38 protein-coding genes and 1 pseudogene are annotated in these 46,628 nt (G+C 43.5%); 24 read left to right on the top strand and 15 right to left on the bottom strand.

Annotated features, from left to right (window positions below; genetic code table 11):
* Window positions 1-91: 91 nt before the first annotated feature.
* From AACT52_RS15620 to AACT52_RS15605, 4 genes and pseudogenes are all read left to right on the top strand, one after another.
* Window positions 92-888: pseudogene (locus tag AACT52_RS15620) on the top strand (IS5 family transposase).
* A gap of 3 nt (window positions 889-891) precedes the next feature.
* On the top strand, window positions 892-1,158 hold the full coding sequence (locus AACT52_RS15615; protein WP_233153962.1) for a UbiA family prenyltransferase: 267 nt from the start codon (window positions 892-894) through the stop codon (window positions 1,156-1,158).
* A 122-nt stretch (window positions 1,159-1,280) separates the two neighbouring features.
* Window positions 1,281-1,619, top strand: a complete 339-nt coding sequence (locus tag AACT52_RS15610) for an SMR family transporter (RefSeq protein WP_073632019.1) — start codon at window positions 1,281-1,283, stop codon at window positions 1,617-1,619.
* Between the two features lie 179 nt (window positions 1,620-1,798).
* Entirely contained in the window at window positions 1,799-2,332 is a 534-nt protein-coding gene (locus AACT52_RS15605) for a hypothetical protein (protein ID WP_073632017.1), read from the top strand.
* Between the two features lie 674 nt (window positions 2,333-3,006).
* Here AACT52_RS15605 and AACT52_RS15600 read toward each other — a convergent pair.
* Together AACT52_RS15600 and AACT52_RS15595 are read right to left on the bottom strand one after the other, a co-directional pair.
* Window positions 3,007-4,812 carry an aspartate kinase gene (locus AACT52_RS15600; protein ID WP_073632015.1) on the bottom strand — a complete coding sequence of 602 codons (1,806 nt, stop codon included), beginning with the start codon at window positions 4,810-4,812 and terminating at the stop codon, window positions 3,007-3,009.
* 32 nt (window positions 4,813-4,844) lie between these two features.
* Window positions 4,845-5,789, bottom strand: coding sequence for a lysylphosphatidylglycerol synthase domain-containing protein (locus AACT52_RS15595; RefSeq protein ID WP_073632014.1), 945 nt, complete (start codon window positions 5,787-5,789; stop codon window positions 4,845-4,847).
* Between the two features lie 97 nt (window positions 5,790-5,886).
* On the opposite strand from AACT52_RS15595, the gene AACT52_RS15590 reads away from it, so the two are divergent.
* The 7 genes from AACT52_RS15590 (at window position 5,887) to AACT52_RS15560 (ending at window position 16,141) form a co-directional block, all read left to right on the top strand.
* Complete coding sequence (locus AACT52_RS15590; RefSeq protein WP_233153961.1) at window positions 5,887-6,792, top strand: alpha/beta fold hydrolase; 906 nt, start codon at window positions 5,887-5,889, stop codon at window positions 6,790-6,792.
* Window positions 6,793-6,872: 80 nt separating this feature from the next.
* Window positions 6,873-7,832: an alpha/beta hydrolase gene (locus AACT52_RS15585; RefSeq protein WP_073632011.1), complete on the top strand. Its 960-nt coding sequence runs from the start codon at window positions 6,873-6,875 to the stop codon at window positions 7,830-7,832.
* Window positions 7,829-8,737, top strand: a complete 909-nt coding sequence (locus AACT52_RS15580) for an alpha/beta hydrolase (protein WP_073632009.1) — start codon at window positions 7,829-7,831, stop codon at window positions 8,735-8,737. The genes AACT52_RS15585 and AACT52_RS15580 overlap by 4 nt, the downstream gene beginning before the upstream one ends.
* 142 nt (window positions 8,738-8,879) lie before the next feature.
* Window positions 8,880-10,544 carry a phosphatidylglycerol lysyltransferase domain-containing protein gene (locus AACT52_RS15575; RefSeq protein WP_073632007.1) on the top strand — a complete coding sequence of 555 codons (1,665 nt, stop codon included), beginning with the start codon at window positions 8,880-8,882 and terminating at the stop codon, window positions 10,542-10,544.
* Between the two features lie 731 nt (window positions 10,545-11,275).
* Complete coding sequence (locus AACT52_RS15570) at window positions 11,276-13,837, top strand: vWA domain-containing protein (protein WP_073632005.1); 2,562 nt, start codon at window positions 11,276-11,278, stop codon at window positions 13,835-13,837.
* 270 nt (window positions 13,838-14,107) lie between these two features.
* Window positions 14,108-14,383 (top strand): DUF485 domain-containing protein, encoded by a 276-nt coding sequence (locus AACT52_RS15565; RefSeq protein ID WP_073632003.1) that lies wholly within the window; start codon window positions 14,108-14,110, stop codon window positions 14,381-14,383.
* A gap of 57 nt (window positions 14,384-14,440) precedes the next feature.
* Window positions 14,441-16,141, top strand: coding sequence for a sodium:solute symporter family transporter (locus tag AACT52_RS15560; protein ID WP_233153960.1), 1,701 nt, complete (start codon window positions 14,441-14,443; stop codon window positions 16,139-16,141).
* Window positions 16,142-16,344: 203 nt separating this feature from the next.
* On the opposite strand, the gene AACT52_RS15555 is transcribed toward AACT52_RS15560, so the two are convergent.
* On the bottom strand, window positions 16,345-17,205 hold the full coding sequence (locus AACT52_RS15555) for a formylglycine-generating enzyme family protein (protein ID WP_073632001.1): 861 nt from the start codon (window positions 17,203-17,205) through the stop codon (window positions 16,345-16,347).
* Between the two features lie 218 nt (window positions 17,206-17,423).
* Between AACT52_RS15555 and AACT52_RS15550 the strand changes: the two genes are divergently transcribed.
* Window positions 17,424-18,128 (top strand): Uma2 family endonuclease, encoded by a 705-nt coding sequence (locus tag AACT52_RS15550; protein WP_073631999.1) that lies wholly within the window; start codon window positions 17,424-17,426, stop codon window positions 18,126-18,128.
* Between the two features lie 231 nt (window positions 18,129-18,359).
* Here AACT52_RS15550 and AACT52_RS15545 read toward each other — a convergent pair whose 3' ends face one another.
* From AACT52_RS15545 to AACT52_RS15525, 5 genes are all read right to left on the bottom strand, one after another.
* Window positions 18,360-21,236, bottom strand: a complete 2,877-nt coding sequence (locus tag AACT52_RS15545; protein ID WP_073631997.1) for a formylglycine-generating enzyme family protein — start codon at window positions 21,234-21,236, stop codon at window positions 18,360-18,362.
* A gap of 495 nt (window positions 21,237-21,731) precedes the next feature.
* Window positions 21,732-22,763 (bottom strand): AAA family ATPase, encoded by a 1,032-nt coding sequence (locus tag AACT52_RS15540; RefSeq protein WP_073631995.1) that lies wholly within the window; start codon window positions 22,761-22,763, stop codon window positions 21,732-21,734.
* 3 nt (window positions 22,764-22,766) lie between these two features.
* A complete protein-coding gene (locus tag AACT52_RS15535; RefSeq protein WP_073631993.1) occupies window positions 22,767-24,104 on the bottom strand; it encodes a VMAP-C domain-containing protein in 1,338 nt (445 codons plus the stop codon).
* A complete protein-coding gene (locus AACT52_RS15530; RefSeq protein ID WP_073631991.1) occupies window positions 24,091-24,984 on the bottom strand; it encodes a trypsin-like peptidase domain-containing protein in 894 nt (297 codons plus the stop codon). The genes AACT52_RS15535 and AACT52_RS15530 overlap by 14 nt, the downstream gene beginning before the upstream one ends.
* A gap of 12 nt (window positions 24,985-24,996) precedes the next feature.
* Entirely contained in the window at window positions 24,997-25,320 is a 324-nt protein-coding gene (locus tag AACT52_RS15525) for a CU044_2847 family protein (RefSeq protein ID WP_073631989.1), read from the bottom strand.
* Window positions 25,321-25,462: 142 nt separating this feature from the next.
* On the opposite strand from AACT52_RS15525, the gene AACT52_RS41380 reads away from it, so the two are divergent.
* The 6 genes from AACT52_RS41380 to AACT52_RS15495 all read left to right on the top strand — a co-directional run bounded on the left by AACT52_RS41380 (window position 25,463) and on the right by AACT52_RS15495 (window position 33,226).
* Entirely contained in the window at window positions 25,463-25,585 is a 123-nt protein-coding gene (locus AACT52_RS41380; RefSeq protein WP_198940930.1) for a hypothetical protein, read from the top strand.
* 460 nt (window positions 25,586-26,045) lie between these two features.
* The gene (rppA, locus tag AACT52_RS15515) at window positions 26,046-26,735 is read left to right on the top strand and encodes a two-component system response regulator RppA (RefSeq protein ID WP_073631987.1); all 690 of its coding nucleotides are present in this window, start codon (window positions 26,046-26,048) and stop codon (window positions 26,733-26,735) included.
* A gap of 28 nt (window positions 26,736-26,763) precedes the next feature.
* On the top strand, window positions 26,764-28,113 hold the full coding sequence (gene rppB / locus AACT52_RS15510; RefSeq protein ID WP_073631985.1) for a two-component system sensor histidine kinase RppB: 1,350 nt from the start codon (window positions 26,764-26,766) through the stop codon (window positions 28,111-28,113).
* A gap of 115 nt (window positions 28,114-28,228) precedes the next feature.
* Complete coding sequence (locus AACT52_RS15505) at window positions 28,229-30,820, top strand: chloride channel protein (RefSeq protein ID WP_073631984.1); 2,592 nt, start codon at window positions 28,229-28,231, stop codon at window positions 30,818-30,820.
* Between the two features lie 729 nt (window positions 30,821-31,549).
* Entirely contained in the window at window positions 31,550-31,801 is a 252-nt protein-coding gene (locus AACT52_RS15500; RefSeq protein ID WP_073632100.1) for a hypothetical protein, read from the top strand.
* 57 nt (window positions 31,802-31,858) lie between these two features.
* Window positions 31,859-33,226 carry an NAD(P)/FAD-dependent oxidoreductase gene (locus AACT52_RS15495; RefSeq protein WP_073632098.1) on the top strand — a complete coding sequence of 456 codons (1,368 nt, stop codon included), beginning with the start codon at window positions 31,859-31,861 and terminating at the stop codon, window positions 33,224-33,226.
* A gap of 24 nt (window positions 33,227-33,250) precedes the next feature.
* Here AACT52_RS15495 and AACT52_RS15490 read toward each other — a convergent pair whose 3' ends face one another.
* Complete coding sequence (locus tag AACT52_RS15490) at window positions 33,251-35,095, bottom strand: glycoside hydrolase family 15 protein (protein ID WP_073631983.1); 1,845 nt, start codon at window positions 35,093-35,095, stop codon at window positions 33,251-33,253.
* Window positions 35,096-35,606: 511 nt separating this feature from the next.
* On the opposite strand from AACT52_RS15490, the gene AACT52_RS15485 reads away from it, so the two are divergent.
* From AACT52_RS15485 to AACT52_RS15460, 6 genes are read left to right on the top strand one after another with little or no spacing between them, the layout of a single operon-like run.
* Window positions 35,607-35,783, top strand: coding sequence for a hypothetical protein (locus AACT52_RS15485; RefSeq protein WP_158054653.1), 177 nt, complete (start codon window positions 35,607-35,609; stop codon window positions 35,781-35,783).
* 24 nt (window positions 35,784-35,807) lie between these two features.
* Window positions 35,808-36,302, top strand: coding sequence for a DUF2231 domain-containing protein (locus tag AACT52_RS15480; RefSeq protein WP_073631982.1), 495 nt, complete (start codon window positions 35,808-35,810; stop codon window positions 36,300-36,302).
* Window positions 36,299-36,904 (top strand): DUF2231 domain-containing protein, encoded by a 606-nt coding sequence (locus tag AACT52_RS15475; protein WP_073631980.1) that lies wholly within the window; start codon window positions 36,299-36,301, stop codon window positions 36,902-36,904. Before AACT52_RS15480 ends, AACT52_RS15475 begins: the two co-directional genes overlap by 4 nt.
* Window positions 36,905-36,929: 25 nt before the next feature.
* Window positions 36,930-37,733 (top strand): cytochrome c oxidase subunit II, encoded by an 804-nt coding sequence (locus AACT52_RS15470; protein WP_073631978.1) that lies wholly within the window; start codon window positions 36,930-36,932, stop codon window positions 37,731-37,733.
* A 31-nt stretch (window positions 37,734-37,764) separates the two neighbouring features.
* Window positions 37,765-39,435, top strand: a complete 1,671-nt coding sequence (ctaD, locus tag AACT52_RS15465; RefSeq protein ID WP_073631977.1) for a cytochrome c oxidase subunit I — start codon at window positions 37,765-37,767, stop codon at window positions 39,433-39,435.
* Between the two features lie 25 nt (window positions 39,436-39,460).
* On the top strand, window positions 39,461-40,138 hold the full coding sequence (locus AACT52_RS15460; RefSeq protein ID WP_073631975.1) for a cytochrome c oxidase subunit 3: 678 nt from the start codon (window positions 39,461-39,463) through the stop codon (window positions 40,136-40,138).
* A gap of 360 nt (window positions 40,139-40,498) precedes the next feature.
* Here AACT52_RS15460 and AACT52_RS15455 read toward each other — a convergent pair whose 3' ends face one another.
* From AACT52_RS15455 to AACT52_RS15430, 6 genes are all read right to left on the bottom strand, one after another.
* A complete protein-coding gene (locus AACT52_RS15455) occupies window positions 40,499-41,131 on the bottom strand; it encodes a hypothetical protein (RefSeq protein ID WP_073631973.1) in 633 nt (210 codons plus the stop codon).
* A gap of 21 nt (window positions 41,132-41,152) precedes the next feature.
* Window positions 41,153-41,413, bottom strand: coding sequence for a hypothetical protein (locus tag AACT52_RS15450; protein WP_445263924.1), 261 nt, complete (start codon window positions 41,411-41,413; stop codon window positions 41,153-41,155).
* Between the two features lie 55 nt (window positions 41,414-41,468).
* Window positions 41,469-43,091 (bottom strand): alkaline phosphatase family protein, encoded by a 1,623-nt coding sequence (locus AACT52_RS15445; RefSeq protein ID WP_233153957.1) that lies wholly within the window; start codon window positions 43,089-43,091, stop codon window positions 41,469-41,471.
* Between the two features lie 63 nt (window positions 43,092-43,154).
* Window positions 43,155-45,206, bottom strand: a complete 2,052-nt coding sequence (locus tag AACT52_RS15440; RefSeq protein ID WP_073631971.1) for an alkaline phosphatase family protein — start codon at window positions 45,204-45,206, stop codon at window positions 43,155-43,157.
* Window positions 45,207-45,825: 619 nt separating this feature from the next.
* Window positions 45,826-45,990: a hypothetical protein gene (locus AACT52_RS15435; protein WP_233153956.1), complete on the bottom strand. Its 165-nt coding sequence runs from the start codon at window positions 45,988-45,990 to the stop codon at window positions 45,826-45,828.
* Window positions 45,975-46,415 carry a VOC family protein gene (locus AACT52_RS15430; protein ID WP_073631969.1) on the bottom strand — a complete coding sequence of 147 codons (441 nt, stop codon included), beginning with the start codon at window positions 46,413-46,415 and terminating at the stop codon, window positions 45,975-45,977. The genes AACT52_RS15435 and AACT52_RS15430 overlap by 16 nt, the downstream gene beginning before the upstream one ends.
* Window positions 46,416-46,628: the final 213 nt, after the last annotated feature.

Below are 46,628 nucleotides of genomic sequence, written 5' to 3'. Positions count from 1 at the left end.
TAAGAGGATGTTTGAAAAGTCGGGAATATCGTAAAAAAGCTCTCTGAGTATACGCGCTCGTATAGATACTAAACAGCACCGAGAGAGTGGTATGAGTAAAGCTTACCCCAGCAACCTAACCCTGGCACAATATAAATTGATGAGTGACCTAATTCCGGAAGCGAAACCGGGTGGTCGAAAGCGTGAAGTTGATATGTGGGAGGTTCGATGGCGCGATTTTCTACATTTTGGTAGAAGGAGTCAGATGGCGATCGCTACCAGGAGATTTTCCTGCCTGGCAAACGGTCTATACATACTTTCGCAATTGGCGTAAAGACGCGACTTGGCTAAAAATCCACGATAGTCGTAAGAGTTTGGGTTCGCATATTTGCATCAACGTCAACCAAGTCCATCCGAGGCAATCATTGACAGTCAAAGTGTTAAAAGCGCAGCAATGGTGAGCCAGTCAGTTGGTTTTGATGCAGGTAAAAAGTGAAAAGGACGTAAGCGATTTATGACCGTCGATACCTTGGGATTGGTTTTGAGGGTTTTAGTTACCGCAGCCAATGTTGGTGAACGAGAAGGAGGAAAACAAGTTCGCGCATCCGGTCAAACAGTCCAATCAAAAGGTATCTCGTTTGACTACTATCTGGGTAGATGGTGGCAATGATTACGAACCTTTCATGCAGTGGGTGATGAATTTTTGCCGTTGGATTGTACAGGTTGTGTTGCGCTCGCAAGAGGCTAAAGGTTTTGTCTTGCTCAAAAAACGTTGGGTTGTAGAGCGAACTTATGGGAAAGCTGATGGGATGTCGCCGATTAGTTCGGGACTATGAGCTATTACCTGAAACATCGGAGACTTTTATTTATCTTGCCATGATCCGTATTATGGTAAGGCGGTTAGCATAAGTTTTGACTTATAAAAACTTTTCAAACAAGCTCTTAGGCAGTCTACTAGCATTTACATTATTTTGTTGTGCATCAAGTGGTTTTTACTTAATCAATGACATAGCAGATGTTGAATCTGACCGTCAGCATCCTATCAAATGTAAGCGACCAATTGCCGCCGGATTAGTCAAAATCCCTGTTGCAACAGGGATGGCAGTGGCTTTATTAGGTAGCGCTCTGACTATTGGATGGTTGCGATCGCCCCAGTTGGGTGCTGCCATCACTGCATAATCCAGATGAAGGAGAATTGTGGAACTTTGATCCTACTGTTGGTTATAAAACTTTTTTCTAATTGGTCATTTTCTCAAAAGAACACTAAGTTATTCAAATTATAAAGTGAATAAATTTTTATCATGAGCAACCAGCTAGTTTTTAGTTTACTGATTTTAATTACAGTGGGGTTAAATACATTGGCTCAAACTCTATTGAAACTAGGATCTGGTCAAACTCTTTTGAATATCTATTTGCTGGGAGGTATTTGTAGCTACGGCTTGAGTATGATTTTTTATGTAGTCGTTTTAGGGAAATTGAATTTATCTGTTGCCTATCCATTAGTTATAGGATTAACTATTGTAGTTACAACGATTGCAGCGTCAGTGATTTTGCAGGAAAAAGTCTCAATTCCCCAATGGTGGGGAGTAGGGTTAGTTGTGAGTGGCATTTGGGCGATTGCTTTTGGCAAACACTCTTAATTATTTGATAATTAATTTACAGCATTTTAAAAATGATTTGTAACAATTTTTGCCTCCATTAAAAAATTATTTTTAATGGTATTTCAGGATAAAAGGTCATTTTTTATTGACCTCATTATGTCAATGACAGTGACAAGGGCTATAGTTTCGAGCCAAGGGTTATGAGAGGTATAAATTCTATGGTAAGAGATAAGATAAGTAATTCACTCCTAATTATAGGAACAGCTATTTTCGTATTAGCTTTCCTAATTGTTTTTTTAAGCTCAATATTTTTCATTTGTAACTACACTATTTCAACCTCTATTTTTATAATCAGCTTTCTAGCCTCTATAGCATACTGCTTAATCTTATCAAGGATATTGCTTCCCCAATCAAGCTTTCGTCATAGGTTATGGATTGTAACGCTTTTTATTCTTACGATGCTGATATCAATCTGGATATCAAGTGCTTTCTATGATCTCTCTTGGGATGGTCAGGTATATCATCAAAAAGCTGTTTATCACCTTGCAAATAACTGGAATCCATTTAAGGCAAAAGTTGGTGACATTTGGGTAGATCACTACGCCAAAGGTCCTTGGATATATGCTGCCTCTATTTATAAGTTAATTGGACAGATTGAAGTTGGGAAAACTTTTAACATCGCCTTTATATGTTCATATGCTTTGAATCATAATGTGAGAAAAATTTTGAACCACAAATTAGAAAAAAGTTAACGAAAATTCAGGCTTATGAGGCAATCACAAAATAAAACTTTGAATCAAATCATGAGTGAGAGTTAAAATTTTGAATCATAACTAGAGAATGAGTTGAAAAAACACATTTGGACAAAACTTGTACAAAAAATCTCTGAAAAAATTGCTCTAACTTAAACTTTCAATTCAAAATATGGTTCAAATACCCATGTTATGGTTCAAAACTTTTGTTTTAGTAGATATCTGAGTAAAAATCAAATATTTCATTGTCCAAGCGATCGCTCTGTTGTTAGGCGATCGCCTACTCAAATCGAAGCTGAATAATAATGATAATCAAGCCGAAGGATTGATACGAACGTTGCTCGTATCAGTCTTTTTATCCCCTACACGATAATTATTATTAGTAAAAAACTCGAATACTAAAAGTGAACTATAAACTGGATACTCATTTTTGAAGCATATCATGAGTTAAAATCTCATTTTTTGTTTCAAATCACACTGTCGCCGCTTAACTTAGTACATGATTCCATAAGTTCATAGCGAAAACTTGAACGAAGACTCTGTGTACCTTTGCGTTTACCGAGCGCGCACCTCAGCGTTTAAAAACGTTACGAATTTCTCGTTTTCTCGTTCCCATGCTCAGCATGGGAACGAGAGAGCTTGAAGATGTTGTCCGGCTTGACTTTGAGTGATTATTAAGCAGGCACTTGAATACTTTGGCTTCCTGCCAACCCAAATGCTGTGTGAATCGCTTGCAATGCCTTAACACCTTCCTCTTGCGCCACAACACAGCTAATTTTGATTTCCGAAGTGGCAATCATTTGGATATTAATTTGATGATGTGCTAGCGCTTCAAACATTGTAGCCGCAATGCCTGGCTGTCCTACCATGCCTGCTCCTACAACACTCACTTTGGCGATCGCACTATCCAAGACGACTTCACCCCATCCATATTCTGCGGCTACTTGCTGGAGCATTTTTTGCGCTGCTTGTGCATCCATCCTGGCAACGGTGAAGGCAATATCTCGTCTGGGAACGCCATTGATCACATGACAGCGCTGGGACTGAATAATCATGTCTACGCTGATGTTGTGTTCTGCCAACAGTCCAAACAGCTTCGCCGCCGTTCCTGGACGATCTTGTACTTGGCGAATTGCTAGACGCGCCTGGTTTATATCTAGGGCGACACCCCTGACAGGGGATGAGGGGGATGAGCGGGGTGATTTGTCTGCCCCGACTTCCCCGACTTCAAAGGCGGTGTGGAGGGCTGCTACGGCGCGATCGCAATCTGCGTTGTCAATTACGCAGCTGACTTTAACTTCGCTGGTGGAAATCATTTGGATGTTGACGCCAGCTTCTGCGAGGGTGGTGAACATCTTTGCCGCAACACCGGGACGCCCGATCATTCCCGCACCTGCAATACTGACTTTGGCGACATTTTCCTGTATCATCACTTCAGCTTCTTCAGTTTCAGCAGCTTTGTGAGAGCGCAGAACAGGAGCAATGGCTGCCGCTACGGCTTCCGCTCGTTTTAAAATAGGTGTCATCACGGTAAAGGCAATGTCATTTGTATTACCTTCGTGTATTGACTGAATAATTAAATCTACGTCCACATCCTGAACGGCAATTTCTCCAAATAACCGTGCTGCAACGCCTGGTTTATCTGGCACACGCAACATGGATATTTTTGCTTGATCGGTGTCAAATTCTACATCATCAACGGGACGGGCAATTTCCAAATTGACAAGTGAACGGGGACGTGGTGTCGGTGAAATCACCCAAGTTCCAGGATCATCTGTCCAACTAGAGCGTACTACTAGGGGAACGCCATAGTTGCGGGCAATTTCCACAGCACGGGGATGCAAGACTTTTGCCCCCAAGCTGGCGAGTTCCAGCATTTCATCGCTGGTGATTTCATCTATCAGCTGTGCTTCTGGAACCAAACGGGGATCTGTCGTTAAAATCCCTGGCACATCGGTATAAATTTCACAAAAATCGGCTCGCAATGCTGCTGCTAAAGCCACGGCTGAGGTGTCTGAACCGCCACGTCCTAAGGTAGTAATTTCCAATTCCTCAGTTCTGGTAATACCCTGGAACCCAGCCACAACAATAACTTTGTTTTGATTAAGATGTCGCTTGACCCGCTCTGTTTCGATATGTAAAATTCGCGCTCGAGTGTGTGCCGCTTCGGTAACAATTCCTACTTGTGCCCCTGTCAGAGAAATTGCTGGCTGTCCAAGTTCTTGCAAAGCCATACTTACTAAGGCAATGGTGACTTGTTCACCGGTGGAAAGCAACATATCCATTTCCCGGCTGTTGGGATTGGTTGAAATTTCGTATGCTAGCTTAACGAGTCCATCGGTGGTTTTACCCATTGCGGAAACCACAACGACAACAGAGTTTCCTGCTTTGACAGTTTTGCACACGCGCTGTGCAACAGCTTGAATACGTTCTACTGAACCGACAGATGTACCACCGTATTTCTGAACTATGAGCGGCATAAGCTTAATGTAGTCAATCGTCCCTGGGAAATCTATTTGTTCATTATATTTCTTGCACCGTATCTAATTTCATAGAATCCCAGTAAACTTGCTGCAACGAGCAACGCCAATAAGTCGTAAATTGCTCTGTAAGCTAGGGTTGCGCCTAAAATTGCTACAGGAGAAAATTTGGTCTTGAGAAAATGCAAAACGACAATCTCAAAGACTCCTAACCCAGCAGGGACGTTACTGACGACGCCTGCAAACATCGCTAATGAGTAGATTCTCAACACATCCAGAAAAGATACAGATGGATTGGCGGGAAGCAAGAAATAGAGAACTGCTGCAGCTATCATCCAGTCCAAGCTAGAGACGACTACTTGAGCAAAAGATATCTTGAAAGAAGGAAAACGAAACTCTTGCCCACGAATAACTAACGGTTGTTTAATGAAAATACTTCCCAATAAATAGGAAACAACCACCAGCAGGAAAATAACGCCGATAGAACGTGTGCTTGTAAAAGGCAAATGTGTTTGGGTGGGAATTTGTAAGGGATTGAAGAGAAATATCACCCCAGATACAGCAAACACTCCCAACCAAAAAGTGAAATTGGCAAAAGCAATGATTTGGGCGATCGCTAGTGCTGGTACTCCCCAACTAGAGTAATAACGATAACGAATAGCACTGCCAGTCAGCAGGGCAAAACCTATAGTGTTGCCTAATACAGAGCTAACAAACCCAGTAAAAGCAACTTTGTTAAAAGCTAGAGAACGACCAATATACTTAAAACCGAGGATATCATACCATATCATCACCAGATAGCCTAAGCCAGACAACCAAATTGACAAACTCAAGCGACTTTTAGGAATTGTGGCGAGCGATCGCAACACATCATGGTAATTATACTCACGCAGTTCGTTGCTAATCGCCCACACGGAAAGTACCAGAAGCAGCAAGCCAAACAACGAACTGAAGTTGAGTCGGAGTTTTTCAAGCATAGTGCAAAGGGAGAATCGGGAGATTATGGCTCATAACTAAACATTGGTAAAATTTCCATTGAGTTGACACAGAATTGACACATCCCTAGCGTAAGCTATGAATTGCAATGTACAGACGTGTCATGGCACGTCTCTACAACTCATGACTCATGACTCTTTTCAAGATGCCTTAGCTGGTTCGACAATTCACCTGCGACGAGGGGTAAATTTACAAGTTTGCCACAGTTCGGGGAAAACTCCAGCGATCGTTTTTCTCCACGGGGGAACGGGGAACCGCTTTAATTTTCGTTCTCAGTATGAGTTTGTTCAAAGCCAAGGTTGGGAAGTTCTGGTGTATGATTTGGCAGGACACGGACAGTCTAGTCCTTACCCTCGTTATTCCCTAGGGCGGCATCGTCGAGATTTACAGCGATTATTGTATCAGTTCGGTATTGAGTCGCCAGTGCTGTGTTGCCACAGTTATGGAGTTCCTCTTGGGTTAGAGTTTAGCCAGTACAACTGTGTGAGTGGCTTGATTTTAATTGCCGGTGGAACTCATGACTTAGCGCCTTGGTGGGAAATTCCGCTGATGAAGTTTATGGCTTGGGGTGGGAGGTATTTATATTCTTTACCTGGTATACAAGCAATATCAAACTTCTTTTCGACTTCTTACCGCCACAGTGTCATAAAACGGTTTTTTGCGGAAAACCCGACACCAACAGATTTCCACTCCTACAAAGCCTTAGAAATTTTCTGGGACTATAACTTTTTTGCGCGTCACCCTGCGCCGAAAAATTTACACATCCCTGCTTTGGTGATTACCGCAGGTCTTGACCCAATGTATACACGCCAGATGGGGGATGACTTAGTTAGACATTTAGTCAACGGGACTCATCTACATTTTGCCAATGCGGGACATCTTGTAATGGCAGAGTGTGCGGATTTAGTCAATGATGCTATATTTCAATACCTTATTGGGATCAATACACAAACGCCTTCATCCTTGCAAACCAAAACCTTGTAAACATTAACTAAACAATACACTTTGTCATCATTTCATTTGGATTTTATCCAATATTGAACTGTTATCAACCGATATTCTTCATGAACTGCTTTAACTCTAAAATGGTGGTACTGGTTTCGGTGCTTACTTTATGTAGCTGTAATTACTTGAAAAAGGCACAAGCGCAGGTACCACAACAGATGCCTCTGCCAACCCTAGCTTCTGTGTTACCGCCACAACCAAGTGTTAGAGACTTATCCACCCCCCAAACTTATAAAATTGAAACCTACAATAGCGAAGTTATGCAGGGAAGTCGCAGTTACGGCGTTGCTTTACCTCCTGGCTATAACCAAAACCCAAATCAACGCTATCCAGTTATCTTTCTCCTCCACGGTGGACACGGAAATGCTGATCATTGGTTTGCAAAAGGAGATGCTTTAACAATCCTGCAACAACTTTATGCAACAGGCAAGTTGCCACCTAGTATTGTCATCACACCAGATGGTAATGACAAACGTGGATCTAGCCCCTACTGGGACCCCGATTATATTGATGGTCCTAATGGTAAAGTTTCCACAGCGATTGGCGATGAACTGGTAAAAGTTGTCAAAGCCCGCTACCGTACACTCCCCAATCCTGCTTTTTGGGCGATCGGTGGACAATCTTCTGGAGGTTGGGGTGCAATGAATGTGGGATTGCATTACTTAAATCGTTTCGCGATTTTATTTAGTCATAGCGGTTACTTTCAGGATAAGAGTGGACCGCAAAATAGTCCTATCACTTATATCAAGACCATTCCGCCTCAAGCTAAAAAACGCTTACGGGTCTACCTAGATACGGGTTTAGCAGATACTGAAATAGGACTTGACGAAGCCAAAAAATTTAGTCAAGTCCTCACTACAGAGAAAATTTATAATATGTTTTATCAGTTTCCGGGAGGTCACACTTGGAACTACTGGCACGAACATCTGGCAGATTCGCTAACATTTGTAGGCAGGCAATTTAAAATCTCAGCGATGATTGCACACACTACAGATAATTTGGGTTTTGATAAGCCATGAAATTATCTAAAGTCTTAATTGGGGTTGCAGGTACGGTGGCAATTCTGACTGCAACAGGGTACTGGTATGTATTTATCTTGGGTGCGCCGCAGCTAGATCCACCTCAAGAACAAACGAATACTGAGTTAAAGTTTCAACTAAAAACTTTTAACAGTCAAGCAATGGGTACACAACGGCAATATGGCGTCATTTTGCCTCCAGGGTATGACAAAAATCTCCAACAGCGCTATCCTGTTATATTTTTACTACATGGCGGTCATGATGATGCCCGTGCTTATGTTGATAAATATGCAGTTTTCAACGTACTGCATGAACTATATAAAAGTAAAAAGCTACCACCGTCTATCGTAATTACACCAGATGGAAATGATCAGCGAGGTTCGAGTCCTTTGTTCGACCCTGATTATTATGATGGATCTCATGGTAAAGTGGGGACGTTGATAGGTTCGGAGTTAGTACAGCTCGTCAAGTCACGCTACCGCACGTTAGAAAGCCCAAAGTTTTGGGCGTTGGGTGGTCTGTCTTCTGGGGGATGGGGCGCGTTTAATATTGGTTTACGGTATCCTCAAAACTTTAACATCTTGTTTAGCCATAGCGGGTATTTTACGGATGACAGCGGTCCGCAAAATAGCCCTCAAAAGATTGTACAACAGTTACCAGTTCAAGATAGAAAGCAATTGCGTGTATATCTTGATGCTGGGAAAAGCGATCGCAATTTACTAGCTTCCACTCAAACATTCCACGAAACCTTAAACAAATTAGGTATAGAAAATGTGTTTTATGCCTTTCCTGGAGGACATGGTTTGTCTGGTCCAGATGTCGGCTGGAATTACTTTCACAAACATCTCAAAGATTCGCTATCCTTTGTTGGAGAACAGTTTAAAAAAGGAAGGGTTAGTAGATAGTAGATAGTGGTTAGTAGGTAGTGGTTAATGGTTAACAACTCCCAACTAACAACTAACAACTAACCACTAACCACTAACAAATGTAGAGACGCTTTCATTCAGCGCGTCTCTACAACCAACAAGCAACAACTAATCATGACTAATGAATACTGAATTAAGAACTCGGATTGGACTTTGGAGTGCAGCTTTCCTTACAGGTTTAGTCGGAGTGGTAAACTTGGTGTCAGCAGTGACACCTAACCTGCATGAGCGAAATCACTGGTTAAAGCAATTTTTGCCGTTTGATATTCGCGCTAGCGGTCATATATTTGCTGCGCTGACTGGCTTTGTGTTGCTAACACTTGCGGCGAACTTGTTGCGTCGGAAACGACTTGCTTGGTTGCTTACTATTACTTTACTGATTATTTCTATTCTCAGCCACTTGATCAAGGGACTGGACTTTGAAGAAAGTCTTTTGTCTGGTGTCCTGCTGATGCAATTACTCTTGATGCGTGATGTGTTCACAGCAAAATCAGATCCTCCTTCGATCGCACAGGGAGTGCGGGTGTTAATTGCTGCTTTGCTGTTTACTTTGGCATACGGGACAATTGGATTTTACTTGTTAGATGGCAAATTTTCGGAAAATTTTAATTGGGGTGAAGCCGTAGCTCAAACTTTCGCTATGTTCTTTACAGAAGATAATGCCGGACTACGACCAAAGAGCCGATTTGGAGACTATTTCGCCAATTCTATCTATATTATTGCAGCAAGTACGATTGCTTATGCAGTGTTCATGCTGTTAAGACCAGTTTTTCAACGTAATTCTGCTACCCTCAAAGAACGGCAGCAAGCAAGAGATATTGTAGAAAAGTATGGACGCTCTTCTTTAGCAGCATTTACATTGCTAAGTGATAAAAGTTACTTTTTTAGTCCTTCTGGTCGCAGTGTGATTGCTTATGTCCCTAGAGGACGGGGTGCGATCGCCCTAGGTGATCCCATTGGACCTATTGAAGACCGGGAAGAAGCCCTTGTAAGTTTTCAGCAGTTTTGCCAACGCAACGACTGGTATCCGGCATTCTACCAAATTTTACCAGATGACATTGACCTCTACAAGTCACGGGGCTTTCAGGTAGTTAAGATTGGGGAAGAAGCGATCGTTGACCTCAAAGCCTTTACCTTACAAGGAAAAGCGGGTAAAAACCTCAGAACAGCAGTTAATCGCATGACTAAGCTGGGGTACGAAGTCAAATTTTACCAACCACCAATCTCTAATGACTTGTTACGCCAACTTAAAAGTGTGAGTGATGAATGGTTGCAATTGGTGCAAGGTTCAGAAAAGAAGTTTTCTCTAGGTTGGTTTGACGAAGCATACCTGCGGGAGTGCGAAATTGTTACAGTGCAGTCCTCCCACGGTGACATCATAGCCTTTGCCAATATTTTGTCAGAATACCAACTCAATGAAGTGACTAACGACATGATGCGACACCGAAAGTCTATCGAAAATGGAACGATGGACTTTTTATTTATTTCCATGTTCCAGTACTACAAAGAACGGGGCTACGATGGTTTTAACATTGGTCTTTCTGCCCTTGCTGGAGTAGGTGAGAACCAAGAATCACAACGCTTAGAGAAAGTCTTGCGCTATCTTTACAAGCATTTAGAACGGTTCTACAATTTTCAAGGCTTGCACGCGTACAAAGACAAGTTTCACCCGCGTTGGGAATCACGATATCTGGTTTATCCCAATTTAACGGCTTTACCCGACGTAGTTGTGGCATTGGTTCGTGCTGATTCAGGCGATCGCCTTTTAGATTATTTCAAAGGGTGAAACCTCAATCAAGTTCCTAGTCAGGGCTTTAGTCTTTATTTTATCGGAAAGCGCCTTTGCAACCCTTGAAGCCGCTTGTTTGGCGTGTAAGTCTTGCAGACAGGTTCCCCCAACAAAGCAGCGTGTCTGCAAGACATAACTTTTCCAATACGCAAATATGCAACGCCGTAATTTTACAGTGAGAAGGAACTCTCATATCATGTCCGGCTAATTAGTTATGATTCCCACGTTAATTGCACCCCACCCCTTTATCCCCTCCCCGCTTGCGGGGAGGGGAGGTAAAGCGCAGCTTTACCGGGGTGGGGTTCTTAGGGTAATGATAAGTAATCAACCGAACCTGATATGATTCCCACGTTAATTGCACCCCACCCCTTTATCCCCTCCCCGCAAGCGGGGAGGGGAGGTAAAGCGCAGCTTTACCGGGGTGGGGTTCTTAGGGTAATGATAAGTATTTAACCGGACTTGATATCACCTGATCACCTTGCCTACTTGAACTATATTTAGTACAAATATACTATAATAGAAATGCCACCTTACAGCGGTTTTCTGTAGGGTGTCTCATCATAAGAATCAGCGTTGTAAGCAAGAAGCTGACATACCTTTTTTGCATGGCATTTTGCGTGTTTCCCCTCAAATTTTAAGGTTTGTAAGAAGGTTTTCTTGCCGAGGGTGACGCAACAAAAAACCATGAATTAACATGATGGTTAAACTTAATTAAACTAGGTGTAAATATGGCAAGAAAAGCTAGGAAAAATAACGTTGTCCAGTCTCAAAATATCAACAGTAAATTTACTAATAATACTAGAACAAAATTCACCCTTTATAACTTTGCTGGAAAAGAAAAAGCTTACTATTTAGTAGATAGAGTAAATTTAGAAATAAAGCCGGGTGATATTTCACAAAAAGCAGTAGCACATAGTATTATTATCATCGACCGTTCTGGCTCAATGTCTTGTGATATCCAGGCATTGAAAGAAACTTTGATTAAGCTTTTAACTCTTGATGAATACATCAACTACCAGCTAGTCATCACTTTAATATCCTATTCTTCTAAAGGCGATGTAACGTGTCACTTCCAGCGAATTCCCATTCAAGAAGTGATGAAACCAAGTTCTCCCTACGTAGAAGAAATTAAACGAATTCAGGCTACTTATCTAACTTGCATATCTCAAGCAATGCAGATGGCAAAATCTCTGATTCAAGAGGGAGAACTTACCGCCATAACTTTGCACAGTGACGGCTATGCAAATGATACCAGCCCTAGGGCAGAAGCAAAAGCTTTAGAGGCGATTTGTGAAGAACTCAAAAGCATGGATGTTTTTGTCAACACCATCGCTTATTCTAACGCTTCTGACTTTAAGCTGCTTTCCAAAATTGCCAACACTGTCTCTGGTTTGTGCATTCAAGCTGGCGATGTGAGAGAAGTTTATGATGCTATTTACAGCACTGCAAAATTGTTAGGTGGTTCAGTGGCACCAGCAATAGAAGAACCTTTAGCTGCTGATTATACCTATCAAGTTTTACTTTCAACAAGTGCGAAGAAAATTAATGGTACAGCAGGAACATTAAAAATATTTGGTTTGAAGCCGGATGATAAATTTATCATTTACAAATATAAGCAAATCACTAAAGAAGCTTATGAGCAATTAAATGTACCTGTAGCTCAAAATGATGAGTCTGTGTATGCATTTGCCAAAGCAAATTTGGTAGAAGGAAATTTGAATACTGCCAAGTATGCTATTGCTAGTACCTTTGATGCCACTTTAACAGAAAGACACGCCAAAGCGCTGACAAATGAGCAAGTCGCAGATTTTGCACAAGACATTGACATTGCACTGTTCTATCCCAATATCTTGCGAGAGCATGAAATCCTAGATAAGGTTAAGGTGAACGAGAGCATTTCTCTGCTAGAACTCATCAAAATATTGGAAGAACATAACAATAGCATCATTCTTAACATCCAGCACTTGCAGAACAATTATCAAAGAAAAGGAATAAAAAGAGTTAAAGGTTGCAGGGATGGAAATGGCAACTTGATTAAACCTTGGCTAAAAACAGAATATATAGATAAAGGTGGCTATGTTGGCATGGGTTCGTTTGAGATTAACCACAACACCGCCACTATCAATATGCTTATCACCCGTAAAGTGAAACTTGTCAAAGCTGATGAGGACAAAACCCCAATCATTGAGGTTGCTGGTTTGCTGGTGAATGACTTGGCTACCTTTAATAATTACACCATTGTTAGTGATGGCGAAGTCAATGTGAAGTCACTCAAAGTCAAAATCAGCAGTAAAAAAGCCTTTGATGTACTTAAGGCAAAAGGTGTATTGGAAAAAGATGGTTCGCCAGCAGAGGAATTTGACTTCCGTAGTGAATATACTATCAAGCTAGAACATTTACCTCTTGTGCCTTTTGATGGACAGTATAGCAACATTGATGGTTTGTTTTCTGAACTAGGAGAAATCAAAGTTCTCTCTAGTATTATTTCTGCTCATCTGAAAGAAGAGTCAGATATCTTCTTAGCAGAACAGTTGGAAGAGTTGAAGAAGCATTATATCTCAAAAAACCTTTACATAAACTTTCCAACAACGAACGAATACAACGACATCAAGGAAGCGCTAATAAACGGTACTCTTGATTCAAGAGTTAGCTATAAAATCGACATTGGCAGCAAAGATATACTTAACCTCAGCAAGTTACATTCAGCGAATAAATTCCTTGATAGGATGTATCAGCTTTATGACAAAGAAACTGGGGAAATTTTCCAGAAACCTTCTTTTGATCTGGCGTTCAATGAAAATATTGCCTTCAGACATAAACAATTGTCATCCCGTACAAAAATCACAAAAGTGGATGACTTCATGAAACCAATTTTTGATGATTTTCTTGGTTTGGCAAAGAACGGTAAAGTTACAGCTATTCTTGAAGAAGTTGGGGCTGAAAGTCTCGTACGGGTGTTGCAAGATAAGTCGAATGGCGAACCTGTCAGCAAAGAAGAAATGGTTGACGCTTTGACAGCGGCGAATAGCAAATTGGTGGCGTATGTAGAGAGAATTTACCGCGATAAAATTTGTCCTTTGGTGTTCTATATTGGTTCTACTGGACTTTTGCCAGATGAGATGGACGCCGTAGCATCTACTGCGGAGGAACTTGCTGCAAAATACCTAAACTTGCAGTTTTCTAAAGATGAGATAGAAGGGACGTTTTTTGAGGTAGGTGAGAGTATTATCAGTGTGTATGGGAAGACTGAGTATTACACCAAGAAGGTTGTCATTGGAGTAGAGGAGTAGGGGACAGCGAACAGGTGAACAACAAGATTCCCGACTTCGTAAAAGTTATCGGGAATCTGAGCCAATGGATTTATGCGCGATGCGCAGGCACTTTCACACAAATCAAATAGCATTGCTATAGGTCATGGATACAATCTCTTGAGCTTAATATTTTTTAGTATTTTTTATCACTACAAATCTAAATACAATTACTAAGAAATTTTAAATTTTTTTTGTTGTATGGAAATTCAGTGAGAAAATCAGACCTATTCTTTTCAATTAAAGCAATACATGGATAATCGTACAAAGGCTATCCAAGCTCTGGCGGCTGAACGCTGGCGGGTAGCGCTGATACTTAGTGGAGCCATGATGTTGATCTACTTTGGCTTCATTGTGCTGATTGCGTTTAATAAACCACTATTGGGTTCACTGGTACTTCCAGGACTTAGCCTCGGTATTTTACTAGGAGCGCTGGTGATTATCTCTGCCTGGATATTAATTTTTATCTACGTGCGTTGGGCAAATAAAAATTATGACGATAAAATCGCCAAACTTACACGCAGATAAAAAGGATTGGTTAGTGGTTAGTAGAACAACCAAAAACTATCAACTATCAACTATCAAATGTACAGACGCGCCATGGCACGTCTCTACAACTATCAAATGTACAGACGCGCCATGGCGCGTCTCTACAACTATCAACCAACAACTCCCCAAGCCAAAATCCAAAATCCAAAATCTAAAACCGATATGAATAGTTTATGGTGTTATCTGCCACTGGCTGAAGCCGATATTACCAATCTCGGTCACTTCAATCCACTGGCAATATTTTTCTTCTTGGTGTTTGTCAGCGGTTCCTTAGGCATTACCTACTGGGCGGCAAAGCGTACCAAAAACACATCTCACTTCTACACCGCTGGCGGTAATGTCAGCGGTTTTCAAAATGGGCTTGCCTTAGCTGGGGACTTCATGAGCGCTGCTAGCTTTTTAGGCATTGCTGGACTAGTTGCACTCAATGGTTTTGACGGTCTTATTTATTCTATCGGCTTCTTGGTGGGCTGGCCGATCGTCATGTTCTTGATTGCAGAACCATTGCGGAATTTGGGCAAGTACACCTTTGCCGATGTGGTTGCTTATCGTTTGCAACAAGTTCCAGTGCGAATAGCAGCTGCTATTGGTACGCTGGCAGTTATTAGTTTTTACTTAATTGCCCAGATGGTGGGCGCTGGCGAACTGATCAAGCTGCTGTTTGGGTTTGATTATGAATTAGCCGTTGTCATTGTCGGTTGCGTGATGATGGCTTATGTGATTTTTGGCGGGATGATTGCCACAACTTGGGTACAAATTATTAAGGCTGTTCTGTTGTTAGGTGGAACTGTCTTGCTAGCAATTTTGGTGTTGGCAAAATTTGGGTTCAACCCCATAACACTATTTGCCGCCGCATCTACGAAATATGGAGCAGGTGTATTAGCTCCTGGTAAACAAGTTTCTGATCCCTGGGATGCTATCTCTTTGGGGATGTCACTGATGTTCGGTACTGCGGGATTACCCCACATCTTGATGCGGTTCTACACAGTACCCGACGCTAAGGCAGCTCGAACCTCAGTCACGTACGCCACTGCTTTTATTGGCATTTTTTACCTGCTTACCTTCATTCTTGGCTTTGGGGCGATGGTGCTTGTAGGTCAAGATGGGATCAAGAAAATTGGAACTGGTGGTAACATGGCAGCGCCAATGTTAGCCGAATTCTTAGGGGGTGATGCCTTCTTGGGCTTTATTGCCGCTGTTTCCTTTGCGACGATTTTGGCGGTTGTCGCGGGGTTGACGCTTTCAGGTGCAGCAGCATTGTCTCACGATTTGTGGGTGAATGTCGTGCGCTCTGGTCATGCTGACGAGACAGAACAGCTGAGGGTAGCTCGCATTGCAACAGTGCTGCTTAGTGCTTTGGCGATGCTGCTGGGTATTTTGTTTAAGGGGCAAAACGTTGCCTATATGGTGGGTTTAGCATTTGCGATCGCCGCCAGTGCCAATTTTCCCGCGTTGCTGCTATCGATGCTGTGGCGACGCTTCACCACCTACGGTGCGGTAGCAAGTATGGTGGTGGGTACGCTCTCCTCTCTCATATTGATTTACTTCTCACCTACTATTCAAGTGACTATCCTCAAGCATGCTTCCGCACCCTTCCCGTTGAAAAATCCAGGGTTAATCAGTATTCCCTTGGCGTTTGTAGTGGGTATTGTTGTTTCGCTAATAGCTAGCGAACAGCAAGCACAAGACAAATTTGCAGAAGTTGAAAACCGCATCCATATGGGTATCAACGGTTGATTTCAGGTAATCTCATTTTTGATGCAATATTTGACAACCCCCTCAGCAAGGGGGTATGAAACTCTAACTTACAGCAATTTTCAGGTAATTAGACTACAATCGTAGGGGCGCAAGGCATTGCGCCCTTACAAACGTGTGCTTCATTTATATGAAAACTGCTGTAATTTCTGGACAAAGCTAGCCATACCTTAAAGTATAAAGGCTTACTGCATCCACGCCGCAGCACACACAACGCGAAAACCGAGGTCGTTGTACCTGTTGCCCGCAACGAAGATGCTGCGATACGCCGAACGGCAGAATTCAGGATTGTTGTTCCAAGAACCACCGCGCAGCAGGCGCTTATCATTATCAATATCATCTAGCCATGCACTTCCGTCTGTGGGTGCTCCTTCATAGTTTTCGTGCCAATGGTCAGCACACCATTCCCATACCTGACCATGCATATCATATAGCCCAAAGGCATTCGCTACACCAAAGCTACCCACAGGTGTTGTTTCCTCCCGGTAAATCCCTTTGGAACCTTGACCATAGGAACCTGACCATTTATATTCTTCGTTATCTGTACCTCGATAATTTGCTAAATCAGTTGTGATTGTCTCACCAAAGTGAAATGGAGTGGTAGTTCCAGCACGACAAGCGTATTCCCATTCAGCTTCACTCGGAAGTCGGTAGGGTCTTTTGGTGTGTGAGGAGAGGCGATCTTCTACGAAGCGGCTAAGCCGAACGCAGAACTCAACAGCATCATGCCAAGAAACTTGCTCAACGGGGCGATTTTCTCCTTTAAATTCAGATGGATCAGCGTCGAGTTTCCCGTTAACTTGCGGGAGAGACGCTACTGCCTTCCATTGTGCTTGAGTGACAGGATACTTACCCATGCAAAAAGGTCTAATGGTTACTTCATGCTGAGGGCTTTCCGATTCACGGCGCTCAAGTTCATCTTCTGGCGAACCCATGAGAAAACTACCCCCAGGAATCAACACCATCTCTAGCTCAACTCCATCGCCCAAGTCTTCTATAAAATATTGTGCTGTCCGCGCTGAACGGTTAATGACTATTTTTGCCATTGATTCTTACAAAGGTTTTCTGTAAGGTGGGCATTGCTCACCAAGTTCTAAAGTGTGTATTATATTTTACAGGCAATGCCCCGAAGTTCCCTACGGCGGGAAACCCGCCTGCAGGACTTCTCTCCACCCTACGATTTGTGGTCTCATTATAGAATCAGCGCTGTCAGTCTGCTTTGAATTCTATAATAAAAGAACTCAACGCTAACGAGACAAGGGTTATGCTTCCATCCGATCTCAAAATTGCGTTACCAAGCACTGACGAACTTCCTTGCTGTGACGATATTCCTGTGGATAACGAGGATCAGAATTTTTTGCCCAATGTTTTACTGTTTTTGTTGAATTCAATTTGGGCAAATCGCATGGATTGGTTCTTTGGTGTGGATATGGCAGTGTATCATACGACTGGGGTCAATCCGAGAGTACCTGTCGTGCCAGATGCTTTTTTGAGTTTGGGAGTGGAACGGAAAAAAGGTGGTAAGTCTCGCAAAAGTTACGCCGTCTGGGAAGAAAATGATGTTGTCCCAATACTCACATTAGAAATGGTATCCCATACGCCAGGGGGTGAATACGACGAGAAGCTGGCTATTTATACAAAACTTGGTGTTTTATACTACGTGATTTACAATCCGGAGTTTTGGCGACGCGACCAACATCAACCTTTTGAAGTGTATAAGTTGATAAATGGAAACTATCAGTTGCAGATAAGTGAACCATTATGGATGCCAGAGATAGGATTGGGTATTGGGCGACATCAAACTGTGATTGCTGGTATTCAACAGGAGTTCTTATCCTGGTACGATCAGCAGGGAAACCGCTATTTGACAGATGCAGAACAGGTACAGCAGGAGCGGGAGCGAGCTAAAGAATTAGCGCAGTATTTACGTTCTCTGGGCGTAGATCCAGATAATCTTCCTGGCAAATAAAATTCAGACCGCAGCTCTAATATTTTGTTTGTGATGATTGAGCTATTCCCAAAATATGATATTATTATTGAGGCATCGCACTCATTCACCAAAAAAACTTTGCGCCTTGGTATCCTAGCAGTTTACTGAGAAACTTTGTGAGCTAATACTTTCTCTAAAAAAAATCGCCTCGCTCCGCTCGCAAGGAAAAAGAAAAAAGGGTAAAGGGCAAAAGAACAAAAGTATAAAGGCCTACTGAGTCCTCCCGAACGCGCAGACAACACGAAAACCAATAGAGCCGTTGTGGAGGTCGCGGTCGTTGCTGCTGGCGCGAAACGCGGAACGGCAGATCATAGGAAGGCTGCTCCAGGAACCGCCCCGCAGTATGCAAGAATCATTATCAGTATCATCTAGCCACGCGCTTCCGTCCATGGGTGCTCCTTCATAGTTACTATGCCAATGGTCAGCACACCATTCCCACACATTCCCGTGCATATCGTATAGCCCAAAGGCATTCGCTACACCAAAGCTGCCTACAGGCGTTGTTTCTCCACGATAAACCCCTTTGATACCAGCACCGTAGGTATAGTCAGCCTTATAGTTTGCCAACTCAGATGTTATCGTTTCACCAAAGTGAAATGGAGTCGTCGTACCCGCACGACAAGCATACTCCCACTCGGCTTCACTCGGCAGACGGTAGGGTTTCCCAGTGTATTTAGACAGGCGATCGCAAAACTCCATAGCATCATACCATGAAACTCGTTCAACTGGGCGATTTTCTCCTTTAAAACGAGATGGCTCAGGGTTAAGTTCGCGATTGACTTGAGGGAGAGAGGCTACTGCTTGCCACTGTGCCTGCGTCACTGGATATTTGCCTAGGAAGAAAGGTTTAATCGTTACTGTATGCTGAGGGCTTTCACGGCTTCTCCGCTCAGGTTCATCTTCTGGCGAACCCATCAAAAAGCTTCCAGAAGGAATGGCTACCATCTTTAGCTGCACTCCATTCCCTAAATCTTCGATAAACTCCTGAGCTTGCTGACGATGACGATGAATGGTTAAATGACGACGAGCAGCCCATCGCTGGAGAACATTTTGCAGATTTTTTTTGGTAACTTTTTCACCAAGCACTTCTGATAAAACTTCCCATAGCTTGAGAGCTAGATTGCTCAGATGACGTGCAGAGTATTTTGTTGATTCTGAAATTTTCTCATAGGTTTGATTGGCTAATGTTCCCTGTAGTATCAACCGTTCAATATCATTGAGATGTTTTCCTGTTTTCGTAAAAACCATCTCATCCACAATTTCGGGAAAACTACCTGTACTGATTTGAGCAGATTTATTAACCTCTATAAGTGCGACTTCAAATTCAAAAGGTTGCAGGTTGATACCTAGAGGAGTTTCTGTTTCCGCTTCGATAGTGATGGTTGCGACTTCAAATTCAAAGGTTAATATTTTAGGAGGATTATTAGATTCTTCGGAAAACTCAGGAATAACTTGAGATGTTCGTTCTAATTGTTCTGCTAAAGCAGCATAGTCTTCACCTAGTTGACGCAACACCTGCATAGCAATCTTGGCAAAAGGGATAACCTCTTGTCTTGTACTGATATCCCAGTTGGGGTTAGGAGCCAGTAATGCTGCAAAACTCTTGATTTGTAACCCCGCCTTACGAGCTATGTATTGGGAAACCGCTTCCAGCACAGCATCAATTTCTGTAATCCTTACAGAACTCAGCAAAATTTCCCGAACTCCATCTACAAATTTATATTGCCAGCGTTCTGGTTGACTCGGTTTATGACTCTGAACAAATTGCAGCAATCCACTCATAAAAATCTCTGCTAAGTGAATTTGTCTGGATTCTGGCAACAGTTCTTGCTGAATGAGATGAATGACAGGCAAACTTACAGGTGCAGCCGCCATGAAGCCTGCTAATTTTCTGGCTAGAGGGGAAGCTGTAGCATGAAACCGTTTAACTAATAAGTCCGGCTTTGTTGGTTGCTGAGGAGTCGGAGACGGAGATTTTGGGACAAGTTCTTTCCAATTTTGCTCAAATAGAACACCTAGCGTCTGGACGCTACCTGCTCCCGCAACGACTTGTGCCCACTCTGTTAAAGACTCAGGTTCTAGCGTCACCACAGGAAACTTCAACGCCATTGTCGGTTTTTCTTCCTGCCAAATGGGTAGCCCACTTTCAATCAGTTGTGAATTGAGGACACCAGGAGCCAGCGCACCCAATTGCACTACGGTTCCTAATCCCAACACCGTCCGCTCCCACAGCTGCTCTGGCAACAATTGCAGTACTGCAACCGGAACGTGATTTCCCCAAAGCTCTAAGAGTTTGTGTATTTCCCCTTGCCACCACAACGGTGAAATACAGTCGCTCATTAGCAATATCAATCGTCTACCTGTGGCATCCAATAGCTCTTTTGGACTACGGGAGAGTTGTTTTGTTTGTACTTTTTGCGGCTTTTTTTGCTGAAACGGAAAAAGCTGGGGTGTTCCATCTGTTTTCGTCTGTAAACTCCAAGTGTATACGTTGCGAAATGCCCCGTGTCGCTCCATTAATTTTTGGAATTCTGCAATTGTTTCTTGCCAAACAACTGTTGTGCGGGTTTCTTCCACTACCAGCACCAACTCCAACCAGCGTTCCCGTGCGGGTTGCAAAACAGGCGACCAAACCTGATATTCTGCAATTTGTCGAGCTGTACCTTCTTCATCCAAAACCGATTCTGTTCGGGATGGGACTTTTCGCATGAGTGGACGAAGCGCTCTGGCTAAAGCCAATGAATTTCGTAGAGCAGATGTAGCTGGAGCTTTAAAGGGAAGTCCTTCTGGCGTCGGTGATGATTTGTCAGACGAACTAGATTCAGGGAGTGTATCAGACGAGTAAGCAGAAACGGCAGGTTGCTCTCTAGAGGGAGTAAGGGATGAAGGTGGGGTTTGTGCAACGTTTGCTGAAGTAGATGATATCGGTGTAGGGGGTTGAATAGGTTGTTCAGATGCTTGCTCAGTTTGAACAGACTCAGGTGCAGCTTGTTTTATCTGGTTTGCTAACCAGAGGACATCGGCAATTTCTTCCGCATTCAGTTCCAGCCCTGTCTGTTCCAGACGGGCAATGAGTTGCCCAATCATCTAAAAATCTTCGGGAGTGTGGAAACCTTGATCCTAAAGACCAAGGAGGAAACACGACTCGGCTAATTTATTAGCCGTCAAATGCCTTTAGATACCATTACCGCCTTGGGGTTACTCGATACCGTGTAGTCTTGCAATCTACTTTCGTTCGGGCAATTACGAACTGATATCTTTCGCCCCAACGGGTTCGCCAGTTCCCTGCGGAGGGAAACCCTCCTTCAGGACTGGACTCACCTGTACGCATAATGCTTTGCTCCGTAGAGCCTCCCAATAGGGGTTAAGTTAGCTTCGACAATGTTATTAGTCGGCATATCCAGAAGACACTGGCTTAACCCATACACCTGTTTAATCTTCTGGTTCTAGAGCCTGGAACTAGCTACGCATTCCAGGGTAGGAACTTCAGCACTTGCCAATAACGTAGTACACGAAGTACTGAGTCTGGTAAGCTAGGGCTTCAACATTTGCTGAAGCCCCTGGATTCAATCCAGGGGTTGCTTACAAGTCCTCTGAGCTATCCAAATACTTTAATATAAACTTGTCAATAAAATCATCTCTATTCTTGCCTATTGGGAAATGTTCCCTTGTGACCAAGTAAATTGCATTTAGCAGTTGATCGGTTGCCAACTCTCCTTTGTCGCGTTTCTTCAAAAAATCAGCGATCAAACTATCTGCTTGTTTGAGTAGATTATCCGCTTGTTTGGCAATTTCTTGCTTTTTACCTTCTTTTTTGCTCAGATGTGCTGTAATAATACGCTCTAACTCATCCCGGTTAGGTTCTCTAATATTCAATCGCAGACAACGACGCAAAAATGGCGGTGGAAAATCTCTTTCGCCGTTACTAGTTAAAATCACAAACGGAAAGGCTTGACAACGAACCCGTCCCTTGCGAATTTTTACTTTCACATCTTCGTAAGTTGTTTCTGTTTCATCAGTATATGCTGTCTGCACTTCCACTTCATCCAATTTGCCAACAATCCGCCTGAGTTCTGGAATTTCAAACTCCCCTTCTTCAAATATGTGCAGCAAGTCATTAGGTAAATCGATATCGCTTTTGTCAATTTCATCAATCAGCAATATTCGGGGCTTTTCGGAGGGAAGTAGAGCTGTTCCCAATGGACCTAAGTCAATATACTTACCAATTTCTTGCAGATTATCTTGAACTGCGCCTTTTGCATCCTGCAACCGCCCGATCGCATCGTAGCGATAAAGCCCATCCTTAAGTGTAGTGCGAGTTGTAATCGACCAGTGTAGCACTTCTCCCAACTTCAGTTCATGGGCAACTGCGTAAGCTAGGGATGTTTTACCAGTTCCTGGTTTACCAGTCAATAATAAAGGTCGTCGTAAATATAAAGCTGCATTAACTAACTCAATTTCTTCAGGACGTGCTTGGAATGTCTCACCCCGTCTTTGCTTTTGACTAGCACCGCCGTCAGTATCGCTGCTGAAATTTCGCCAACTTGGTGGTTCTGGAAGTTTCCACTCATCATGTTGCTTTCCATCTCCCTTAAAGATTTTCCAATCATTCATAAATTAGGACACAGATTGTGGTAATGAATAAAAGTATTCTGCATCAGGAGTCAGACGCTCAGGGTCTTCCCAGACTAAGGAAAGATGATGTCCTATATGGTCATCTTTATCTTGTGGTGCGTCAAGACGCTTTTCTTTAACCTTTTCAGGAAGTTCCTGAATGCAACAGTCTAGTAACGAATTTTTAACAACAGCTTGAAGTTTTATCTCTTTTCTAAGACAGAGAGCAATAGGGGTAGCAGTAATTAGAAGGAGCGAAAAAAATTTTTCATGACTAGTTGGCTCTGGGACTTTAATGAAAATAAGACCGATTGCTTTATCTAGTTTTTTGCGAAGGACTTCTAAAGTATAGTTTTTTGACACTAATTCTTGTCTACATTGACAATTGTATGCCTGTTTCAATTTTTGCCATTTGTCATACCAAAGTCCCTTATATGGATAATTTTTTTCGAGCCGCTCATTTGCACGCACAAACACTCTATATTTTTTACCGATGGTTTCTGCGTAGTTAAACTCCTTTTTTATAAAAGAATCAACTTCATGATTAAGTAGTTGACTTGGCAGAAAAAACTCCACAGTTAAGTTTCTAAGAACATATGAGCTACTTTGATTTAATAATGATTCCACAATTTGTGGTATTTCCGCAAGCGTAAAAGTCTTAGTTGATGATTTAGACACATCGAGTGTTTGAAATCCATCATAGTTTTGTGGTTTGTAACAACGAATATCAGGAATTAGCCAAGCAGAGATATAGAACCTATCTATTTTTTTTGTTTTGGGTTTAACTCTAATGACTAGATATGAATTGGCATCTTGAATGTCTGAATTATTATCTTTTTGAATATCTTCTCGTAGCTGATTAAAATCTTTAATGTTATTTTCTCCCCATTTTTGCAGTTCATCACGTAAAGCTTTAGGAATATTAAAATCAAGAACTAAATGTGCTACAAACCGAGCAATAGGAGCAAATTGTGGATTATTTCCTCGAATATCTTGTAAAATTTCCAGGATACCTTCTACAGTATCGGGCTGTTGACTAAAACCTTCAGGACAGCAAGCTTGATAAGCTCTGTTAATATAGGTGATGGTTGAATCTACATAGGGTTCCAGAATTTGAAGTAGAGGATGTGCAGTGACTTTAGTTTGCGAGATACTCTTTAGCTTTTGCTCAATTGTATTCATCTCCTGCTCGATTTCTTCAATCTGTCGTTGCAAGTTATTCCGACTCTGAGCGTTTTCCGTGCGGTTCAACTGAGCGAAAACGTCAGTTAAGTCCTTCTCAAGCTTCGATAACCTTTCTTCATACAACTTTTTGATAAGTGGTTGATTAATTTCTCCCATGTCCTAATTCATTAAGCTGTGCTTCAACCTTTTTCATATCCTGCTCGATCGCTTCAAGCTGTCGTTGCAAGTTATTGCGAGTCTGCGCGTTTTCAGTGTAATTCAATTGGTTATACACAGCTTCAAAGTCACTTTCCAGAATTTCCAGCCGTTTGTTCAATTCTTTGGCTTTAATTGCTTGCACCCGACTCAAGGGTTGAGGAGGAGTTGTTGCTTGTTGCTGAACACCTTGACTTAGCAAGCTCCAAGTTTGGACTAGCACTTTTGTCGGAATCATAAATGCCGCTTTCACACCTTCTCGCTTTCTCTCTGCGGCGATCGCCATTCCTGCAACTCCCTGTAATGAATCATCCCAGACTGGTGCGCCACTGAACCCAGGTTCGACTTGATAGCCAGGAACTTGAATAGCTTCCATCTGTATCCATTCGGTAGCCTGTGCATCCCGTAGTTCACCTGTAGCCCATACACCAACATCATGTCCTTGGGGAAAGCCAAATATCCGAAACGAATGTCCCCAGTAGTCTGATGAAGTGACGAGTTGTACACCACTTACCCCCGTTGGTGGAGCATCTTCTAAGTGTAATCCAGCAATATCTTCTCCTACTTGCGGTGGATTGACAGGTTGCCAAAACACAACTTTTGCTTTGACTTTTTGTCCAGGCGCAATCAGGGGAAAGTCAAGCTCTATGGTTTCAGTTGGCGGTTCTTGTGTGTTGCGGGAAATGCCCAAAGCTTCTGTAACGACATGAGCACAAGTCACGATATGGCGATTGTCAACCAGAAAACCAGCACCGACAACTGTTGTTATTCCATTGGTGTGAGTTCGGTAAATACGAGCGATCGCTGTTCTAAACGTCTGGAAGTAACTTTCGGTTGACATGGAAGCTGTACCCTACTGTTTACTCCACTTCACCGTAATCTCAAAATTAACTTCTCCACCAACCGAGGTTAAAATAGCTCCTGCCTCAGCGCTAAGCTTGACACCAAACTTAACTTCCATTTCTTCAGGGCTTAAGTCTCTAAGCTTGGTAGTAAGACTTGCAATAACTGGCTTAATTCTATCTATAGCATCTTCAAAAGTCTGTTTTGCTTCAGCAACCATGCGCCCAGATGGAAGAGCAACCCTCCCAACCGCTGTATTCTCTGGTTCTTCTACTTCCACTAAAAACTTGCTGCCATCTTCTAAAGAAAACTCGACTAATTGCTTTTCTACCATATAGTCTTCCTCGAAAATAACAAAAAACGACTATCGTTTTTAAACATTTGTTGTTAGCTTACTATAGTTTTATGGCTTTACCAACCCGAGAATTGCAACTGCCATTTGGATCGCCGGCATTCAGCTGTCCAACACCACAGACGTGTTGTCATCGCGTCTGGGACTGGGTGAAGCGCTTGGGGGGTTAATTCTGTTGGCGATCGCCAGCAGCCTGCCCGAAATTGCCATTACTACCAGCGCTGCCCTACAGCACAACCAGCAGTAGCAGCAGTATTCTTGCTCGCTGTAATATGGCACCAGCCACAAGCCAAAACGTTCAAGCACAACAAGCACCAGCAGCGACTCCCACGCAAAATTGAACAAAACCAGGTTACTACCCCTTCATCAACAAATCTTTTCTGTACAATTTATCTGTGACAATCATATGCGGTAGGCTGATTTTAGCCAGAAAAACAAAAAAACAAGTAATTTGAGATTTATTTTGCAAAAATCTCAAATTGCTAGTTCTCGCATTCGTGTAGGAATTGAAAATAGCAATAACTTCACGCTTTTGGAGGAAACAGCATTTGTGTCGCAAGAGCTATAAAAATTTCATGCTAATTTCATTATTTATGGTGTTGAGTTAGCATTTATATCCAAAGTTACATAAAATTTTCATCATAATTTCACTTTTCAAGTCAAGTTTATTTATAGAGGGTTTTTAGTAATAGAAAAAACGGAATGATATGCGATTGCTATTAGTTGAAGATGAGCCAGATTTAGGCGCTGCAATTAAACAAGTCTTGAACCATGAAGCGTATGTAGTAGACTGGTTTCTCGATGGCACTCAAGCTTGGGAATATCTGCAAAGCAAGTGGACTGAGTACACACTGGCGATTGTTGATTGGATGCTGCCAGGAGTGTCAGGATTAGACTTATGTAGATGGCTACGTCAGCAAAACAATCCTTTACCTGTGTTGATGCTAACCGCTAAAGACCGACTGGAAGAAAAGATTATTGGACTTGATGCTGGCGCAGATGACTATCTCATCAAGCCTTTTGACATGGGAGAACTGCTGGCAAGGTTACGGGCATTACGACGGCGTTCTCCTCAACTCCAACCCCGTCATTTCCAGGTAGGGTGTCTCACTCTAAACTACAGCACTCATCAAGTCATTCGTCAATACCCCACTGGAAACAAGCAAATCAACTCGTTAACTATTAAAGAATTCCAATTGCTGGAATACCTGATGAAGCATCATAACCAAATTGTCACCCGCGACCAAATCATCAATCAGCTTTGGGAAATTGGTGTAGAACCAGTTAGCAATGTGGTAGCTGCACAAATTCGTTTACTTAGACGTAAACTTGGAGAAGTAGAGAGCGAATCTTTGATTGAAACCATCTATGGTGTGGGCTATCGCCTCAAGGCTTAAAATCCAAATTTTTTCATTTTTCTAATACATGGAAGGCAATGAACTCTTCCGCTTAACTCGCTTGCGACTAGCGGCTTGGTACGCGCTTGTTATGGGCTGCATTATGGGAGCATCTGGTCTGGGAGTCTATCATGTGGTTGCCCATGCCTATCGTGAAACTATAGACAAGGGGCTGGAGTCAGTAGCAAACGCGTTGCATAACAGTATTGAACCTGCTTTGCAACAACCCAAAAACTTACAACAACTTGCCAAGCAACTTTCTTTAGAACTGTGTGTAACTCAGGCAGATTGCTTGACTCAAACAGGAGTCATTAAAAACCAGATTGCACAGGCAGCTGGCACAGTTAACTACTATATGCGGTTGTTAAATCGGTCAGGACAACCTATAGCGTTAGCGGGTATACATCTTGAGGAATTACCGCTAACCTCACCAACAAAGCATTGGCAAATGCCCCAAGACCGTTCGGGCATTCACTATCATCAAATAACTTTACCACTGTATACCCAGAATCAGGTTTCCGGTTACATACAAGTAGGGCGAAGTCTCAAAGACCTAGACGAGCATTTGGCAGCTTTGAGATTAACTTTGTTGTTGGGATGCCCAATTATCATGATATTCATCGCCATTTGCAGTTGGTGGTTAGCAGGTTTAGCAATGCAGCCTGTGTATCGCTCATATAAACAAATGGAACAGTTCACCGCTGATGCAGCTCATGAGTTTCGCACACCTTTAGCGGCGATGCACTCCACCATTGATGCTGCTTTTAGATTACACGGACAAGCAGGCTCAGAGTCTGGTTTTCAGTCGCCAAGTGGAATTTTGCAAGTCCTCAAGCGGCAGAATGTTCGGTTGTCGCAATTGGTGGGAGATTTGCTGCTGTTGGCAAGGCTAGATCAGCAACAACAAAGAGTAGAATATCATTCTTGCTGCCTTAACGATTTGATTAGCGACTTAGTTGAGGAACTTGCCTTTCTAGCAGTCGAGGCTGAGGTGAAGTTGGCACAAATCCAGACGCCAGAAAAACTCTACGTTTTAGGAAATGAAGAACAGCTTTATCGCTTAATTTCCAACTTAATAGTGAATGCAATTCAAGCCACAGCTTGCGGCGGAAACGTCACTGTTTTTTTAGAACGCAGTGAACGGTATGCTTTGATTCAAGTGCAAGACACGGGAATAGGCATTGCAAGAGAACACCAAAGCCGAATTTTTGACCGCTTCTACCGAGTTAATAAAGACCGCTCGCGCACCTCTGGGGGTTCTGGATTGGGATTGGCAATTGCACAGGCGATCGCCAAAGCATACAAAGGCAGTATTCATGTACAAAGTCAGCAGGGATTAGGCAGTACGTTTACAGTAAAACTCCCCTTGCAACCTTGATCTACTAACATCTATCTTTTGGTAGAAATAAATTTCATTTTCTTTTCATTTTTTAGTGAAAAGCTATCAATAGATAACCGTAAATTTCATATTATTAAAAGTAATTCCCAAAAAGATGTTAATCAGGGGAAAAATTTATTGGCTCAAGCTCTACCGACAAATTTTGCAACCAAAACGCCTGGCAATTTTTCAAGCTTGTCTGATTGGGTTAGTGTCGGCGCTAGCAGCAATCTTTTTAAAGCAAGGCGTAAGTGCTTTAGGCGGATGGCGAATCCATACAACTCATCTGCTACCAGCATGGTTTGTATTACCAGCAATTGGTTTAGGTGGCGGACTACTGTCTGGTTGGTTGGTGGAATATGTAGCTCCTGAGGCTTCTGGTAGCGGCATTTCACAAGTCAAGGCTGTACTTGCCAAAGTCCCAATGGCACTGGACTTGCGGGTAGCACTGGTCAAGCTGTTTAGCGCAGTCATAGCACTAGGTTCGGGTTTGCCCTTGGGTCGGGAAGGTCCAACACTACAGGTGGGAGCTGCCATAGCTAATCAACTCAATCGCTTGTTTCCCAGTTCTCCAGATTACCGTCGCCAAATCATTGCCGCAGGTGCAGGGGCTGGGTTAGCTGCAGCTTTCGATGCCCCGATTTCCGGTTTTTTGTTTGTTGTAGAAGAACTCCTTCAAGATGTCTCCGGCTTTACTCTAGGTACGGCAATACTCGCTTCTTTCATTGGTGCGGTGATTTCGCGATGGCTAGGAGGACATAGCTTAACCTTAGAGTTGACTGCATTGCAGACAAACTTTTCGCCTCAAGAAATTCCTTTTTATTTACTGTTAGGAGTATTGGCAGGACTGTTAGGCGCACTGTTTAACAAAGGAATTATTGCTTCTATAAAATTTAACAGCCGTTTTTTACGTTTTGGATTACCTGTGAGGGTGGGGTTAGCAGGGTTAATTTGTGGTGTAACAATTGCTTTTTTGCCAGCGCCTTTCCATGATACGGCAGGACTGCGAGAAACTTTGACGGCTGGTGAACTCAGCGCTGGTGTCACACTCGTGGCTTTTATCTCACAGTTTATTCTAGTATTAATTGCATACGGTTCAGGAGCGCCGGGAGGGTTGTTAGTTCCTCCAATGCTGTTGGGAGCTGCGCTTGGTTATTTGGTGGGAATTGCAGAGCATAGTTTCTTGGGAATCACTTCTCCCACAACTTATGCCTTGGCTGGAATGGGTACGTTTTTGAGTGCGGTAGCGAGAGTGCCAATTACCAGCATCATTATTGTCTTTGAAATGACCACAGATTTTAATTTGGTGCTACCACTGATGATTGGCGCGGTTGTCGCCTACTTGGTGGCGGAAAAAGTCGTGCCTGGTTCGCTTTACGATCGCCTGTTAGAACTCAGTGGCATTCATTTGGAAAAAGAGCCAAACAAAGAGGGTTTTTTAGCGCAACTTTTAGCAGCAGATGTCATGCAACGGCGTGTGGAAACTTTATCTAGTCAGATGACTGTTGAGGAAGCAGTGCAGGCATTTTCCCAATCCCGCCATCGTAACTTTCCAGTCATAGAGGATGGCAAAGTTGTTGGTATCGTCACTCAGAAAGACATCGCAAATATCACCTCACAACAGGTAGATGGAGATACACTCATCAGCGAAATCATGACACCTGAACCAGTGACGGTGAGTCCAACAGCGACGCTAGCTTATGTTTTGCACCTACTCAACCGTTATAATCTGAGCTGTTTGCCAGTGACAGAAAACACAAGGCTAGTAGGAATTATTACACGCAGTGATATTATTCGGGTGGAAGCAGAACGGCTGAGTGGCAATACTGAACAGACCGGACCAAAACCTGAACCTTCCTATGTCGTTTATCAAACCCGTTCTCCGGCTACAGGCAAAGGACGGTTGTTAGTACCGTTATCCCATCCAAATACAGCCCAAACTTTACTGGAAATGGCAACTGCTATAGCTTTAGAGCGGAATTACGAAATAGAATGCCTTTCTGTGATTGTTGTACCACGCAATTGCACGCCAGATCAAACAGCAGTATCAACCAGTCACAGCGATCGCCTTTTAACTCAGGCGGTGCAGCACTTGCAAGATAAACAGATTCCCGTTCACACGCAAATTCGAGTTGCCCATAATGTGGCTAGTGCAATTTTGGAGACGGTCAAAGAACGACACATTGACGTACTTTTGATGGGCTGGAAAGGCAGTACTGCCACGCCGGGACGAGTTTTCAGCCGAGTTGTGGACACTGTGATTCGCCAAGCTGCTTGTGATGTTGTCTTGGTGAAATTGAATGGTAAAAGAACTTTTAACCGCTGGTTGGTGCCAATGGCAGGCGGTCCTAACTCCCGTCAAGCCCTTCAACTGTTACCTGCCCTCGCAACTCTCAGTTCGACGCCTGAAATTAAACTATGTCAAGTTTTCCAGCCTGATGAATCTGCTATTGATACAAAATTACTAGATAAATCTCTTCGCTTTCTCAAACGTAAAGTGAGCGGTAAGGTCATGGCTACTTCAGTCTGTGCCAGTTCTGTGCCTGAGGCATTGATGGAGTGTGCCGAAAAGGACCACAGTGATGTCATTGTATTGGGTGCTAGCCGTGAAAAGCTTTTACAACAAGCAATAAAAGGAAATATTCCAGAGACTATTTCTCGTAAAAGTCATTGCACTGTTATTTTGGTACGCAGTGCCCTTGCATAATCTGTCGAGTTCTTAGCTTGCAAGTAAAGGGGATTGGGGACGCACTAATCTATACAAAACGCGCAACCCGACAACAAATCAAGCAGGATTTTTCGTATTAATCGAAAATAATTTCTAATAAACTGCTTGATTTGGGGCACACTCGCGTGTATCTGTGGAGCGCAGAACGAGTAATCGTAAAAGGGTTGCGCGTTTTGTACAGGTTTTTTCCACGGGGATTGGGGACTCCTTGCCGCGACAAGTTGAATTGAACTGCCAGCTAAAGACTTTTCACCAATTTAGCTGGCTTCTATAACGATTTTGATGCTCGCTAATAGCATTTCGAGATGTGAATTCTATATGACAAAGATGTAAATCTTATGTGACAAAAGTAAAATATAAAAAATCTTCAAATTTTCCGTTAAAAAACTTTTTGTCAAAATAAATCACCCTTTGGATAGTATTGTTAGTAGTTATTTTTCACCAAAAATAAATATTAAAAATTCTGTCTGTCGTGGAACTCCTGCAACAGCAAAAAGATGCAACATATAGCAATTTTGAAGGAGCCTTGATACCTTTTTTTCTTGTCCTCTCATGCGTTCACGCGTAGGGGGGTAGCTTGCGCGCCCACCGCTGCAACGCTACGTTTCAGGTGGCTCTAGTCAGTAATGATGGAATGCTTGAATGCAAGGGCAAGTAAGCACTATCACCTCTAACAAGTTGGTTAATTTTTTTGAAAGGAATAGTTTTATGGCTTTACCAACGCGAGAATTGCAACCGAAAAATCAGTATGGAGGGACAACTCAGGAAACTCCCCCACCGGGGACGCAAAATGACCCACTGATTGCTAAAGGGTTGCAAAAGGAGCAGTACATTGGCATTTTCGCTCTTGGTATCATCCTGATTGCTGTGATTGGATTTTTTAGTCGTAGAGTTGAATACGCTATCTTGTTCGCTATTACCCTGAGTGTGATTTTAATTACTTTCTTTTTAACGGTATAGCAGAGCGGTTTATTAATCAACGTATCTCCAAACAAGATGATGGAGAAAAATTATTTTATGAACAATCCAGTTTATCAAACGGTTATTTTAGGCGGTGGCTTTACCGGGCTATTTACAGCGTTGCACCTTGCACATGAACACTATCCTCGCTCTGTCATTTTGATTGATAGCAACGATCGCTTTTGTTTTAAGCCGTTACTTTACGAGTATTTTAGTGGTGAAATGGATACCTTTCAGGTAGTCCCGCGTTTTACAGAATTGCTGAAAGGGAGTGGTGTGATTTTTGTTCAAGATACAGTGCAAGCAATTGATCTGCATCAACGACAAGTCAAATTAACTTCAGGAACTTCCTACAACTACAGCAACTTAGTCTTAGGCTTAGGGAGCGTCACAGGCTACTTTGGTGTTGAGGGGGCAAAAGAAAATGCTTTACCTTTTTGGACGCAAAAAGATGCGATCGCCATTGATCGACATTTGCGTGACTGTTTGCAAAAAGCCGCGCAAACTGAAGATCCAGAACAACGTCGTAAACTGCTTACAGTTGCAATTATTGGTGGTGGTCCTTCCGGTGTGGAAATGGCAGCCACTTTAGCCGATTTGTTACCAAATTGGTATGCCGCACTAAAAGGCAATCCTCAAGAAGTGCGGGTGGTACTCATTAACCACGGCAAGGAAATCCTAAAAGGTGATATTAACAGTCATCTGCGTGAAACTGCCGAGCAAGAATTGCAAAAACGCACCGTGCCAATAGAAATGCTTTTGGGGGCAGAAGCCACAGCTATCCGTTCCAACACAATCGAGTATAAGCGCGATGGCAAGTCTGAGACACTGCCAACTTATACCACAATTTGGACAGCTGGCACTGCGACCCATCCGCTGATTAAAGATTTGGCAATTCCAGAGGAACACCGAGACAAGCACGGTCGATTAAAAGTCACGAAAACCTTACAACTGCCCGATTTTCCAGAAGTTTTTGCAGGCGGAGATTGTGCCGCAGTCGAGGACAGTTCCTTTCCGCCGACTGCACAAGTTGCATATCAACAAGGAGCGACAATTGCTCAAAATTTGAAAGCGATCGCTTTAGGAAATGACCCCAAACCTGTTAGGGTTAACATACGTGGCACTTTGCTCAAACTTGGGTTAAACGATGCCGCTGCTAACGTTTACAACGTTTTTGAAGTGACTGGCAAACCAGGTCATTTAATCCGTCAAGGCACTTATCTAGAGCTCTTGCCGACGCCGATTCATGACTTTAAAGCCACTGTAGAATGGGTAGATGAAGAGATTTTCCACCGCCACCTTGACCCTCACGATGTGGGCAAGAAAGTAGTCCAGGCAGTGGAATTAGTTGGTGGAGCAGTTGTAGGTGTTATGGTTGCGAGAAAATTATTCCAAATGTTAGGAGACGAGGAAAAAAAACAATAAATTTGGTATAACGTCTCTTGATTACTAGCGTTTACCATCAAGCGCTTTATCTAAGTTCCAAGCTGCACTAATCAAAGCCAGATGTGTAAAAGCTTGGGGGAAATTCCCTAATGCATCGCCACTCGGTCCCGTTTGCTCGGCATAAAGCCCCAGATGGTTGGCATAGCCCAGCATTTCTTCAAATAGGAGTCGGGCTTTATCGAGCCGGGCACTCTCCTTATTCTTAACTCCGGCGCGGGTTAGTGCCTCAACCAGCCAAAACGTGCAGATATTGAACGTGCCCTCATTTCCTTCTATACCATCGGGCGTTTCTTCCACATTGTATCGGTATACCAAACTATCAGAGACTAACCCTCCTGATTTCGGAGGTTGATTGATGGCATCCAAAGTAGCCAGCATACGGGGATCTACTGGCGAGAGAAAGAATACCAGAGGCATAATTAAGCTTCCGGCGTCTAGCGAATCACTACCGTAATATTGCACGAAAGCCTGACGTGAGGCATTCCATCCCTTGGACATGAGTTCCTCATAGATTTGGTCTCGAACCTCGATCCACCGCTTTCGATTTTCTGCTGGGAATGAACGCTTATCTGCTAAACGCAAGCCGCGATCCAAAGCCACCCAACACATAAGTTTTGAGTACACGAAGTGTTGTTGTCCGTTACGCACTTCCCAGATACTAGAGTCTGGTCGCTGCCAGTTGTCACAAACCCAATTAAGCATATGGCGGACTTTGGTCCACATATCATATGAGATTGGTGCTCCATACTTGTTGTAGAGATACACCGAGTCCATCAACTCGCCATAAATGTCCAGTTGTAACTGTTTGTAAGCAGCATTGCCGATACGAACCGGGCTTGAACCTTTGTAACCCTCCAGATGATCTAAGATTTCTTCGCTCAGCTCATGCCGTCCGTCAATTCCATACATATTTTGCAATAAGCCGTTCGGACTGCACTCATGGCAACGAGACTCTATCCAATTCATGAACTCAGCAGCTTCTTTGGTAAAACCAATACGCATTAACGCATAAAGCGTGAAAGCTGCATCTCTGATCCAAGTGTAGCGGTAGTCCCAGTTGCGTTCACCGCCAATACTCTCTGGAAGACTACAGGTAGGCGCTGCTATGATTGCTCCGGTCGGTTTATAGGTTAGTAGCTTTAACACCAGTGCTGAACGGTGAACGATTTCGCGCCATCGACCCATGTAAGTGCATTGCTCAAGCCAGGAACGCCAGTAATCAACGGTTTGCTTGAACAACTCATCCGCTTGTGACTGGTCGAGAGGATGTCCACAACCACGATTGGGTTGAGTTTCCCGCACTACAAAAACCGCTGTCTGTGTTGCTTGAAGGTTAAACTTGGCAAAAACTCCATTGTCTTCTTGCTGTAGTGGGATATCTGTTAAAAGCTCGAGGCTGAGTTTTGGTGAGTGAAAGCACGCACCCCCAGAACTGAGTGTTGTTTGGTGTTCATCTCGGGCATAGTTGAAAGCGGGACGGCATTCCATAAGGAAATCCATGGAGCCACGAATCACCTTAACACGCCGGATTAACCAGTGAGCTCCAACCTCTTGTGCAGCCATCCCTACAGGCATAAAGTCGGTGATTTCTCCAACACCTTCTGGTGTCAGGAAGCGGGTTACTAAGACGTTGGTTTCAGGCCAGTAGAACTGCTTGTGAGTCACCTCACAAGTCCTGGGTGAAATCTTGAAATGCCCGCCCTTTTGATGATCCAGTAGTGCCGCAAAGACACTGGGCGAGTCATGAAAAGGAAAACAAAACCAGTCGATAGATCCATTCAGCCCCACCAAGGCTGTTGTGTACGTGTTCCCAATAATTCCATAGTTTTGGATTGGCTGATATCCCATGAGTCTCACTTTGCTGAAATTCAAAATATGCCCTACGGGCAAGCACTTTAACTAAATTCAAAAAAATTCAAAAAAAGAAAGGATGCAAGCCCCTAACTTACGGTGTGAAGAAGTAAAAAAGATTTAAATATCTATGTTCAAATTAAACATTTTGTCAAGTTATTTCTTCTGTCTTACGAAGTAATAAACATGATATTTCTAATAAAAAAATAAAATGTTATCCTAATTTCATAATATTTATATTGGAATCAAAAATATAACTTTTCAAAGTCTCAAAGTACAAAAACAAATGACTCGTTTGAAAGATTGAGGTTCGTTTAACACATTTATATCACATTTCTATGTAGAAGATATGTCATTGATTGACATACTATTTTTATGGAAAAATTTAACTGGTAAATTGTCAAAGTGTTATTGATATCAATCTTAAGATAGATTTGTTTTTATACATTTATAAGTAAATACTTATTTGAATAAGAATAGTGGAATAGCTGTAGGGTAGGAATATTGCTTGTACAGTAAAATTTTTAACCTTTTTCAACTGGATAGTTATTTCCAAAGCCCGGTGGATGAGCCGTTAACTGTTCCTACAAAGCGGTTGCTCTATCGCTTTGAGAGAGGGGCGATCGCTGCGGGAGCAACAGATGCGACGAGCATATATCGCCTTTTAGAAAAAGCCCAAAAATAACCAAATTGCTGAAAGGAGAAAGCAATGCTTGCTTTGCCTCTCAATAGTGAGAATCTACCATACCCTGATCCCATCCATCCGATCATTGTTCATTTCGTGATTGCGATGGTGTTTTTTTCCTTCTTCTGCGACGTGGTGGGATATCTAACCCGTAACCACCGTTTGTTTGAGGTGAGTTTTTGGAATATGTTTGTTGCGGCGATCGCCATCTTCGCTGCTGTTATCTTTGGTCAGTTTGAAGCTGGTTTAGCCCAATCTTACAAAGCAGTTCAGCCGATACTGAATTCACATACAATAACTGGCTGGGCGCTTGCGGCGATCCTTGTCGCCATTACAGCATGGCGTTTTGCAATTCGCGCCCAAGACCCACTAAAGATACCAGTTGCTTACCTAGGTGTTGCCACATTTTTGATTTGCTTGGTGTCCTTACAGGTCTATTTGGGAAGCAAGTTGTTTTGGGTTTACGGGTTGCATGTGGAACCAGTCGTTGAAGCGACAAAGCAGGGGGTCTTGCGATGAACTCGCAACTTATTGACCAGTTGTGGTTCAAGCTGGGTGCAAATGGGCTACCATACGAGATTCCCATACATCCAAATTTGGTGCATCTCACGCTAGGTTTATTTATTATCGCCATAGTTTTTGACATAGCAGGTACACTTTTTCCCATAGAAAAACCAATCCTCAAATTTTTGTCTCTGACTGCCATTCGTTCAGGCTTTTATGATGTGGGTTGGTACAACCTGCTAGCTTGTACAGTGATCACATTTTTTACTGTAGCAGCAGGTTTTTTCGAGCTTTTGCTAGCAAATCCGCCAACTGATGTGAAGAGTGCTTGGGGGTTGGGAGCTGGTGCAACGATGCTTTTGCATGGTGTAGGAGGTGTTTTGCTGCTGACAGCTTTCGTTGCAATGACTGTGTGGAGGGGGTTGCAGCGCTATCGCTGGCGTAAGAATGTCACTAGGCAGGTACAGTGGAGTTATTTGTTAGTGGGCATTGCGCTATTGGGTATTTTGTATGTCCACGGAACGCTGGGGGCGCACATGGGCAGCGAGTTTGGAATTCACAATACTGCTGCGGGTTTGCTACGGCGGGGGGAAAACCCCAATATGCTGCTCAAGTAAGGGTGTAAGGGTTTCTACAAGTTATATGAGAAAAATTTTAAACACACTGCTATTAGCTGCTTTTATAGCGGCGATTCTCATTGCCAGTCGTTGGCTTGGACAACAAGCATACTCTTGGATGCCTGCTCAGGCAACTGCAGAAGCGAAACGGGTGGATGAGATATTTAGTTTTCTGGTATCAGTTGGAGCGTTCATCTTCTTGGGGCTGACTGGGATCATAGTATATTCGCTTCTCACCTGTCGTGCCCCCAAAGGAGACTGGAGCCACGGTCATCCTGCCAGAAATGATGTGAGGCTGGAAATCCTGTGGACTGTTACCCCGACTCTACTGGTGTTGTGGCTCGCAACCCAAAGCTACAAAATTTATCAGCAATTGGATATCCTTGGTTTAACGCAGGTGGTACACCTGCATATACCTATTGAAGAACCTGCTTACGCTGTCACGGTTAGTGAGAATATCAAACCTGTGGCTCAAAACATTGAGGTTGTCGCTAAGCAGTGGGTTTGGTCTTTCCGCTATCCAGGGAATGTTACCAGTAACGAATTGCACCTGCAGCTCAATCAGCGGACTCGCTTAGATATGCATTCGGAGGACGTTATCCACGGTTTCTACGTTCCGGAGTTCCGCTTGAAACAGGACATTGTCCCCAACCGCAACATTGAGATTGTGTTAGCGCCCACTCGGGAGGGTAAGTATAAGCTGAGTGATTCCCAATTCAGTGGTACTGACTTCGCCTTGATGCAAGCAGATGTGTACGTTGATTCTCCGCAAGCTTATAACCAGTGGCTTTCCCAGGCTGCTGCGGGCAAATCAACTCCTCAAAAATAATGAATCATCATAGTTGAAAAGAAGGTGATGAATGACAAATAACTCTATTGAAGGTAGCGGCACTAGCGAGTCCGAAAATTCCCATAGCCAGCCTCAGACAAACTGGCGGGATTACTTCAGCTTCAGCAAAGACCATAAAGTCATCGGTGTCCAGTACATGGTGACGACCTTCATTTTCTTCTTGATAGGCGGGCTGTTAGCTATGATTATCCGTGGCGAACTGGTGACGCCCGAATCAAATCTGGTGGATCGCTCGCTCTACAATGGCTTGTTCACCCTACACGGCACGGTGATGATTTTCCTGTGGATTATCCCATTTATGGCAGGTCTTGCCAACTACCTAGTGCCGCTGATGATTGGGGCAAAGGACATGGCTTTTCCACTCCTGAATGCGATCGCCTTCTGGATAATTCCACCAGCAGGTATTCTGCTACTCTCAAGTTTCTTGCTGCCTAATGGTCCTGCGCAAGCTGGCTGGTGGTCTTACCCGCCGATTAGCATCCAGAACTCCTCCGGTAACTTGCTCAACGGCGAATTTATTTGGATTCTGAGCGTCATACTACTGGGCATCTCATCAATTATCGGGGGAGTCAACTTTATCACGACCATTGTTTGGATGCGCGCACCAGGGATGACGTTCTTCCGTATGCCCTTGTTCGTCTGGACGGTTCTCAGCGCTCAGATCCTGCAACTATTTTGCTTGCCCTCGCTCACGGGCGCATTGATACTCCTATTTTTCGACCTGAGTTTCGGGACAAACTTCTTTAAACCGTTGCAGAATGGTGACCCAATTATTTACCAGCATTTGTTCTGGTTCTACTCTCACCCAGCAGTGTACGTAATGGCACTACCTGCTTTCGGTATTTTCTCAGAGATTCTCCCCGCCTTTTCTCGCAATCCCCTGTTTGGCTATCGGTCAGTGGCGATCGCCTCCTTCGGCATTGCTTTGGTTAGCATTTTCGTCTGGGTGCATCATATGTTCACTAGTGCTACGCCTGACTGGATGCGGATTCTCTTCATGGCGTCCTCGATGTTGGTCGCCATACCCACTGGCGTCAAGGTATTTGCTTGGACTGCTACCATCTGGAATGGCAGACTGCATCTTTTGACACCGATGCTGTTTGCCTTAGGAGGTGTAGTGATGTTTATTTTAGGCGGTATCACTGGCGTCATGCTCAGTTCAGTACCGTTTGACATTCACGTCAACAACACTTATTTCGTCGTAGGTCACTTTCACTACATCGTCCACAATACCATTACGATGGCAATCTTTGCCGCAATTTACTTTTGGTTCCCTAAAATAACCGGACGAATGTACGCTGAGGGCTGGGGCAAGCTACATTTCTTATTAACCTTCATCGGTGCCAATCTCACCTTCTTCCCTATGCACGCCGTAGGTTTACAGGGTATGTTGCGCCGAATCTCCTCCTACGATCCAAGGTATCAGGGCTGGAACGTCGTCGCCAGCCTTGGGGCGTTCTTGTTGGGGATGGCGACATTGCCCTTCATCGCAAATATGATAGGTTCTTTACTACTCGGTTCTAAAGCATCTGACAATCCTTGGCACGCCACAGGTTTGGAGTGGAAAACCTCATCACCGCCTCCAAGAGAGAACTTCGAGGAAATTCCAGTTGTGACCGAACCGCCCTACAACTACGACGGTAGATCCCGATCAACACCAGAAGCTGCCACTCAAGAATAGCTGCAATTTCATCGGATAAGCAATCATGGAAAATCCTATTGATTTATTAGAGGAAATATTAGATGAAAGCCCTATCCGTTTGGATAAGTTACGGCGCTCTCTACCAAATTGGCTGCAACGGTTCCTGCCAATAGGTGGGGGAAATGCGGAAGATGAGCATGGCAGAACACTATTCGGGTTTACCGTATTTCTACTGTCGGAAAGCATAGTCTTCCTGAGTTTTTTCTTCACATACATTGCTCTAAGATTGACGACTTCCAATTGGTTACCGCCTGGTGTTTCGGGACCTGAATTATCTGCATTTACGATTTTTAACACGGTAGTCCTTCTTTCCAGTAGCTTTGTCATCCAATCAGCAGAAAACGCCCTCAAGCGTCGCAAAATTACCAGATTTCGCTTGCTGTGGCTGATTACATCTGTTATGGGAATCTACTTCCTCATTGGTCAGGCGATTGAGTGGAACAACCTCAACTTCGGTCTAACTACGGGGCTGGTTGGGGGGACATTCTACGTCCTGACAGGCTTCCACGGTCTGCACGTTCTTGTCGGTGTTCTTCTACAGATACTCATGCTGATTCGTTCTTTTATTCGGGGTAACTATAACAAAGGACACTTTGGCGTAAGTGCGACAACCTTGTTCTGGCACTTTGTTGACGTGATTTGGGTCATTCTGTTTTCGCTTCTTTATCTTTGGCAACCATAGCAATTTTGGCGTTGCTAATTTTGTCATGAATTATTTTTGTATACATTTTTGTAGTTTGATACGAAATCCTTGTAGAGACGTGCCATGGCACGTCTCTACACACCCATGAATTGATAGCGCGTTTCATATGAATGAAGTACAGATTTATCTGTGTCCATCTGTGTTCATCTGTGGTTCATTATTTCTTTATGTACCTTAGCCAATTGCAAACCGCTATATAATTCATATCGGGAATTCAGCAACGCCAGAATTTTTATCAGCTTTAAGTTGCAAAGCAAAAAGGCAGGAAGCAGAACGAAAGAACTTGCAAGGATCTGCCACCTGCCTTTTATCTTCTCTGAAAGGAGAAACGTGTTTGAATTACTCGAAAATTGCTTTCCCCTGCACTGTGGGTGCAGGATTAACATTCAATAGACGTAAGATAGTTGGTGCAATATCAATATTACGCACTTGCTCCAACTTGCCTGGTTGAATATCTGGACCAGCTGCATAGAAAATCGCACTCATATTTGGCAGTGTTGGGTCATAACCGTGTGCGCCATAGAAATTGGGTACAGATAATACAGGGCTACTAGAAACAGAATCTCCTAAACGCTGCACGACTGGAGTTTGAACACCGTCGAAGTTGTAACCTTCTGTAAGTAAGGCAAAGACATCGCCGCTATCTTGACCAATAAAATCGCTGGTGCTTAGACCAAAAGAGGGGTCATTCAATTCAGGGATAGGTCGCGTATATATTTTGTCAAACACAGGTACGCTATTACCATAAGCATAGTATGGGTTGCTGTCTACAAAGGACTTGAGCGCATCTGCTACCTTATGTTGCAAGGTAATATACTCTTCACGACTCACATTACCATTAGGTTCGCGTCCTTTGAGGTTAATGTAAATGTTGACGGCAGGTCCAGAAGAAACTGCTCGAACTTTGTTGGGGTCAAAGCCTTGGTTCTGCAGGAAGTTGTTGATACTAACTGTTTTGAGCCACTCCCCCAACTTCTAGTTGGGGGATTCGGGCTAGGAGTTGGGGTTAACTTTTCGCTCGGACTGCTTGCAGTCAGCTATCTGGTTAACCTTTCCTAGCTTGTCGGAGAACCGCTCTGGGGCAATCAACCCACTTTCGGACGAGCCTACTCGTTCGCGATTTAAAGACTCCTGCCACGCCTCCATCAGGAGCGACTCCGCCCCACGATACCCGTTAAGGGCATCTTGCACTGACAGTCTATCGTCTTGATTAACAAATCTACTCAAGTACGCACTCATTAAGTCACGATGCATTTTAATACCAGTTGCGTCGTAATGAACTCGTTCAGACAGAGATTTTTTGGTACGACTACCGTCTAAATGAGTTTGAGAGAGTGCCGTCGATGAAGTAGAAAAAGTTGCCACGTCTATCAGTACCAACGGCGTCAATGATTTTTTGTACTGCGCGATCGCTTGCTTGGTAAGCTGCTTGGACATAGCTTTGGTAACGGGCTATCTTTTCTTTATCCTGACCTTCTCCAATGGAGTTGGGATTGCTAAAATCAGTTGCTTGACGTGGATCAGTAATAAAAAATTGGTGTTCTGCACCATCGGGTTGCTCAATGTAGAGTAATACTAAATCAGCATGGGGATTCTTGTTGATTGCCCGTAAACCAACACGAGCTTGATAGTCAACGAACGTCTGAAGCTGGTCTTGGTAAACAGCTTCTAATTCGCTGTCAGAAAAATTCCCAAGTCCAGGGCTAAGTCGTTCGGTGATGCGGAAGTCAGGCTCGATTCCCCAGAAGCCAACATTATTATTGATGTCGTCCACATCTGCAAGTACTGCTCGGTTTCGTGGGATGTAATTTGCAGAGTAGCGAATAAAACGGACAGTGGATAAGTCAGGTGCTACGGTTGTTGCGTAAAAGGCAGTTCCTGCTTTGTTCGAGCTCCCTTCTAAATAGAATGGGCTAGACTTTTGGTCATTGACGCGCACGTAAGCAGGTCCAGTGGAAGGCAAGCTGAAAGAACCAGGCTGAATACCTTGGGTAGCATCAAAGAAGACTAAAGTATCGTAATTTACTTGCTTCTCATCTGTAGTGTCGAGGGCAGCCACCTGAATATCGTAATTCACCGCACCAACTGTAAATTTATCAAAAGATTTGTTGGTTTCCAAAATGGGGCTGTAGGATACTTTGCCAGCCTCTTTAAATTGGTCAAGGATGGTCTCGGGCGCGGGAGCAAAGTCTGCTGCTGTTAGGCTAAAACCTTGCGCTCCAACTCCACCAAAGGTTCCGTAAGGTATTGTGTAATCTACGGTTCTTTTACTGGCTGGCTGCACAATCGGGTTGTTTGTTAAACCTGGCACAGTGATATCTGCTCCATCTGCACCCGGAAATGTAGCTGCTACGACTTTCTTGCCATTTTCTCTCAAAGCTAACCACAATGGTTGAGCCGTTGGATTTACGCTTTCAGAGGGTCCATGAATGTCAAATTCATAACCACCAATCGGGGCAGCAAAGCCACTGATATTTTGGTTAAAGGGACTGGCAACTAAATGGAACGAATTGGAGTTGATGTCATTGTTTGCTGCTGTAGAACCCGTGCCAATGGCAATATGTGCGGCAGCAGTAAGGGATGGGGTGATTGTAATATTTTGTTGAGCAAAAGCTCCCTTGCTTTGTAGTAACCCTAAACCCTGATTTTTGCTAAGGACTCCATCGGCAAAGTATTGATTAATCAGTCGTGGTGTTGCACCGTCTAGGGAAATCAGAATAACTTTGGGAACTTTAGTGTCGGCGCTAGCAATGACGCGCCCTGTCAAGTCATGATGACTAGTGTATGTATGTGAAGAACCTTGATGCTTGGGTCTAGTCGCCGTTGCAGTGAGCCGAGTAAAGGAAAACCCTGTTGCTAACAAGAGCGCACAGACCAAGCCAACTGCAAACCAGATCAATGTTCGTAGATGACGTCTCAGGAATTGAATCATAAACACTACCTTCAACCCAGATTAAAAAAGTTCCGATATCGAGAGTCAATCTTGAGGCGTCTATTAGCGCTGGCTAAGGATTAATTCCTGTTCGGTTTGCGCTCCTGCATAGAGGAGATCAGGAGTTGAAGTGACATTTGACGGGAGGATCGTTAACCCAACAGTCCGACCTTCAAACCCAGCAGCATCAAAGTACTTGGTGTCACCTACCTGCTGGTAATTGAGATATGTACTCACACCATCAGCAGTTGGGTCAGACTTTAAGGTATCTTGAGTGTAAAAAACACTGTCAGGACCACCCACCAGTGCTTCATTGATAACGCGTCCTGTCAGTTCACCATTGCTAGGAATGTCAAATCCTAAAACGTTTGCCAGCGTAATTGCAACATCGGCATTGCTGACCGGAGCATAACTGGTGTAACCCTGCTTAAAGTCAGGACCAAACGCCAGCATATTGTTGTAAGTATCGCCGCGACCAAAGCTACCGTGCATCCCTTGTCCTTGCTGCAAACCTGTGTCAGCAATCTCTACCTGGGAGCCAAAGGGATTGTTACTGTCAGTGGCAAATGTCCGGAAGTTCAAGACGATGGAAGGTGTAGGTAGTTGCGTGGAACCCTTCAAATTAATTGAACTAATCGGTAATGCTCCAGGGATAGTGCCGAACTGATCATCCACAAATATGCCACTGGTGTAGTCCTGTTTGCTGAGGAAATCCACCACTTGCTTGACGGTTTCTGGATTTTGATCTGGAACATAAATCAGGTCAGAACCGCCGTTGGCAGCAACAACAACTTTGGCATCAGGCTTGTCCTGAATCACACCACTACCACCAATCAACCCATCACCATTCCTAGGACGTTGTCCTTGGGTAGGGTCTACCAAGGTATAGTTTTTGCCATCAGCAGTTGGCGTGTCGGCGTCATACAGCGGTAGTCCCAATTCGTGGGCAATGTCAATTGCCACAAATCCAGGAGGCAAGTAGCCAGGATTCACCCCCGGATAGGTTTGTGATGACGCATAATCACTAACTTTTCCTCCTTGGGTATCCGTTAATTGCTTGCTAATTGTGGAGAAGCCGTGATCCGAGGTGATGAAGATATCGGTGTTCGCTGCGAGCTGCGGATCGCTATTGATGAAGTCCAGAATTTGCTTGAGGTTGTTATCGGCATTTTTCACTGCTGCCTTCGAGGTAGGACCATTAATCCCGGGAGTCAAGCTATTGAGGCTATCGCCTTGGTTATGCTGCGTACCATCCGGGTCTCGTGACCAGTAGACCATTGCAAAGGGATTGCCTTTTTCAGTGAAGTCAGGCAGGATTGCCTTGGTAACTGCATTGGTAAAGTACTGCTGCTGAACTGTATTTGCCGCAAGCGTTCCGGGAGTGGTATTGTTCCCTGAATAGCCGTTGCTCAGCTGGTCGGTACTGGCTGCGCCATTAGTACGGTCGGGGGCTGTGATACCTACCCCTGCATCCACCAATCGTCTGGTGATTTCTGAACTGAGAGGAACCCCACCTGTCTTGCCTGTCGAGTCATCAATAATGATCGTGTCCGGTGTTGGTATCTTCCCATCTGGTCCGACATTGCCTTGAGTGACATCCTGAATCAGTGTTGGTCCGAGTTTCCCAACCGCAGCGGTGTTGTAACCGTTTTGCCGGGCATACGCTAGCAGTGTTTCTTCATCCAGGTAGTTACCACCGAAGTGTTCGTCAATGTCACTGAGAATCGCGTCATTTTCAATAAACGGCGTTGGTGTCCCATTTCCTCCACCAGCAAAGACAGGATACCCTACGTAGATTGTGTTGCTAAAGTCGCCTGTATCACCTAAGTAATGCCCAGTGGCGATCGCCGACGCATTTGGAGTTGTGAAAGTGGGAAACAGAGAATGGCTATTGACGAAGTTCACTCCTTCCTGACGCAACTGATAGAGTGTTGGCGCATCTTCTGGATTGACTGAACTCGGTCGCAACCCATCTGCCACAAAGATAATTACGTTCCTACCAGTGGGAGTTTGACCCAATATAGGCTGGTCGTTGGTTTGCAAATCTGAAGTGTTACCCAAGCCATAAGCATTGGCGCTGGGGTTCACAGAATTGTTACTTAAATATTCATCCATGTCTTTGACTCCATTCAAAATATGACAAATGGCAAATCGGGAAAAAAATACATCTATCGCCTCATGAATTTAGTACCTTTTGCTTGGATAATTGCTTAATCTATGTTTTATTTGTGTACTAAATAATTCAGGAGTTCATTTTTTTCACTCAACTATTTACAAGAGATCTGTCCGCTAACCTCTTGTAAACTCTCTTTACTTCTTAATGCTTAAATTCTTGGGAAATTTAGTGAAACTCGACTTCTTTTAAATAGAAATTTCCTCTTATTAAAAATTGCTAGTTACAGAGAATATCATCTGTTAGTCAAAATATTAATAATATCTGAAAAACGCCTTTGTTTCTCTTTCTCAGATATTTTCCTCTTAACATTAGCGATTGATTTCAGTAAACCGCGTGTTGATTTTCCAGATTTTACTACCAGTAATAGCCCATCTATGAAGATAATACAAATTAAGTATTTCTCCAATTAATTTTTGGTAGTTTTTTATTTAAGTATAGGTTAACAAAAAGTTTTTTTAAAATCATTCTTTAGAAAGATTCATTTATAAGTTAGTAGAAAATGGTCTTATTGGTTGTAATAATTATTCTCAATTAAGTATCAAATTTTTAGTAGGTAAATCAGAAATAATGATTATAATCATTAACCGCAACGCCATTGCAAATTGGCATTCGGACATCGATCAAAATGACATCGGGTTGTAGGTGTTGGGTGAGGGCGATCGCCTCACCTCCAAGTCCTGAGTAGTTTAAATCAGTCCGTAACAACCTCAATAAAATGTCCACAATCCTGGGGTGATCAATTCAAGGAGGTGCTCATCTGGGTCCCGGAAATATAGGCTCCACCCGCCCCGTTTCCAATGAACCTTGCTGTCGATGGGGATACCTCGCTCAGCGAGTCGTTGTTCCCAAAACTCTAGCTCGGACGCGGCAATTGAGAATGCTACGTGCAACCGACCACTTCCACCATGAGGAGGAATCACCCCTTCTACTGTACCGACGGGAGACGTTGTCCTCCCCGGCTCCTGAGCGATGCTCTTGGGGAACAGGATCAGGGCTTGTCGGTTGGGCACCCGGAGTACACAGATCATCTCATCCATGACCTCTTTTTCAAATCCGAATAGATCTTCGTAGAACTTAAGCGAGCGTGCCAAGTCTTCAACATATAGCACGGATTCAACAATACCGTTGACAGTTTGCTTCTCAGTCATAGGATACACTCTCTTCAAGAATGCCTGTTACTGTCAGAGTAGGTTATCCAAACGGACTGTTTCAATAGCCAATTTTGTACTTCTATATAAGTCCACTTTGCGTGAGATATATAGCGGTTTGCAACCCGCAGTAAGGTACACAAAGAAATAATGAACCACAGATGGACACAGATGGACACAGATAAATAATTACTTCATTCAATTGAATTGCGC

Source organism: Scytonema sp. HK-05 (assembly GCF_963872035.1).
Classification (GTDB): domain Bacteria; phylum Cyanobacteriota; class Cyanobacteriia; order Cyanobacteriales; family Nostocaceae; genus Kalymmatonema.
This window is presented reverse-complemented; position numbering and strand designations above follow the sequence as displayed.

Coding starts and splice junctions, on each gene's coding strand:
- AACT52_RS15610 (WP_073632019.1), top strand. CDS start 1,281: ATGAGCAACCAGCTAGTTTTTAGTTTACTGATTTTAATTACAGTGGGG.
- AACT52_RS15605 (WP_073632017.1), top strand. CDS start 1,799: ATGGTAAGAGATAAGATAAGTAATTCACTCCTAATTATAGGAACAGCT.
- AACT52_RS15600 (WP_073632015.1), bottom strand. CDS start 4,812: ATGCCGCTCATAGTTCAGAAATACGGTGGTACATCTGTCGGTTCAGTA.
- AACT52_RS15595 (WP_073632014.1), bottom strand. CDS start 5,789: ATGCTTGAAAAACTCCGACTCAACTTCAGTTCGTTGTTTGGCTTGCTG.
- AACT52_RS15590 (WP_233153961.1), top strand. CDS start 5,887: ATGAATTGCAATGTACAGACGTGTCATGGCACGTCTCTACAACTCATG.
- AACT52_RS15585 (WP_073632011.1), top strand. CDS start 6,873: ATGAACTGCTTTAACTCTAAAATGGTGGTACTGGTTTCGGTGCTTACT.
- AACT52_RS15580 (WP_073632009.1), top strand. CDS start 7,829: ATGAAATTATCTAAAGTCTTAATTGGGGTTGCAGGTACGGTGGCAATT.
- AACT52_RS15575 (WP_073632007.1), top strand. CDS start 8,880: ATGAATACTGAATTAAGAACTCGGATTGGACTTTGGAGTGCAGCTTTC.
- AACT52_RS15570 (WP_073632005.1), top strand. CDS start 11,276: ATGGCAAGAAAAGCTAGGAAAAATAACGTTGTCCAGTCTCAAAATATC.
- AACT52_RS15565 (WP_073632003.1), top strand. CDS start 14,108: ATGGATAATCGTACAAAGGCTATCCAAGCTCTGGCGGCTGAACGCTGG.
- AACT52_RS15560 (WP_233153960.1), top strand. CDS start 14,441: ATGTACAGACGCGCCATGGCACGTCTCTACAACTATCAAATGTACAGA.
- AACT52_RS15555 (WP_073632001.1), bottom strand. CDS start 17,205: ATGGCAAAAATAGTCATTAACCGTTCAGCGCGGACAGCACAATATTTT.
- AACT52_RS15550 (WP_073631999.1), top strand. CDS start 17,424: ATGCTTCCATCCGATCTCAAAATTGCGTTACCAAGCACTGACGAACTT.
- AACT52_RS15545 (WP_073631997.1), bottom strand. CDS start 21,236: ATGATTGGGCAACTCATTGCCCGTCTGGAACAGACAGGGCTGGAACTG.
- AACT52_RS15540 (WP_073631995.1), bottom strand. CDS start 22,763: ATGAATGATTGGAAAATCTTTAAGGGAGATGGAAAGCAACATGATGAG.
- AACT52_RS15535 (WP_073631993.1), bottom strand. CDS start 24,104: ATGGGAGAAATTAATCAACCACTTATCAAAAAGTTGTATGAAGAAAGG.
- AACT52_RS15530 (WP_073631991.1), bottom strand. CDS start 24,984: ATGTCAACCGAAAGTTACTTCCAGACGTTTAGAACAGCGATCGCTCGT.
- AACT52_RS15525 (WP_073631989.1), bottom strand. CDS start 25,320: ATGGTAGAAAAGCAATTAGTCGAGTTTTCTTTAGAAGATGGCAGCAAG.
- rppA (WP_073631987.1), top strand. CDS start 26,046: ATGCGATTGCTATTAGTTGAAGATGAGCCAGATTTAGGCGCTGCAATT.
- rppB (WP_073631985.1), top strand. CDS start 26,764: ATGGAAGGCAATGAACTCTTCCGCTTAACTCGCTTGCGACTAGCGGCT.
- AACT52_RS15505 (WP_073631984.1), top strand. CDS start 28,229: ATGTTAATCAGGGGAAAAATTTATTGGCTCAAGCTCTACCGACAAATT.
- AACT52_RS15500 (WP_073632100.1), top strand. CDS start 31,550: ATGGCTTTACCAACGCGAGAATTGCAACCGAAAAATCAGTATGGAGGG.
- AACT52_RS15495 (WP_073632098.1), top strand. CDS start 31,859: ATGAACAATCCAGTTTATCAAACGGTTATTTTAGGCGGTGGCTTTACC.
- AACT52_RS15490 (WP_073631983.1), bottom strand. CDS start 35,095: ATGGGATATCAGCCAATCCAAAACTATGGAATTATTGGGAACACGTAC.
- AACT52_RS15480 (WP_073631982.1), top strand. CDS start 35,808: ATGCTTGCTTTGCCTCTCAATAGTGAGAATCTACCATACCCTGATCCC.
- AACT52_RS15475 (WP_073631980.1), top strand. CDS start 36,299: ATGAACTCGCAACTTATTGACCAGTTGTGGTTCAAGCTGGGTGCAAAT.
- AACT52_RS15470 (WP_073631978.1), top strand. CDS start 36,930: ATGAGAAAAATTTTAAACACACTGCTATTAGCTGCTTTTATAGCGGCG.
- ctaD (WP_073631977.1), top strand. CDS start 37,765: ATGACAAATAACTCTATTGAAGGTAGCGGCACTAGCGAGTCCGAAAAT.
- AACT52_RS15460 (WP_073631975.1), top strand. CDS start 39,461: ATGGAAAATCCTATTGATTTATTAGAGGAAATATTAGATGAAAGCCCT.
- AACT52_RS15450 (WP_445263924.1), bottom strand. CDS start 41,413: ATGCATCGTGACTTAATGAGTGCGTACTTGAGTAGATTTGTTAATCAA.
- AACT52_RS15445 (WP_233153957.1), bottom strand. CDS start 43,091: ATGATTCAATTCCTGAGACGTCATCTACGAACATTGATCTGGTTTGCA.
- AACT52_RS15440 (WP_073631971.1), bottom strand. CDS start 45,206: ATGGATGAATATTTAAGTAACAATTCTGTGAACCCCAGCGCCAATGCT.
- AACT52_RS15430 (WP_073631969.1), bottom strand. CDS start 46,415: ATGACTGAGAAGCAAACTGTCAACGGTATTGTTGAATCCGTGCTATAT.